Raw genomic sequence first — 57671 nt, 5'->3', positions numbered from 1 at the left:
CACGTTTAAGAATGTTTGGTGCGATTTTACCTACATTTCCTTTATAAGAACGGTATTTTTTCATGCGTACAAGCGATTTTAAACCCAATTCCTTCATAAGCCGTTGAACGGTTTTATGATTGATTAGGAAGCCTTGATTACGTAATTCTAATGTTATTCGACGATAACCATATCTTTCTTTATGATCGTGATAGATAGTAGAAATCATCGATTTCATTTCGGCATATTTATCAGGTTGGTCAAAGCGACTTGTCCAGTAATAATAAGTACTACGCTTAATTCCGGCTAGCTTTATTAACTCTTTTACACTAAATTGATCCCTTAGTTCATAGACTACTTGCGCCTTGTCTTTCGTTTTAATGTTTCCTTTTCTTGAACTAAGGCATTCAACTTTTTTAGAAATGCATTCTCCATACGTAAACGTTCATTTTCTGCTTGTAATGCCTCTATAGAGCCATCTTCGAAGGTCTGATTCTTAGTATCTTTTTGGTTGCCTTTCTTCAACTTTTTACGCCCCTTTTTCTTAAGAATTAGGGAGTCTATACTTTCATTTCTAAGACTAACTCGCCATTTTCTAATTGTACCTGGAGTAGGTAAATTAAACTGTACTGCAGTCTCTAAAGAAGACAACCCGTTCTCGTTCATATAATTGAGTATGTATAGTTTATCTTCAAAAGTATAACGTGTATAGCTTTTTTTAAGAGATTCTGGGCCATGAAAATGATATTTTTTAATCCGAAAATTAAGAGTTTCAGTATTAGTTAAATTGAGTGATTTAGCAATAGAAGTAAGGCTTTCTTCACCGTTTTCATAACGAAAAATCGCATCTAATTTTTGTTCAAGAGTAATTCTTGCCATAAAAAAGGCACCTCCAAGTGTTAGATTTGTGTCTAACATTTGGGGTGCAGTTCAAACAAGTGTAAGCGCCTATTTTTCATTATAGGGCCATTTAATTGAATAAGCTTTTGAATTACGATGCAGTTTGTTGAAGTGATATAATTAAATAAAATTAAACGTTAATACCGAAATATAATGAAATAAAGAATAAGGAAAAGGGGGATTGAAAATGGATATAAGATACCCAATTGGGAAACTACAAGTTCCTGAAAAAGTAACATTAGAAAATTTTCAAGAATGGCTAAAGGAAATCGAAACTTACACGATTCGATTAAGAGAAACTGTCGACTCATTAAGTGATGAGGAATTAAGCAGAACTTATCGTGAAGGTAGCTGGACAGTTCGTCAACTTGTTCATCACATTGCAGATTCTCAGTTGAACATGTATCAACGTTTGAAGCTGGCTTTAACAGATGAGAACCCAACAGTACCAGCTTTTGATGAAGAAAAGTGGGCTATTCAACCGGATACAAAGCTTCCTGTAGAAAGTTCTATTAAAATGTTAGAAGGTATAAATGAGCGCATCGTATCTTTAGGATATAGTTTAACTGAAGAGCAATTAGATCGAGCTTTTACTCACCAGATAAACGGTATAATAACAGTTGCAACAAAAGTTGCAAAATTAGCTTGGCACGAAGAGCATCATTTAGCCCATATAAAAATCGCATTATCAAAATAATACATTATTTATAAAAGTGGCTTATCGAACCTCGATAAGCCTTTTTTAAAATTAAAATAAGGAATAATTACAGAAGTTTTATTCAACTATCGGGGCAGGTTACATTCCTGTAGTTCGTTATTTTTCAGCTTTGAAAAAATAGGGCTCCTCAGTAAGATATGAGTAAGACATCATCTAACTCAAAACCTTAGGAGGAACCTTAATATGAATTTTAAAATGCAAGACAAACAAAATTAACTAATAGAAAGAATTTCCGATACACATCTTATTATTGGTATGGATATAGCCCAACAATTACACGTTGCTCGAGCTGTTAACTTCCATGGAATTGTAGTTGGAGACCCTATTACATTTGAAAATAATGAAGAGGGATTCGTAAAACTATTAAGTTGGATTCAAAACTTACAAAAACTAAAAAACTTAGATTCCACGATAGTAGGTATGGAGCCTATAGGACATTACTGGATTAACCTTTCAAAATGGTTATATAACCAAAACATTGAGGTTGTAACAGTCAATCCCCACTTAGTAAAAAGGAATAAAGAGAATCGTGATAATACCCAATCTAAGAGTGACAAAAAAGATGCGCTCGTTATCGCGGATATTGTCTTTCCTGTGCTGCGACAAGGAATAAGTGAAATTTCATTAGCGGGGATACTAGGTGAGTCAGGAGATCTAAGTGGCTTCTCTCACGGAAACTCTCTATTACGTCATGCTGGATTACATCTAGCGGAAGCAAGTTCAGGAAAATAGAAAGGTCAGATTGTCATTTCAAAGCGTGGAAGGTCAAGACTACCATATTCATTCCTAATTCAATTAGGGAGGAGCTGAGGCAGCCTTTTTCTTATGGCACTAACGGGGCAGTTTACTTCAATAAGGAGTAAGTGTTTTAGAAAAAAAAGGAATTTAAATTGATTATTAACAATATAAATTGTTATAATTAGTACCAGGTATTAATACTAACTTCTAATAAATATATGGGGTGATCGTATGATAGGGGCGAGAATAACAGCTATCGGGACATATGTACCAGAAAAAAAATTAACAAATTTTGAACTTGAGCAAATGGTCGAAACAAATAATGAATGGATTATTCAAAGAACCGGGATTCATGAACGAAGAATAACCCGTCCTGATGAATTTACCAGTGATTTATGCATATCTGCAGTAAAAGATTTAATGCACAGATATAATAAAGAAGTCAAAGATGTAGATATGATTATTGTGGCAACAAGCACACCAGATTTACCATTCCCATCTGTCTCAAGTATCATCCAGGACCAATTAAATATATCCCAAACAGGTGCCATAGATTTAAGTGCAGCGTGTGCAGGATTTGTTTATGCAGTACATACAGCACACAGTTTAATTTCTTCTGGGCTCCACAAAAAGGTACTAGTTATTGGAGCAGACACACTCTCAAAAATTACAGATTATACGGATAGAAATACATGTGTATTATTTGGTGATGGTGCTGGTGCGGTATTAGTTGAAAGAGATGAACAATCAAAAAGTTTCATTGGATTCCACCTAGGAAGTGATGGAAGAGGAGCACAACATGTATATCGACCTGGACTATCAAAAAAGATCAATGGGATTGAGTTAATAGATACTCAATATCTTGTACAAAATGGTAGAGAAGTTTTTCGATGGGTTGTAAGGAATGTTCCTGAGAGTATAAGACAGATATTAGAAAAATCGCAAACGAGTTTAGATCAAGTTGATTGGTTTATCCCTCATAGTGCTAACTTAAGGTTGATAGAGCCAATTTGCGAAAAATTAGAATACCCAATGGAAAAAACGCTTTATAGCTTAGTCAACTTTGGAAATACCTCTGCTGCAACCATTCCTTTAGCTCTTGATCTTGGAATCCGTAAGGGAAAAGTCAAAAATGGAGACCGAGTTCTTATGTATGGATTTGGATCTGGATTGGTTCACGCTGGACAACTTTTAGAATTAAATTTTGACGAACAAATTAATACTCCTACACCGTTGTGATGTATTCTAAGTAATCATTTAGATTAACAGAGAATATTTTATGACGCATAAACTTTATCCTCGAGAAAGATTGTGAAACATTCTACTTAAACTAACGGGTGCGTTAGCTTAGGAACGGAGCTGTATTTAAGGCAGATTTTTCTTTATTCAACCTATTGGGGCAGAATAGTTCAAGTACCATAGTTTATTCGAACTGTGCAACATAATCATTTGGAAATTACTTTGGAATATTTTTTGATTTACTACGAATCCTAGCTTTAGGAGGCGACAAAAATGAAAAAACAAGAAAAATCAAAAAATCTTGGCCAAAAAGCCGATTCAATGAATGCCTTGGATCAAGGGTTAAACTTGTTTCCACAAATAGTTAATAACGCTACTGGTATTGATAAGGGGAACGACGGTAAAATAAATAAAAATGATTAAACTGAACGCCTTTTTTTGGGCGTTTTTCTATCTTTTCTAATGATCTTCTCCATTCTACTCCCTCCTTCACTTGTGAACTCAACAATGAGTCTTATAGAACTATCAGGAGCGTTAGTTGATTAAGGAACACAAAAATGACTAATCCAATTAAATAGTAGAAGGGCATGTTTTGATCAATCCTTTTTCAAAACATGCCCTTCTATTAAACTACACCTAACTCCAAAAACCGAACGAATTTTGCCTTCTAGTATTTAAAAATTATCAAAAAGCTTAGACTTAATGGTGTTACAGGCTACAGTTAATCCTGCAAATCAAACTGAATATAATCAAGGTTGTAGGAACCTGGCCTTGTGACCTTTACTGTAAATACGTGAGTACCTTTTTTTAGGTAGCGGTACTCCAAATTCTGAAGTTTGAATGCACGTTTGTGAGTTGTATTTTTCAGCTCGATCTCCCCGCTTGTTTCGCCAGCCCAATCCAAGTTGATGGTGCCAGCCGGGGTAGATGCTGCAGAAACTCTGCCGGAGATTTTATATGTTCCTGACTTCTTAATATTCACTTTGTATTTCGCCCACTCGCCATCCATGTTATGGCTTACTGCAATAGCTCCATCGATTTCGCAAACATCAATTGAATCTTGATCGGCTGTATTACAGCGGTTGGCGTCCTGATCAAAATATCCGGTACCTTGTCCACCGCCAAGAGGGTCCTCAGCTTGAACCCGAACTGTACGGTTTCCGGTATCGTACTCCCAGTTTCGCATGTTGCCTCCATTACGCCAGTAATCAATAGCTCCAATATTGTCAGTTTGCATCATATTAACTCCAAGCTTTGTTACTGCCTTCCATCCAAGATTTACATCTCTTAGTGAAGCCTCATCTGTGTATTTTGCAGCAAGGCCATACCACATTACATTCACTAAGACCCTGCTATTTTTCTTGATTTGTTTCACCTTCTCTGGCTGAATCTGCGGATCTGCAAGATCATCAAAGACAATTTCATAACCGACCGGCTGACGGCCCGGGAACGTTCCTACAGTGTTGGCACTGTCATCAAGGATAATGTGCATATATAGGATTTCTGGATCTTTTGCCATGAATTCGGCTGCTTCTTCAACATTTGGGCTGCCTTTAAACAGACCGTGATCTACTGTGTCGGTTTTAACGAGAACCTCGTACATTTTATCCCGGATCTCCCAGCCCTTATCCAGGTTTACGATTGCACGGTCCTTTACTGCAAGCATGACCTCTTTAAGCGTTGGAATTTTGTGCTTGGTGAGCGCTGCCGTCTTACCTCCGAGACCTTCCTTAAGGCGAAGACTCTTAATTTGAGCCAGTGTGAGGTCAGAAACCTTTCCCTTGCCATTGGTAGTACGATCAACGGTCGTATCGTGCATTAATACAGGTACACCATCAGCCGTTAGCTGGACATCTATTTCTACAATTTCGGCGCCATCTTCAATAGCCTCATTGATTGCTGCAAGCGAGTTCTCGGGATATTCACGCCATTGGCCCCGGTGAGCCAGGATCATGAGTGGCGCATCTTCACTATGGTCGAGCAAATCTGCGTGAATCTGTTCAAAGGACTTGCCTTCTCGGACAGCAATCGGATTAGAAGCGGTTGCTCCTGCTTGCTGTACCGGTACTAAGACAGACGCTATTAACCCTAATAAAAATAATTTTTTTAGCTTCATTATTGTTAATGCTCCTTTCAATTTTTAATCAATTAAAGATTGTTTTAATATTTTCAACCTCCCGACATAGTTATTGGATGCATCCACTTTTACAGCTTCATTATACTTTCACTATGTAATTAAATATTATAATTAGACAATTTTTTACAAATATTCACATAGGTTTTACAAAGTTGCCATTTGCTATCCCTGTTGGTTTAGTCAAAGGTTTTAGGAAAACCGAGAGATGGTGCAAAAACTATAAAATTTCTAGTGGGCGATGAAACAGATTGAATTACATGTCAGTAGAAGGTGGATTTAAAAGGTAAAATAAACTAAAAAACGTTTTTGTTCTAGAACTTTTTTGTTGTATTGAATTCCAAGGATTGCACTTAAAACTAACAGGTTAAGATCGGAGCTGTCTTTAAGGCAAATTTTTCTTTATTCCTAATAGAGTTTCAAAGGACAGAGATATATAAGTGGAGAAGATTTTATTTATCAAATAAATCGAGGCTAATTTGATGTATGAAAAATTATTAAGGGGACGTATTACTTATATAACAGTTACTGATGTAGAACTTACTTCGGAATGGTATGTAAGTAAATTGGGTGCGGAGTTAAGCTGTAGAGATGAAGACAAAGCAATTCTTAAGGTACAATAGGTATCAATGAAGATATTCCTCAAAATATATGGAAGAATACAATATTAATAAATTACAAGTACAATTAACAAGTAAGACATATTCAAATTGTTATTAATGAGGATCAGTTAAAAACAAAAAAATGAAAAATTCAAAGATACTGGAGGGGAGATAAAAACCGGTATAACAATTCTCATACTGCAGCCAGTGTTTAGCACAGCGTAATATAGCTGCAGGTGGAGCAATAACTGCATTGGGAATGCTTGGATTTGGACCGGGTGTATTTACAGGTGTTGTAAGTGGACCTATGGGGGGACTCGGTTAGAGAATGGATGCACAATGAAGGTAAAGGTGGATCACTTTTTAGTTACTTGGGTATAAGTCTTTACTGTAGTATCAAGATAAGGAGTATTTATGGCATATACACAACAAATTTTTTTAATAATGATGATTATATTAAGCATATTTTATTCTCTAAAGTATGCTAAAAAAGATGCTCCTAAGAGGTCAATGTCTATTATGTTATTGTTCTTATTAGTAACGGTTACTTTAATATCTATTATAACTTTCACTATACTTTTATAGATTGAAAGTAAGTTTAGGATTGTTGAGCCGAAGGAACTTCAAAGTGCCATTTTGCTATGGGGGTCGGATGCTTAGGCATCATATGAACATTTGGATGCAAAACTGGTTAACACAACACCTATTTCCAAACACCACCAAGTTAGTGAAAACCAGAATTCGACCAAAATCGGTCAAGTTCTGGTTTTTTTGTTTGAGAAAGGGGGGATCCGAAATGGGAAAAAATAAAAGGACAAATACTGATGATTTGCAAGCATTTGTCCTCTTGTTTTTAAATTGTTTATTTTTCTCATTTAATGAAGGCTATATGATTCAATGTGTTTATCCGAGGGCTCACTTTTTTGTTCCTCCTGATGTTCCATAATCTTTAATTGTTAATTTTACATTGTAGTTGATCGGAATTTCACTAAATGTTTGGTCCCAATCCTTTTTGGCCTTCATCCATAATTTGGGGTTCTTGATTCTCAAGCGATTTCCGAAGCCAGCGACGTCCACTCGATATTCTTTTTGCATTTTTTCTAATGAATTCCTTACCAAGCGTTTCACTTCTTTTTCCGCTGATTTTTCCGCTTTTTTTAGAAATTCATTTTTAAAGGGATCTCCCGAAACCACCCAATTTTCGGCTAGCCTTCCCTCTGATTCAATGTTTACATCAAAAGATATGTTTTTTCCTTTAACTCGAGGTTTAATCGTGCTTTTCATGGTCTCCACTTCATACACCATAAGCTGACCAGTCTTCTTATCAAAGCTCTTTACAACACCGCCTTTACCCTTTCCTGTAATCCATGTTACGCCTTCTAGTTCTTCCTCATTCAAAAAGCCCTTCATTTTATGTGTTTTTCCATCGATCACGGAAGCTCCCGCAAATTTGACTTCCCCATTAACTGAGTCTACATTTTGCAGCAAAAAACTGGATTCTGAATGAAGCTTGCTCTCTAATTTAAAAAGCGGCATAGGAGGCAAAATCCTCGATGTTCGAAAGGTATTATCTAAAATGCCAACCAGCCGAAACGCTGGAATTTCCCCTGCTGTCTTTGTTTCCAGTGTGCTCTTTGCTCTTCCTTTACTAATGAGCACAACACAGCTTGGTCTAAAATCGTTATCACGAAGGTTTTCATCGAGTAATTGTTCCAAATCATACGATTTTGCAAGACTTTCACTGATAACAATCACTTTCATGTGGTGACTGGTTAATGCCTGTTCCCTTTCTAATGAAAATTCACGAATCATTTGAAGGACGGAATCCCCAGTTTGAGAAATATTAATATAAGATTTTTGTGAGGGGCCTGATTGTTTGGTGCTGGAACTTGCTACTTGTGGAGTGATGATTTGAAAGGTTGAGGTAATCAGGTCCTTTTTTGTATAACCCTCCCCTTTTTTGCTTAACTCTTTCTCAATTTTGGACTTCAAGCCTTTATCAAATGCCAAACCTATCCCTAAACTTTGCTCTTCAATTTCATGACTGCTCCAACATCCTGTAAGGGATACGAACAATAGAACGGAGAGGGAAATGAAGAGGGGCCGTATTTTGCTATGTGGTTGTTTCATATTTTCCTCCCTTTACTTTTTGAATAATAAGCAGGAGAAGCGGGAGTAAACCAAATAAATACAATGCGTAATTGCCGACGAAATCTCCAAGTTTAAAGATGTCATTCATATTTTTTGGAATCATGGAAATGATGTATAAAACCGGAAGCAAGGCAAACATAAAAGGGTGAATGTTCTTTTTTGAAAGTTGAGCTAGTCCTAAAGAAGCTGCATAGTATGTAATGGTGAATGTGGCAAATATTTGCATGATCCATACCACGAGCAATAAAGATTCAAACCGTTCAAAGATCAAACCTGAGACCTCAAAACTGCGTATAAGATCAAGTGTCGGCCATGTTCTTGTGACCACTCCTTCAATAGATAATGCCCCGATAACCATTACGACCGTTACCACGTAAAAAATCAATGGAATGAAAATTCCAACAAGCATGGCTTTTACTGCTTTTTTGGGCTGATTCATAAACGGAACAAGCAGTAACATGACTTCAGGTCCTGTAAAAGCTAGAGCCGTCGTTTTTACTCCTTTTAGTACAGGGATGACTCCTTCCCCTAGTACAGGACGCAGATTATCAATCTCAAATATTTTAATGCTCATGAAGGCAACGACCAAAAAAAGGATAACCGTCAAAGGTAATATAATTTCAAAAAGACGGGCAATCGGGTTAAGGCCGCCGATGACCAGATAGAGACTTACCCACATGAAAATCATCGAAATTGCCCATGTAGGGGTGCCTTCAAGAAGCAAATACTTTATTACTTCCGCCATAGAACGGAGCTGAAACCCGCAAGTAATAAGGAAATAACATATTAAAGCTAAACTGAGTAATTTGCCTAACCATTTTCCCACAATTTCATTGCTGTATTGATAAAAGGTTTTTTCGGGAAACTGTTGGCTTAATTTGACGATGATCACCCCCGCGATTATGGCAATAACCCCGCCTAAAATAACGCTTATCCATGCATCTGGTGTCTGCACCTTCTCCGTGGCTGCTCTGGGCAGGGTGAGTAATCCTGTACCAAGTATAAAGTTTATGACTATGACCGCTACTTGAGGAGTTGTAATTTGGTCTTTCGGACTGAGATTCATTATTTAATCACCCTTCACCGTATGTTATCTTTTACGCATAGGATTTTTCGTATGCATCATCTTTGGCCGGCTTTTCATCATCATAATTGGCATGCGAACCATTAAGTCTTTCCACTCACTTAAGCGATAAGGAACGGCTGGACTCAAATAAGGCACACCAAAGCTTTTTAATTTCACTAAATGGCTGGCCATGAAAAGAAAAAAGAGAATGACTCCGTATAATCCTAATGTGGCAGCACACAACATAGATGGAAAACGGAGTATCCGAAATGTAAACCCTGTACTATATTGAGGAATAGCAAATGATGAAATGGCAGTTAACGAGACTACAATCACCAAAACAGGGCTAACAATTCCTGCCTGTACAGCAGCTTCCCCAATGATTAATCCGCCGACAATCCCCATTGCAGGACCAATTGGCTTAGGTAAGCGCAGGCCTGCTTCCCTCAAAATTTCGATGGATATTTCCATGAATAATGCTTCGATAAGTGCCGGAAAAGGAACGGTTGCTCTCGTTCCTATAATGGATATGGCCAGTTTGGTCGGAATTAACCCTGAATGAAATGAGATGAAAGCTATATACATAGACGGTGTAAACAGGGCTAGAAAGGCTGCGAGATAACGAAGCATACGCATGAATGTGCCAGGAATCCATCTTTCATAATAGTCTTCCGGTGATTGTAACATCATGCTTAAGGTAACTGGAGCAATCAAAGCAAATGGCGTCCCATCCAATAAGATGGCCACCCGGCCTTCCAACAAAGCAGCGATTACGCGATCAGGACGTTCTGTATTCTGTATCTGCGGAAAAGGACTTAGGTAATTATCTTCGATGAGTTGCTCTACATAACCTGATTCTGGCACATTGTCAATATTAATTCTCTTAATTCGATTTTCTACTTCTTGAACTAATTCGGGATCAACAATATCTTTTATGTAAGCGACAACCAAGTCTTTTTTCGAACGCTTTCCTACTTGGAATTTTACTAACGATAAATTTTCGTTTTCACCACTTCCCCTTAAAAAAGATGTATTATCACTCAAAGATTCAGTGAAACCGACCCGTGGACCCCTGACTAATGCCTCTGATACCGGCTCTTCAATCGTCCTTGTTTTAGGTTTTGTTGTTCCGAGGATTAGCGGTTCAGGCAATCCATCAATTAAAAGAGCGGTAGAACCTGTTAATACTTTTGATGCTAACCCTTTAATGGAATCGACCACTTCTACTTCACTGATAGTTAACACTTCATTTTTTATAAATTCTTTTGACATGCTTCCTTTGATGTAAGGAAGGCCCTGTTTGTATTCTGCTGAAAAATCAACCATTAATGATGGCATGATATTTTTATCAATGAGTTCTTTATCTGATAGTCCATCCACAAAAATGATAATTGACCGAATACCGGTACGTCCTATATTAAATTCTCGAAAATGCACATCCCAATTATGGCCAATTTCTTGCTTAACTAGTTCTAGATTTAATACAAAATTATCTGTAAAATGATCAGTTGAATCTTGGGAGGTACATTCTTTTTGTTTGTCATTATTAGTAACTTTTCCTTTTTTACTGATCTTTGATATCCACTCTTTCATTATCATCACTCATCCTTTGAGTTGCGAAGCCGATTTAACAATTTGGAGAATAAATACGGAATAAATAAAACTATAAAAGCTTGTATAAAAACCTGCCATTCTGGCAGGTAGGAAACAATCGTTTTCCACATTATCATCACCCTATACTTGCCTCATATCAGCAGCTGAATTCTTTGAAATTCCTTTATTTCTCAAATAGTATGATGTTCTTACACGTTTCTTATGCAAGAAAGTTAAAAGCAAAAGCCTATTTCTATCCCCCTTTATATTTGGTACTAGCCTTGATGTACTTAACTTTGACATTTGCCCGTGTATCGATGGGAAGGCCCGAGTGTAGAAATGATGTGGATAATTTTGGTCAATTATTGCTTTTCCTCCTACATTGGGCTTATGCTCATAATTGAAATATAATTTTAAAGATTCAGATACCAAATTGAAATTATGTTTGAAATAATATATACTGAAAATTGGGAATTGTTAGTAAGTGGTATCCTTAACCATTAACGACTACGTGATAAAAAAAATTGCAAAATAAAGACGTTCAAGAATAAAATAATCCAATCGCAACCCTTGTACCGGAACGGAAAGGAAAAGTAATTACCGTTTTGTGGGAATGTGAATCCTGCAAATAGAACGGAAGTAAAGAATTCTCCCTCATTAATCGAAACATTCCTTAAACTTATTAAATCCAGTTTATTTCTTTCGACATTAGTCAAAGGGTAAAGTTGTTCGTTTCTTGTTTTCTAAGTACGATTACAAAGGGGGAAAAGGATGAATATATGGACAAGCTGCACACTAAGTTCAATCCTGGCACTCTCATTACTTGCACCTTCCGTGTCATTTGCTAAAGAAAATGCAAATCAGGAAGTTCCTGTGAGTAAGGAAACTGCCAGCCAGTATCCTGTGTTAACGAAAGCAAAAAAACCAGAAGAAGCGGGCTTTTCATCTGAAAAGCTGGAAAAGGTGGATCGGCTGATTGAAATGGAAGTGGCTGCCGGTTTCCCTGGTGCTGCCCTGATTGTCATAAAGGACGGTAAGATCGTTAAAAATGAATGCTATGGGTACAAACAGAAATTTAATGGATATACGCCACTTAAAAAGTTTCAGAAAATGGACAAGGACACTTTATTTGACCTTGCTTCAAACACGAAAATGTATGCAACTAATTTTGCTATTCAGAAATTAGTCAGTGAAGGCAAGTTGAATATCCATGCAAGAGTTCAGCAATACATTCCTGAATTCAAAGACATGGAAGCGGATGTGATCAAAGGAAAGGATACTCTGAGGATTATTGATGTGCTTCATCATACAGCGGGTTTTAGACCAGATCCGCAATACCATAATCCAAAGGTTTCGAAAGACCTTTTTTCACAGGAACGGGATAAGACCATTGAGTTCATATCTAAAACACCGCTGACATATGTACCTGGAACACAGAATGTATACAGTGATGTCGACTATATGCTGCTCGGAGCCATTGTTGAAAAAATCACGGGTCAGCAGCTTGACACCTATGTTGAAAATGAATTGTACAGGCCGCTTAGTTTGAAAAATACAAAGTTCAACCCCCTTCAAAAAGGCTTTAAGCCAAAGGATGTTGCTGCAACTGAATTGCTTGGGAACACGCGGGATGGCGTGATTGATTTTCCTAACGTTCGCACATACACACTTCAAGGTGAAGTTCATGATGAAAAAGCCTTTTATTCGATGGGAGGCATTTCGGGTCATGCAGGTCTGTTCTCGACTACAAGCGATCTCGCTGTCCTCCTGCAAGTGATGCTGAATGGCGGGGGCTACGGTAAACATAAGTTGTTTGATCAAGAAACAATCGATGAATTCGTCGCACCTTCCGAAATGAATCCTACTTACGGTCTTGGGTGGAGGCGAAATGGCGATGCTAGCATGGAGTGGATGTTCAGCCCTTATGCGAGTGACAGTGCTTACGGACATACTGGATGGACTGGGACGGTCACGATCATAGATCCTGAATTAGATTTAGGGATTGTTCTACTTACAAATAAAAAGCATTCCCCGCTCGTTAACCCTGTAGCCAATTCCAATCAGTTTTTCGGTGACCTCTTCAAAACAGGAAGCTATGGAAGTGTTGTAACTGCGATTTATGATGCATTGGAAACGAAGGAATAAGAGGCAATATGTTTCGTAGGGTAGTCAATTTGGCAGTCGGGATATCAGGGTCACCAAGTTGACTATGTATGTGGTACACAGTCTTAAATCTTAAATAATATTTTTGGAGGACATAATGAAAGTCAGGCTACTAACTCCATCTGATGCTGAAAGTTATTGGGCATTAAGAATAGAAGGATTAAAAAACTATCCAGAAGCATTCGCAACAAGCTACGAGGAAGCTATAAATAAGGAGAATCCAATAGAGCAGGTTGCTAATAATTTAAAAACCAAAGGGAATTTTACCTTTGGGGCATTTGATGAATATGAGGAACTCATTGGTGTAGTTACCTTAATTCAGGAACAGCACAAAAAACTGCAACAAGGGCAAATATTTTTGCTATGTATGTAACTTCGAAGAAAAGTGGATTGGGTGTTGGAAAAACATTATTAACAGAAGCTATAAATAAAGCGAAAGAAATAGATGATGTCGAGAAAATAAATTTGACTGTAGTAACAAGTAATCAAAAAGCCAAAAACCTTTACGCAAACTTAGGTTTCAAGGTTTTTGGCTTTGAGGAAAAAGCTTTAAAAGTAAATGGTGTCTATTATGACGAAGAACATATGGTTCTATGTTTAGAAAAATAAAGTGTCATCTTCAACTACGGGTGCGTTAATAACAAGACTTATTTTTTACACCGTTCACTCTGAACTGTGATTTTTAGTTTTTATAAATGTGGCCAAGTGCGACACATTGGCGCCTGTCAACGGTACCGGACCGAGGGAGGATAAGGAGTACTCACTTCATCAAGATCCTCTTGGTGTCCTCAAAAGGCAAGCGGGGAACCACCGTTTGATGCTGTACCACCACCGCCTAAAAGCGCTTATCAAAGCTAGCGTTTTCGATATGATGAGCAGGTAGTTAGGGGTGATGAACATTAGCCCCAAAAAGAAATGTTAAAACAAATAAAAAAATATGTTGACCGAACAGACTGTATCCGCTTACAATAATATTTAGTTATTAGTCTATTTAGAAAATTTTAAAAAGAGGTACCTGCATGACAAAGGAATTCGACAAAAGAATCGGGCGCCATGCAATCATGTACGCGTTTGCGGACGAAGAGGAAGAAGTCATATTGACGAATGATCTAAAGCGGATGGATTGGCTTTATGGAAAAGGTAAAGTCGGTTCAATGGAGCTGCAGAAAATAGTTGCGGCCATTGAGACATCAGCTAAAAGACTTGGATTAGTCAATCCCGATATGTATCGGGAAATGCATGCGCTGTATCATGCGATCATCGAAGCACTCCAAGGCGTGACACGGGGCCAAGTCGAGCTTGGCGGTCTTTTGAGGACTGCGGGCCTTCGGTTTGCAATCGTTCGGGGCAGGCCGTTTAAAAGCGGGGACGAAGGTGAATGGATTGCTGTCGCCGTGTATGGAACGATTGGAGCACCGGTTCGGGGATTTGAACATGAAGCCGTTGGTTTGGGAATTAACCACATTTAAATAATTAAAAGCCTATAGTTATTTAGTGAAATAGGGGGCTGTATTGTAGACTGGATAAGTCTGTCAATATGGCCTCCTTTTGTTTGTTTAAAAAAAGAATAGGGGTGCAGGAAATGATTATGTTAACGGGCCAAACTTTAACGATTGAAGAAGCGAAAAAAGTATTATATGGGGAAGCATTTGTCTCTGCTTCAGCCGAGAGTGTTAAGAAAGTGGAAAAAAGCCGGGAAGCGGTTGAGAATATCGTGAAACAAAAGAAAGTCGTCTACGGTATTACAACAGGATTCGGGAAGTTCAGCGATGTTTTGATTGATGCAGAGGACGCAGAGCAGCTGCAGTGGAATTTGATTCATTCCCATGCATGCGGAGTCGGGGAACCGTTTCCTGAGGTGGTTTCGAGAGCTATGGTCCTTCTCCGTGCCAATGCACTATTGAAAGGATTTTCAGGCGTCCGTCCTGTTGTCATTGAACGTCTGATCGATCTTTTGAATGCTCATATCCATCCGGTCATCCCTCAGCAAGGTTCTCTTGGAGCAAGTGGGGACTTGGCGCCTCTTTCCCATTTGGCGCTAGTATTGATGGGAGAAGGGGAAGTGTTTTATAAAGGAGAGCGAATGGAGGCCATCGTAGCTTTATCGAAAGAAGGCATTCTTCCGGTGACACTTAAAGCAAAAGAAGGTCTTGCATTAATTAACGGAACACAGGCCATGACGGGGATGGGGCTCGTCAATTACATTGAAGCCGAACAGCTGGCCCATCAAACTGAAGCGATTGCTTCACTGACTTTAGAAGGATTACGCGGTATTGAAGATGCCTTTGATCGGGATGTTCATTTAGCACGCGGTTACCGCCAGCAAACAGAGGTCGCGGAAAGGATTAGCCGCATGATCAACGGCAGCCAGCTCATCACCAAGCAAGGAGAACTGCGGGTACAGGATGCTTATTCGCTTCGCTGCATTCCGCAAGTGCATGGTGCTTCATGGCAAACTCTTGATTATGTAAAAGAAAAATTGGAGATCGAAATGAATGCTGCGACGGATAATCCGCTTATTTTTGACGATGGGGAAAAGGTTATTTCAGGGGGGAACTTCCATGGCCAGCCGATAGCATTTGCGATGGACTTCATGAAAATCGCTGTTGCCGAGCTTGCGAATATTTCAGAGCGCCGCATTGAGCGACTCGTCAATCCTCAACTGAATGACTTACCGCCATTCTTAAGTCCGTCACCTGGCTTGCAGTCTGGAGCGATGATCATGCAATATTGTGCAGCTTCACTCGTCTCTGAAAATAAAACACTTGCACATCCTGCAAGCGTGGATTCCATTCCATCTTCAGCGAACCAGGAAGATCATGTAAGCATGGGAACGATTGGATCCCGACACGCACATCAAATCATTCAAAACGTTCGCCGCGTTTTGGCGATTGAGCTCATTTGTGCCCTGCAAGCAGTGGAATACCGTGGAATAGAAAAGATGGCTCCGTTTACAAAAGAGTTTTATACGGAAGCAAGAAAGCTCATTCCAAGCATTACGCAAGACCGTATCTTTTCAAAAGATATTGAAGCAACGGCAAGCTGGTTACATCAAATCGATTGGAATTCATTTATTAATAGGAGTCTACCTACAACATAATATGATGATGCTAAATCACCGAATCTTTAAAAATTCGGTGATTCTTTTAAAAAACGTTAGGCATATAAGCCCTTTGACTTGAGTTTTTAAGCCTAACATAGTTGCGGAAATGCTACTTAGATCCCTAAAATTCCAAAAAAGGTCTTAGCATAAGAAAAAATGACTTTGAAAAAGTGAAAATTACAAAAAGTAACTATTGATGAATGATCCACTTTACTTATTCGTGCTAGATTAAATATGCATTTTTGGAGGGGAACCCAATTTGGAAAATAGGCAATTGCAGCCGTTTGATAAAGATGAGCAAAACCAGCCGTCAAATACTTTACAAAGAAAGCTAAAAGCGCGCCACCTTACGATGATTTCGTTGGGCGGTGCAATTGGAACAGGGCTTTTTCTCGGCAGCGGGCCGGCGATTCACTCTGCAGGACCTGGCGGGGCTTTGGTAGCTTATACCGTTATCGGTATCATGGTTTATTTTATTATGACAAGTCTCGGAGAACTTGCATCATTTATGCCAATCAGCGGAGCCTTCAGTACCTATGCTACGCGTTTCATCGATCCGGCACTAGGGTTTGCACTTGGTTGGAACTATTGGTTCACCTGGGCGATGACGCTTGCGGCGGAACTATCTGCCGCAACGATGGTTATGAAGTTTTGGTTTCCTCACAGCCCGTCATTCTTATGGAGTTCTTTGTTTTTAGTTTTGATATTCTTATTGAATTACGTATCAGTTAAAGGATATGGAGAAGGGGAATATTGGTTTTCGCTCATTAAAGTGGCGACCATCATCATTTTTATCGTTGTCGGAATATTGATGATATTCGGGATCATGAACGGAGAGGCGATTGGTTTTAAAAACTTCACAGTTGGTGATGCTCCGTTTGCCGGTGGCTTTTTGGCAACATTGGGTATTTTCATTGCTGCTGGTTTCTCTTTTCAAGGGACAGAAATAGTCGGTGTGGCAGCCGGTGAAAGTGAAGACCCGGCAAAAAATGTACCTCGTGCAGTTCGTAGCATCTTTTGGAGGATCTTCCTTTTTTACATCCTAGCGATACTTGTTATTGGACTGATCGTTCCTTATACGAATGGCAGCCTGCAGGGACACACGATCATGGTTAGCCCGTTTACGATGGTGTTTGAAAAAGTGGGACTGGCATTTGCTGCTTCCGTCATGAATGCCATCATCTTAACGGCTGTATTATCTGCTGGTAATTCAAGTCTTTACGTGACAAGCCGAATGTTGTACTCAATGGCAAATGAAGGGCTAGCACCGCGGATTTTTGGGAAGCTCAACAAGCGCGGCGTTCCCATTTGGGGACTGATTGTGACCTCACTTGTTGGGATGATTGCATTTTTTGCTTCCGTTTTCGGTGATGGAGTTATCTATATTTGGCTGATGAATGCAGTTGGGGTCACTGGATTTATATTCTGGCTAGGTATAGCGGCGAGCCATTACCGCTTTAGAAAAGCATACATTGCTCAAGGGTATTCACTGGACGATCTTCCCTATCTATCAAAATGGTTTCCTTTCGGACCGATATTTTCCTTTGCCCTTTGTTTTTTCGTTTTAATGGCGCAAAACTATCAAGCCTTTCTTGGAGATACCATTAATTGGGCAAGTGTGGTTGCTACCTATATTGGCATCCCATTTTTTCTGGTAATGTGGCTTGGGTATAAGTTTGTTAAGAAAACAAAAGTAATTCCGCTAGAGGAATGCAAGATTGATTTTGATGAACACAGGAATGCAAAATAAACATAAGACTTCTTTAATAATTTTAACTTTCTTTGTTAAGAATTTAGCAGCCTTGAAATGACAAGGTTCCTTACCGCCAAATAAACAAAATTTGAATGATGCCAGTTGATTGAGCCGAGGTAACTGTTGGAGATGGTTGAATCAATACGGACAATATCAATTTCATTTAAATGATATCCCTTTTTTATCCCCTACAGGTAGATTATTAAGTACATTTAATAATCTACCTGTAGGGGAATTTTTTTTATTGGCGAAAAGGGACAAACATATTAAACGTGAAGTGGTTCGATTAAATTTGGGGGAGGTTCATTGAGTTTATGCTTTTTTAAGTAGGCAAGAGATTTCCATATAGCCTAATTAACGGTTTTGTAAAACAGAGATAAGCCCTGCCAAAAGGGTTTGGGGGGGTATTTGGCATGGCCATGAATAATGTAACAAAAAGATAAGAAATAATTCAGGTGTAATTGGGGAGGAAAGACATGGGCACTATAATTTACATTACAAAATGTTGAGTCTAACAATCTATATCAAATGTTCTATGAACATGTTGGGAAATAATTGTTCATCTTCTTATTAAAAGCTCTTTTCGTAAAGATTGTGTTTTAAAACCGAAACTATTTAAGGTTGATTGGAGCGGAAGTGCGAGACTCCTGCGGGAGCAGCGGGACAGGTGAGACCCCACAGGCGTTTACGCCGAGGAGGCTCACCGCCCGCACCAAGGAAAGCGAGCATCTGGAGGGGAAATCAACCACAACTCACTACCTGGTAAATAGCAACAAAGTATGTGAAAACAGCCTATTTAAATGTCCTTTCTTCCATAAACTCACCGATTTTTCGGAACTTATCAAAACGTTGTTGGCGTAGATTGCCTTTATCTAATTGACCAAGTTCTTGCAATGCTTTTCGTAAGGTTTCTTTGATAAAGTGCGATTGAAGTGGGATGTCAATATGTGCTCCTCCTACAGGCTCTTTGATGATCTCATCAATCACCCCTAGTTCCATCAAGTCCTTAGCCGTAATTTTCAATGCCTCAGCTGCTCGTTTTGCTTGTGTGGCATCCTTCCATAACAATGCTGCTGCTCCTTCAGGTGAAATAACCGAATAAAATGTGTTTTCTAGCATGTAGATTCGATTGCCTATTCCTAGAGCCAATGCACCACCACTCCCACCTTCACCAACTACAAAACAGATGATGGGCACTCCAAAACTTGCCATTTCACGAAGATTGAGGGCGATAGCTTGTGATTGTCCGCGTTCTTCGGCTTCACGACCTGGGAAGGCCCCTGCCGTATTGATAAATGTTACGATGGGGCGATTGAACTTATTGGCTTGTTGCATAATTCTTAGGGCTTTTCTGTAGCCTTCAGGTTGTGACATGCCAAAACGACGATAGATATTGTCTTTAGTATTTTTACCTTTTTGATTTCCTAAAACAGTTATAGGCATTCCTTCGAAGGTAGCTATTCCTGAAACCAATGCAGGATCTTCCCCATAAAGTCTGTCACCATGAAGTTCAATAAAGTCTTCAAAAATATGGTGGATAAAATCTAAAGTAGTAGGGCGTTGTTGAATTCTGGATAGTTGAATTTTATCCCAAACTTCCATATTCTCATTAAGGTGAATTTTGATTTCATTGACTCTTTGCTCAAGATTATTTATTACTTCGTTAAGGTCAAGATTATGCTTTGCAGACACCTCTTTCAATTCAGCAATTTGATTTTCCAGTTGTTTTAAAACTTGCAAATTCATCGTTTAAAACACTCCCTGAAATCGAGATGATGGATTTTTAAAATGGTTGTTAATGTTTGTTTTAATTCACTCCTATTTACAACCATATCCAGTTGCCCATGTTCTAATAAAAATTCAGAGGTTTGGAAATTTTCTGGAAGTTCTTCTCTTATCGTCTGTTCAATTATGCGTCTTCCTGCAAAGCCAATTAAAGCTTGCGGTTCGGCAATATTGATATCACCTAACGAAGCGAAGCTAGCAGAAACTCCACCCGTTGTAGGATTCGTTAAAACGGATACGAAAAGGATTTTTTCGTAGTTTAGTTGTTCTAAAGCGACACTCGTTTTTGCCATCTGCATGAGACTAAGAATTCCTTCTTGCATGCGAGCTCCGCCGCTTGCCGAAAACAATATAAATGGTTTTCGTGTTTTTAATGATTCCTCAATGGCTCTTGTTATTTTTTCACCGACTGCTGAGCCCATACTTCCCATACGGAAACGAGAATCCATGACACCAATCACAACCGGATAACCACCAATGGAAGCTTCCCCGGTAATAACCGCATCATTTAATGCAGTCTTATTTTTATCAGAAATTAATTTATCTTTATATTCAGGGAACTTCAGCGGGTCAACGGAAATTAAACTTTTATTGAATTCCGAAAATGAACCACTATCTGTAACCATTGAAATGCGGTCATAAGCTGTAACCGGGTAGTGATATTGGCATTTCGGACATACATTCAATTCTACTTTCATAAGAGATTCATCATAAGTTTTCCCGCATGATTTACAAGTAAAAGGGATTGGATTAAGGCTTTTGTCTATTTCATTTGATTCTATTTTTTCTCTCTTTAATGGGTAAATCTCCATCAATCCTCCTTTGGTAAGACAGCTTTATTACAAGTTACGCTCACCGTTGTGTTTTTTAGCTTTTCATTAAAAAGTTTTATACAATCAGCAATCACCCTAGAGTGGGACTTCATTATAAAAAATTATCTATTCCTGTATGAATGCATGTTTACTTGGAAAATCAAAAACTTACGATTTTTTTTCGACGGGAAATACATAGGCTTGTATACAAACCGAGTATACAAACATTAAAAACTACTTATCTTCTATATAGTGAATATTGATCCAGTTCTTAGAAAGAACGATTTACCAAATAGCAAAGCGTCATTTAATCCCATTAATTGGTGTAAGCTCATAATATGCAAATACTAATATAATTGAATGGGTCATTCTTCCATGAATAATATTTTATTGGTTATCAGATTGTTAAAAAGATAAAGATTAATAGTTTTTTTCTTAATTTAAAGGGGCAGATTAGAAACACATAATATTCAAGAGGGCAATCTTAGAATGTAAATGAAACTTTAAGAGCTATATATTCGTATAAATTGATAGGGTTTCAAGCGAAAGTGAAATGATCATAACAGACTAATGGAAATTAAAGGAGAAATGAACCGAATGTTTAAGAAGTTTATGGCTAAGTTAGGGAAAGGTGCAGCAACTGTTGATTTACGCTACGAAAACCGTTCTTATTATGCTGGTGAGACACTAAAAGGGGAAGTAATTTTACATGGCGGAGAAGTGGAACAACAAATTAACCAGTTAGCAGTTGGCTTCATGATTAAAGTGAGGACAAAACGTGGGGAAACTGTCACGAAAAAAGTGTCATCTGTACCTTTAAGCGGTCCGTTTACAATTAAGGAAAAGGAAGAGAAACATTTTGATTTCACTTACAAAATCCCGCAAGATCTTCCTTTAACAAGAGGTTCGATTTCTTACTTTTTCGATACTCACCTAGATATTCAAGGTGGATTGGATCACATTGATGTAGATGCATTGGTCCTTAAGGCTCCAAAGGAACTAGAAGCCATTTTCAACTCACTTAGTAAGCTCGGTTTTCGAGAACAACCTACTTCAGGAAAAGTGGATGCCTATGGACAGGAATTTTCATTCTTTCCAACAGCGCAATTTGCCGGCCAGATCAATGAATTGGAGATAAGGGTTTCTTCGAAAGAAGATGTAGAGCAGGTGTTTATGGAAATCGATTGTCGAAATGGGATTCGAGAAATTGAAGCCAAACGGGAATTTGTTATTGATCATAGACTGTTAGAGGAACATCAAGAGCTTACCCATTTTTTACAGCAACAAATTGCAGAGGTAGTGGAACAGCCTCAATTGTTCACGCGTCCATTTTCTTATCATGATCAATTTTCACCTACAGGAAATAAATTCAGTGGTGTTGGGGGAATGGTTGGAGGATTAGCCGCAGGAGTATTGGGTGGCATGCTGCTTAGCGAAATGATAGATGGTTTAAATATGGATGGGGTGCTAGAAGGGGCTACTGATGCCCTTGGAATAGAAGAAGATATGTTTGATGTGGAAGAACAGTTTGAAGATTTTGGTGGCTTTTTCGGTGATGGGGATGAGTAACTTAGATACCAAACATTAATCATTTTTAATTGTTGTAGTAAAATTCCAGGAGGGAAAACAACTTGTTGTTGAGAAGATATCTGTCACAATTAGGAATAGGAAAAGCTGTAATCGATCTTAAATTGCCTAAGGTAAAGTATGGGTTGGGAGAACGGATAACAGGTGAATTCTCCATAATAGGAGGAATCTGTGAGCAAAAAATAAAACGGTTGGAGTGTGACTTAGTGCAATTAGACAAGGTGAATAATGTGCAACGGATTTTTGATACCACAACCATACTGACAACAAAATTTATAGAGGAGGAGCAGGAAATCCTTATTCCATTTTCATTCCAGTTGCCGATTTCCGCTGCCTTGTCATCAGAGCACATATCCTACCGATTTAACACGAGGTTGTTTTTTGATAAAGGAGTAATAAGCGAGGATCAGGACATCATTCAAATAGTAGACCAAATTAGTCAAGAAAATTGAAGTTGACAATAATATATAAATTTAGTTTGGATTATGATTTTCATGTTTTCCAAGTTTACGAAGGAGGATATTAATAGTCATCATTAAACTAAGTGCTTGGGTATAAAGACAGCAACTTCACCAGGGGTGAAGTTGCAAAAAAAGAATGTACTCATAATTGTTTGATTAGCTGCATAATCTCCAAGTTAACAGGAAATCTCTATTTTATATTTCTTAACAAACCCTAAAGTACTTTCAAATACTTGCTGTATCTTATGTTCTGGACAATGGATGCACACCTGCAAATCTCGGGATGAGTCATTTCATAATAATTCATAATGACATCCCGTTCCTCTTTTTGAGAACCCCAGCTTCATACACAGCTCACGCACTTTTCTTTTGCCGAAGGTAGCTTCGCGAGCACTACGGAAAGCTGTCTCATGGCCGATATGAAGACTGGTTGCCGTGATGATACCGATGGAGTTTCCCACATTTTCTCACAGGATCTCTTCATTTACAGCAATAGCTTCAATAAAGTATTTACTCAATATATAGATAGAGCTGTACATAATGCTGGGAAGCGGGTTGAAGACAAGAACAGGCTCCATGACATACAACTCAAGTTGTATGTCATTACCGATTACCTGAAAAATTCACTTTGTTGATAACCTCCGCCATGACAGTGATGACTTTTCCCAGGCATAAAAGTCACTCCCTCATTCAAACGTTCCTTTTATAAGCGGAACCATCTTTTCTACCATCACTTGTCCTCTTGCAATAACAGTATCAATTGTCAATGTATCCTTTTGCAACAATACAATATCAGCATCCTTACCGGTTTGGATGCTGCCCTTGCTCGAAAGCTTTAGTACTTGTGCGGGATTGGTGGTGATGACCTTCAGTGCCGTTTCCAGCGGGATGCCTTCTTTTAAAACAGAATCACGGACTTCGTGATATAGCGAGGATACTTTTCCAACTTGTAGGCCTGCATACTCCCCATGGCTGTTAAAGAAGGGAAGGCTTGCTTGTCCGTCTGAAGAGAAGGTTATGTGCCCTACTGGAACCCCTTCTTCAAGCATCAGGCGCAAGCCTTTGCTGCACTTCACTTCGCCTTCTTCCAAAAACAAAGGAATGGTACTTGTGGTAAAGTCTACGTATCCGCCTCTCTTCGCGTAATCAATTCCCGCCCTGAATAATTCCCCATTTCGATTGATATGTGTCGGATGGAGCTGCCTAATCGGAATGTTGGTTTTATCTACAATTTCATGCAGCAAGGAAAGCTTTCCATCTCCGTCCCCTACATGAACTTCTAATATCCCAGCTTTTCCTGACAGGATACCGCCATTGCGTGCCGCTGAGGCGACTTTAGTTAATTCCTCAAATGTGGGTTCTGATGATCTATGGTCGGATATTGCAATCTCTCCAACACCGATAATTTTATCGATTAAAATAATATCGTCCTCGATTTTTCCCGTCAATGTTTTTACTGGTACTTGATAGGAGCCAGTATGAATGAAGCAGGAAATACCCTCTTCTTCAAGCGCCCGCGCCTTGGCAAGAAGACTTTCCATTCTACGCGTAGTTCCGTCCGTACCAAGTAAGCCGACCAGCGTTGTAATACCTGAAGTTGTAATATCAGTGAGCATCAGCTCGGGGGTGCGGGTTTTGAATCCTCCCTCGCCGCCTCCACCAATAATATGAACATGTGAATCTATAAAACCCGGAACAACGAAAAGATTAGCCGCATCAATGATTTGAATAGGGGCAAAGTTGTCAGGAATCTCGATTCTGACATCTATAAATGCGATTTTATCGTTTGTAATCAATATGTCTTTCCGTCCTAAGTAATTGGGTGAGTATATCTCGCCATTTTTAATTAAAGTAAGCAATTCGTTTCTCCTCCTGTAAATACTGCTATCAGAATGGACCATACCCGATGAAGTGGGCTATGATAACAGCTACTAATCCGATAAGATATTGAATGAGCACCAGCGGCAAAATCCACTTCGCCCACTTTGTCCAAGAAATGCCTGCGATTGCTAAGCCCGCCATTAAGGTGGTAGCGGTCGGGAAAATCATATTCCCGATTCCGTCCGCGAAAGAGAAAGACAACACTGCAGTTTGGCGTGTAATATCCAATAAGTCTGCGAGTGGCACCATAATTGGCATTGTCAGCATCGCATGACCGGTGCCGGACGCTAGAATAAAATGGATAAGAGTTTGGAAGCTGTACATGCCAGCAACGCTTAACAAGGCAGGGATATGCTGGATAGATTCAGCTACTTGATGTAGCATAGGGTCGACGATATGGCCCTCATTCAATACAACAAGAATGGCGCGTGATACGCCGATTATCAAAGCGCCGCCGAGCAAGGCTGCAGATCCATTAGTAAAGGAGTTGACAATGTGATCTGCAGAAAGTTTTCCGATGATTCCAATTACGATTGTCAAAACAATGAATAAGGCAGCAATTTCTGTCATGTACCATTGGAACTTGATGACTCCAAACGCCAAGACGATATAATTAATTAAAAAGGCTACTAAGATGAACTTGTGTCTCGCTGTTAATTTCGCACCTGATTGCAGCAAGTTTTTCGCTTCTTCTTTTGTATACTTCCCGTAGATTCCTATAGAAGGATTTTTCTTTACCTTCATTGCGTAACGATAGATATAAAGAACGGAAACCAGATAGACAATAACAAATAAAATAAGGCGGAACCCCATTCCTGAGAACATCGGCAATTCTGCGATTCCTTGGGCAAGTCCTACTGTGAATGGATTCATGACGGCTGTCGTAAACCCTGACATTACCCCTACTATAACAATGGCGGTTCCTGTAATTGTATCGAATCCCAGAGCCAACGCCAGGGGAATGATAAGAGGAAGATATGCCAGTGTTTCTTCTGCCATCCCCATTAAGGAGCCGCCTACTGCGAAAAACAGCATCACGACAGGAATCAACAGCTTTTCACGCTTCGCCAACTTCCGAGCCATTGTCCCGATAAGTACGTCAACCGTACCTGTTGCTCTTAAAACACCGAAAAACCCTCCGATAATCAATAAAAAAAAGATAATATTTCCGGCTTCTACCATTCCTGTGTGAATAGCTTTTATCATATCGAACAATCCGACTGGTGCAGATTCTATCCATTTAAAAGAATTGGCGTCTACAGTTGTCCGTCCATCCGCTTCAATTCGTGCATATTCCCCGGCCGGCAAAATGTAAGTGAATAGCGTTGCAATTGCGAGAATGCAGAGCAGCAGTACAAAAACATTGATTTTTCTCTCTTTTTTCCCTGATGTTCCAAGCGAAACAACCTTCTCTTCAATTTGGCTCATAAGTGTCTCTCCTTTGTATTTAAAATAAAAGCATGGAACTAAAACGCTTACAAAATCATGCCGGCCCCATAGACTATCATCTGTTTTACTCGTATTCTGCTGTTTCCCTCCTTTTCAAATCCATAGGCACATCAATGCTTTATATATGCAAAATCTGTGCCAATATTTCTAGATTGATTATTAGGAAAACTTTAGAATTAGATTAGAGTTTAAGGTCATTATTGGTTCTTTTTGGTGATATAATAGAACCAATTTAAAGACAGGTAGGTGCTTTTATGTCAAAATCCTCACTTACGCTTATAGCGGGAAGTGCAAAAACAAAGCAAGCCTTGCAGGAACAGCTGGAACAATTGCTTGGAGACTATGTTCATGTTAAAAGCTATGCTGCCGATGAGGGATTACCGGATTCTCTGGAAGATACAATAATCTTGTATTCATCAGATGCTGCTTACGATAAAACAAACGACATATATAGCATAAATGCTGAGAAAATAATTGTAGGAAAGAGAACGGTTCATCATGAATACATTGATAAACTATTAAGAATACCTGATGGCTCAACAGTTCTGGTGGTGAATGATGTTGATGAGGCAACAATAAGTCTTATTGAATCCTTATATCAGCTTGGTGTCGATCATGTTCAATTCATCCCTTTTCGGAAGGGGAGTTTGTTTTATGAGGATGTTCATATTGCAGTTACACCAGGAGAAACAAATCTTTGTCCCTCATACATAAAAGAAGTAATCGATATAGGTGTGCGACTTTTTGACATGACAACAATTTTAGAAGTTGTAGAACGCTGCGGTTTGAACAAGGATATATCCTCGAGGATTTCAGAAAGGTACATTAGGAATATCATTGAATTACAACGTAGGCTGTTATATGCAGAGCGGGATGCCAAGCGGATGAGCGAGCACATCCAAAATGTACTGGGAACTGTCGATGATGGAATATTGGTCGTTAACGAGGAAGGGCGGATTACAGTATTCAATAATAGGCTTGCGGCATTGTTTCATGTTGATCCACAAGATGCAGTTAAAAAGTATATGAAGGAAGTAATGCATAGCCGGGATATTACCGATTTCATCATGAACGGTAAGGATGAAAGCAAGTTCTTCGATATAGATGGCGTGGATGTCGTCATTTTTCGATTACAAATGGAGAAAGAAAATACAATTGTCGCAACCTTCAAGAGTGTACATCAAGCCGTTGAAATTGAAAAGACGGCACAAAGGGAAATGCGAAATAAGGGGTTTTATACGAAATACAGCTTTCATGATATTATCGGCGAGCATGAAGTAATGAAAGAACGTAAGCAGATCGCCAAGAAGCTTGCCTTGTCGGGGCATCCGATTTTGATTCAGGGTGAGACAGGAACAGGAAAGGAACTGTTTGCGCATGCTATTCATGAGCATTCAATGCGAAAAAACGGGCCGTTTCTCGCTGTGAACTGCAGCGCATTAACAGAAACTTTGCTTGAAAGTGAATTGTTCGGCTATGAAGAAGGGACATTTACAGGAGCGCAAAGGGGAGGCAGGAAAGGTTTGTTTGAATTGGCGGATAACGGGACTATCTTCTTGGATGAAATTGGCGACATAAGTCTCACAGTTCAATCACATCTGCTGCGAGTTCTGCAGGAGGGGGAAATTCGAAGGATTGGCGGCAGAAGAATCATACCCATTAATGTTCGGTTGATTACAGCAACGAATAAAGATCTCCAAGGAAAGATGCGGGACGGTTCGTTCAGAACAGACTTATTTTACCGGCTGAATGTACTTAATCTCCGCATTCCGCCACTCAATGAGAGAAGAGCGGATATTCCACTTTTGATTAAGCATCTCATCATAAAGAGTGGGAAGTGGGTAAAGGTAGAGCAAGACGTACTGGAATATTTCATGCAATATGAGTGGCCCGGCAATATAAGAGAGCTGAAAAGTACTATTGATTACATGCTGACGGTCTGTGAGGGAAATGTATTGATGAAAAGAGACCTTCCGTTCATGCAAGGACAAGCGGGAGAAAGTGTGATTTCGAAATACTCCGCGTGTGAAAGTATGCTGGAAATGCAGGAGCGCACTTTTATTTTGGAAGTAATCAAGCAATGTAACGATAAAGGAAAAGCGGCGAGCAGAGAGCTTATATCAAGTCAAAGCATAGATTCGGACATTGTCTTGTCCACGCAGCAGATCCGCCGCCGCTTGGATATTTTAGCGGGCGAAGGATTTGTTATCAAAGGCAGAGGACGGGCCGGCACAAAGATAACTGCGGCTGGAATAGAGTATTTATATTTTCTAAAGTCAAATCGCTGAGGGTAGCTGAAATAAGTAATTAAATTCTCAACAAAAAAACCGATTGGTAAATCAATTGGTTTTTTTACATATCTGCATGTGAAAAAAATTATAGAAAGAATCTATACAGTATATAGAAATTATGAATTGATAAGTGAAGATGAGGATTTTGTTTAACAAGAAATCTAGTGATGTTCGGGATATTGATTTTGGGGTATATGGTTGTTATCTGCCCGACAACGTCATAAAAAGTATTTTAAAATAACAAAAAAACGATTGAATATAAAATCTTGATAATGAACAGCAAGGCAATAGAAGTGTAGCGATTGTTCACGCTGGGTGTAGTTATAAATGCACGGTCTGTATTTTTTATTATTTAATATCCTTTGCAGCAATGGAAAACTTGTACAGCCGATGAAGCTATGAATGGATTAATTGAAAGAAGGCAATCCACTAACTAAAGTAGCTATATTTTTTGTATTGGTTTTATCCGTGAAGAGTATTCAATTGTGAGTTAATTTCACATTTGAAAAAAATGATAAATCGTGTGTCCGAAAATTTGTTTTCGATGTCCGATTTTTTTGCTTTAACCGTTGATATATCAATGTTTATAGAAGAATGGTGTCACTTTCATATGATGCACACTCTTAGCATAAATACTCAACAATTCCGCCGCACATCATTTGAATTTATATTCATTGTTTGTTAAGGTAATAAAGTACTTTAGGGAGAACGGTTTATTCCGTGTGATGGAACTGACCAAAAAACTCTAAAATAAAAACCAATATATTTCAGTTGATATATGCTGTGCCTGTTAGTTTCCTCAGTTGTATTGCACCTCTTTTCCCTACTTGAAATGCTCAAATTAGACACATTGGGAATCCCATAATCATTTTCAATGCGTATGGTGTCATACTGCAAGTATCATTCCACCTGGTTAAGGAAAATGAAGTACTTAAGAGGGTAATCTTTAGTCCAACGACTGGACAGAAAACTCTAAGTGGAAATCGTTTATATTAAAGTTGGTATATGCTGTGCCTGCTTGTTTCCTCAATTGTGATTGCACCTCCTTTTCCTACTTGAAATGCTCAATTAATCACACATATAAAATCCAAGTAAAGAATGCCTTCTTGGGAACAATAAAAATAGTAATTTCTTTGTTCATTAGGTCCTGTGCAAGAAGGTGCCACTCACATATGTGTCAATTCCGCTTTTTTTACCTCAATATGGTATAGAACAGAAGAAAAAAGTGTATGGGTAGAATCGTTTTTAAAATTTCGATTATTTCAAGGTACTTGTGTATTAATAATCATCACTCGCATAAAACGGGGAAATTCAGCAAAACTGAATCATATGGGCAACTATTAGAATGAGGTGACTTGATGAAGCCGTATGTAGAAGTCAGAAATGTTTCGAAAATTTTTGGCAAATCTCCAAAAGCAGCAACAGATTTATTGAGGCAAGGCAAAACAAAAAAAGAAATCTTGAAAGAAACGGGACAAACGGTCGGAGTTAATAATGTGAATTTCGAGATTTATCCTGGCGAAATTTTTGTCATCATGGGTCTATCCGGAAGTGGGAAATCCACTTTAATCCGCATGTTCAATCGTTTGATCGATCCTACATTGGGAGAAATCTTAATTGGGGGAGAAGATATCGTAAAGATGAACGCGGCACGCCTAAGGGAAGTCAGGCAAAAGAAAATAAGCATGGTTTTTCAGAACTTTGCTTTATTTCCGCATAAAACGATATTGGAAAACGCTGAATTTGGGCTCGAAATTCAAAAAGTGGATCCAACAAAACGTCATGAAAAAGCGATGAAGGCTCTAGAGGCCGTTGGATTGAAAGGCTACGAAAATCAGCTGCCGTCACAGCTTAGCGGTGGTATGCAGCAAAGGGTTGGGTTAGCTCGGGCACTTGCTAGTGATACGGACATATTATTGATGGATGAAGCCTTCAGTGCTCTTGATCCATTAATACGTAAGGATATGCAGGATGAGTTGATTGAAATTCAAGATCAGTACAAAAAAACGATCATTTTCATTACCCATGATCTTGATGAAGCATTAAGAATAGGGGATAGAATTGCTCTTATGAAAGATGGAAGTGTGATTCAATTGGGAACTCCTGAACAAATCATGATGAATCCAGCTAATGAATTTGTCGAGAAGTTTGTTGAAGATGTTGATCTATCAAAAGTACTGACAGCTTCTCATGTAATGATACGCCCAGAGAAGATCGCAGTTGACAGAGGTCCGAGGGTTGCATTGGAAATCATGCGTAAACAAGGGTATTCCAGCATTTTTGTTGTGGATAGAAAGCAGAAATTATTGGGGGCAGTGACTGCAGAACAGGCTCGTCAGGCTATGAGCAATAACCAATCGATTTCTGAAGTGATGTCAACCGATATCCCAACTGTAAAAGAGGATGAATTACTTGGTAACCTCATGGATGTGATGGCAACTTCAAGCTTGCCAATCTCAGTGATTGATGAACAGAAAAGAATTAAAGGAATTCTGCTTCGTGGTGCCGTGATTGGTGCTTTAGCAGGAAATAAAGATTCCTTGAATGAAATGGAGAGTGAATAATTCAATGAATATGACAAAAATACCACTAGGAGCTTGGGTCGATTCTTTAGTGGATTGGATAACTATTGTATTTGCTGGATTATTTACACTTATTACGAATGTGATTGAGGGTCTACTGAATATCCTGGTCGATGTAATGAGTGCTGGACCTTCCATCGTGTTAATTATAGTCCTAACCCTTCTGGTTACCTATACAAGCAGATGGCCATTGGGAATATTTACTTTCATTAGCTTACTTTTGATTGATAATCTTGGTTATTGGGAATCAAGCATCCAAACACTTGCTATCGTAATATTGTCAGGATTCCTAACGATACTGATCGGGATACCGATCGGAATATGGTGTGCCCAAAATAAAACGGTGCGTAAGATCGTAACCCCAATTTTGGATTTCATGCAAACGATGCCTGCGTTCGTTTATTTGATTCCTTCAATATTATTCTTTGGAATAGGGGTAGTGCCGGGGATCATTGCGTCATTCATTTTCGCAATCGCACCGACAATCCGTATGACCAATCTTGGGATTCAGGAAGTGCCTAATGATTTAATTGAGGCATCGGATGCATTTGGTTCAACAAGCAGCCAAAAGTTATTCAAGGTACAAATACCATTGGCTACTCCAACGATTATGGCAGGAGTTAACCAAAGCATCATGCTTGCATTATCCATGGTTGTTACAGCTTCATTGGTTGGAGCACCCGGGCTTGGGGCAGATGTCTACCGGGCTGTCAGCCAAATTAATGTAGGACAAGGATTTGAAGCAGGATTATCCATCGTAATCATTGCAATCATTCTAGATCGTATCACGCAAAACCTTCGTAAGCCCGCTTACGAGCATATCATTAGCAGGAAAATCATTTTTACAATATTAGCTTTACTTGTTGTAGGGACTGCACTGTTCGGTACTTTTACAAAAGAAAAAGCTGTGAACGGGGATAAAAACAGTTTTGCTGCCAAAACCAATTATGAAATCATCGGAATTGAACCTGGAGCAGGATTGATGAAGTTGACTAAAACGGCTATAGGTGATTATAAGTTGGATGATTGGAAGTTGGTTGAAGGATCTTCGGCGGCAATGGTTGCTGAATTGAAAAAAGCAATTGATAAAAAAGAACCGATCATCGTTACTGGATGGTCACCGCATTGGATGTTCTCGAAATATGACTTGAAATATCTCAAAGATCCGAAAAAATCCTTTGGCGGGGCTGAAAATATTAATTCGATTGCCAGAAAAGGCCTCGAACAGGATGCGCCCGGCGCTTATAAAATTATTGATCAATTCTTCTGGAAAACTGAAGATATGGAAGATGTAATGGTCAAAGTCACTGAAGGGATGTCTCCTTCAGAAGCGGCAGAAAAATGGATAAGCGAAAATCCGGACAAAGTGTCCAAGTGGACTAAAGGTGCTAAATCAGGAAATGGTGAAAAAATCAAACTGGTTTATGTTGCCTGGGACACTGAAATTGCCAGTACAAATGTAATTGGCAAGGTTCTGGAACAGAATGGTTATGACGTAACATTAAGTCAAGTTGAAGTGGGACCAATGTTTGCCGGCGTTGCAAACGGAAGTGCGGACGCAATGGTGGCTGCATGGCTTCCTGGTACACATCTTGAATACTATAATAAGTATAAAGATGATATGGTTGACCTTGGACCAAACTTAAAAGGAACAAAGAATGGACTGGTTGTACCGGATTACGTCGATATTGATTCAATTGAAGATTTAAAATAAGAAAAACGAGGGGATTTCAGAAATGAAATTCCCTCGTTTTTTCAGTTAAACGAAAGATCAATGTATGGAAACGAATTTACTCTTCAATTCTTCTTCCGTTACTTCGATCTTTCCTTTCAAATCTTCAGCTAGTAATACATAACTTTTCACACCTATGAATTCTGAATGTGATATTAAAAAAAAATTTGTCCCCTTTTTATACGTAGAAGGATCATCTTCGATTAACCTAAACATTTTCATCCTTTATCCACCTTCGTCAACCGCATGTAATATAACTACCTTTAGAGAACACTCTCTAGTTTGGGTAATAGCATTGAACAAGTTAAAAGGAATAAGGGCCCTACTTCTTCATTTCCCTTTTTATATCATTGATATTTATAAGTGGTCAACTATTTTAACACCGGCAGGCTTTTTTATTGTTTGGAAATTTTGAGTATTCTTAAATTTCTGTGGAACTGCCTATAATTGAATGTTAAAATTCAGTTGGAAAATAGTGATCCCTGATACATAAGAAAAGATATGAAACGTGTAGAAAGCTATTTATTTCTCTATTGAGAAAGGACATTAATATTTAGTGGCACAAAAATGTAATTCTGGAAGGTGTGGAAATATTGAAACCAATCATATTTGATGTTGATACTGGGATTGATGATGCCATGGCGATGGCATATGCATTAAATTCACCAGAATTGGAAGTGCTGGGGTTTACCACTTGCTTTGGTAACGTACCCGTTGTTGAATCGACCCGTAATACACTGGCCGTTTTGGAAAAATTAAATAGGCGCATTCCGGTTTTTGAAGGAGCCGGTCAAACATTGGTACGCGGAAAGAAGAAGAAATATCCCAAGCATATCCATGGGGAAGACGGGTTAGGAAATACCCTTCAGTTTGAACCAACTATTAAAGCATCAAAAGGGAATGCATCAGATTACATTATCGATCAAGTGAAAAGCCGGCCGCATGAAATTACGGTTATTGCAGTAGGACCACTGACTAACATCGCAATGGCGATTAAAAAAGCCCCTAAAATCATGTCCTTAGTAAAAGAGGTGGTTATTATGGGCGGTGCTGTAAACGTACAAGGAAATGTAACGCCCTATGCTGAAGCGAACATAGTATCCGATCCCGAAGCGGCTGATCATGTATTTTCATCCGGACTGCAAATCACCCTAGTGGGACTTGATGTGACACTGCAAACATATCTTTTGAAATCGAAGCTTGATGAATGGCGGGCAACTGGTAAGGAGAGCGCCCGATTTTTAGCGGAAATGACCGATTATTATATGAAAGCTTATGAAATCTCCCATCCAGGTTTGGGCGGTTGCGCCCTTCATGATCCACTTGCAGTCGGGGTTGCGATTGATTCAAGTATTGTAAGTACAGAAATGATGAACGTCAAGGTTGTAACTGAAGGCGAAGAAACGGGCAGGACAATAGGCCAACAGGTTAGCGGTCCTAAAATCCGCGTCTGTACGAAAGTGGAAGCGGATCGGTTCGTGAAACACTTTTTGGAACGGGTTATATGAGGACTTTATCATGTTTTATAAGGATCTCCATTAACTAAGTCACACAGCTGAAATCCATGTATTAAAAATAGTTTATTTTGCTTTGGAAAAAGGATCTTCGTATATTTGGATATCCTTTCGATTGGTTTTTCAAATATTAATCAATCGTTTGATTAATTTCATAGAGATTTGATGGAATCCCTATATTTTAGTAATGGTCCAAAAAAATGGGCATAAGGAACTTCTTTTTACCATGAAAAGGTAAAAAAAATAAAATTCATTCAAAGAAATGTTTAATGATTCGGAAAAACAGGTACATAGACTTTCGTAATCCCATATTTAGGTTTTTTCCATAATCATAATTTACCATTTTTCGACTTTATTTTTATTTATATGGCAGAAAATGTATGGTTCTATTAARATGTACTATATAAGATTAAAGGAGGAGTTTTTCTATGTCACAAATTCGCGTAACACCTTCGGAACTGAAAGATGTAGCTAGGCAATATGATAATGAGAGCCAACAGGTAACGGATATCATTGGTCGTTTAGATAAAATGAGAGATCATTTAACAGGTATTTGGGAAGGTTCTTCGAGTGAGGCTTTCATCGGACAATATGAAGAATTGAAGCCTTCATTCATGGATATGGCACGCTTGTTGAATGAAGTTTCTCAACAATTGAATAAATCAGCTCAAATCCTTGAAGATACAGATAATCAGATTGCCAGTCAAATTCGCGGATAATCATTAGGTCAAAGAGATAAAGAATTTTCTAGGAAAAAGCGCCGCGACTCTTAATGAAAATCGTGGTGCTTTTTTGCTTTTAAAAGAGGTGGCTTCCATATATATTCAACTTACGATCGATTTAAACAGGTATACAGGGGAAGTATTTGACTTGCAAGTCTCGAATTACCGCTCCATCAAGAAGGTTGTGGAATTTGTATGGCAGGTAAAGGATATTGCCACTGCACCTAAAGATGGATATTGGGTGCGGGTCAAGAATAAAGAGTTTGTATGTTCAGGTTATGATACCCTGCTTGATAGCGGAATTACGTCGGGGGACCGCCTTGAGATCCTCTAATGGATTAAGTGTGGGCTCGTTATAGGAATAAAGTCTAAAGCCCTTTTAGCAGGGGTAAAGGAGTACATAGAATGGATGAGAAACCATATCTGGAGAAAAAAACAGAAGCTGCAATGGTGAAGGATGATAATGGGTATCTGTTCGTTTTCCAACGGGCAAAACTATCGATGCAAGACCCACTGGAATTACAGCTTATTCATGAAGCGGATGATGCTCTCCAGAAACATATAGAAGTGACAGAGGACGAGGTGCAGATCAGAGTAAATCCACCAGCCTCTTTTTTTGTTTTTTCCAAAGCTAAAGATAGAAACCTGTTAGGTCGATGGGTATCGTCTTATCAAATCGTGAAGAAAATCAGAAATCATGAATTGACTCGGCTGCAACTAGTCGTCTGTCCAGAAAATATCGTTTTTGATCCAAGCTTTACACCATATTTCCTACATTATGGTGTAAAAGACAGTTTGCCTCCATATGAGCATAATCATGATGAGCTATTTCAAGAAACGAAGGCAACGATTTCGGCATTCGTGGATGGTCAGTATACCTTCGAAGAGTATCTGCTTTATTATAAAACATTAAAACTATCGAACGAATCAAAAAGTATATTAGCAGCGGGGACTTGGGATGAACTATACACGGTCGTTCAAAAACGAATAGATGCTTTAGAGAAGGAAGAAAAGGCATTTGTGCATATCCCTGAGAAAAAATGGAGAATGGGCCGCTATACACTTTTGGGTACGATGATCGTTCTAGTGCCACTGATGTTCTTTACGATTTACACACTATTCTTCTCCCAACCTAGGCAGGATGCATATGTAGAAAGCGGTGAAAGCTTCTTAAAACAAAATTATAGTGAAGTCATTGACCGTTTGGAAAACTACGACCCAAAAAATATGCCGTATGTCGTTCAATATGAACTGGCGAAGTCCTATGTCACTTACGAACCATTGGAGGGAGTCGCTAAGAAAAATGTGGAAAATGCAATCACTTTGCAAACCGATAGCCAGTATCTCCTATATTGGATATATATAGGCAGGGGCATGAACGAGAACGCGATCGATTTGGCGAGAATCATGGAGGATCGCGAATTGATTATGTATGGTTTGGTAAATCAGAAAGAACAGATTAAGTTAGACGATAAACTTTCCGGGGAAGAGAAGGAAACGCAAATTAAAGAAGTCGATACTGAGTTGTCCCAATATAGAAAGGAAAAAGAGGAATTGGATAAGCAAATGGAGGAGAACGGGGAACAGCAAGAACAAAACCAGCCTGCAAAAAATTCCAATGCGGAAGATAAAGGTGAAGCGGAAGCAAAGCCTGCTGTAAAAGAAGAAGGTAAGGATTCCTCGAAAAAATCAATTGAAGAAAAAGAGAAAAGCAAAGAGTGAGCATTGGGCCTTTTGCGGAGGTGAGATTTAATGAGTTTATTATGGATTTATTCTAAGGGGACCTACCAGTCCTATACGATCAAGGATAATCATAACGGTCCATTTACGATAGGGCCATCAAAACAGGATACGATCACCGTCTATTCCCTTCCCTTTGAACATGGATCCATCAAGCTGAGAAAGCATGATGGGCTTAATGAATATGAGGTGTTTAGGGAGGGAAAGAAGCTTGGCGATGTAAAACCATTCCAAAGCTTCACCTTTCATGAAGGAGAAGAAACGGTCGAGATTTTTTATACGGCAGGGGAATTGGAAGAAAGCCTCTATTATATTGGCAACTTGAAAGAAATCACTATATCGGCCAAGGAGGGAGCAACCTTCCGTAAAGAAGGACCTGTTCCCGGCAATGGCTTTTCCTTTGTTCTTCATAAAGGGCAGTGGCTTCTCATACCTAAAGAAAAAAGTAGGATTTTCCTGAATGGTGAAAAGGTAACGAAGGCTGCTCCCGTTCAAAATGGTGATCTGATTTGCTGGCCAAACATGTTGCTTAGGTTGATTGAAGGCGACTTATTGATGATTCATAGTGCGGAGAGTTATGAAACAACTTTATCTAAAATGAAGAAGCCAATCTCTGAAATGAAGAAAAGCTATCCACAATATCGCCGGACACCAAGGATGATCTATGAATTGCCGGATGAGAAAGTGACGATATCATTTCCAAGCCAAGAATCGGAAGATAATAATAGAGGGTTATGGTTAATCCTGATGCCGCCGTTAATGATGCTTATTGTCATGGGGGTCATCACGATCGTTCAGCCTCGGGGCATTTTCATCATCATATCGATTGTGATGTTCACAACGACTTTAGTAACCTCGACGGTTCAATACTTTAAAGACAAAAAGAAGCAAAAATTCAGAGATGAGAAACGTCAACGTGTGTATACCAGGTATCTAGACCAGAAGAGGGAAGAACTGCAAGAGCTGTCTGAAAAGCAAAAGAAAGTGCTGTTCTATCATTACCCTTCTTTTGAAAGGATGAAGCATCTAACTGATAGTATCAGCGACCGTATTTGGGAGAGAACGTTGGAGAGTGAAGACGCTCTCCACTTTAAGATCGGAACGGCGACCGTACCCTCAAGTTATGAGGTTTCGGCAAATAGTAACGATATGTCCAATCGGGATATAGATGATTTACTTGAGCAGTCGCAGGAACTTGTGGATGTATACAAAAACCTGGATGATCTTCCGTTATCCATCGATTTATCAAGCGGATCGATGGGCCTTGTCGGAAAGGAATCGATTGTTAAACGCGAACTGCAACAATTGATTGGACAGCTGTCCTTTTTTCATAGTTATCATGATGTTCGTTTTGTGGCCATTTTTCCGGAAAAGGATTACCAAGAATGGGAATGGATGAAATGGCTCCCTCATTTTCAACTGCCACATGCCTATGCAAAAGGCTTTATATACAATGAGCAATCACGCGATCAGCTGCTGACTTCGATTTATCAGCTATTGAGGGAAAGAGATATGGATGAGAACAAAGGGAAAGCGAGATCCACTCCCCATTTTGTCTTTATTGTCACGGATCGTAATTTAATTGCAGAGCATGTCATATTGGAATATTTAGAAGGTAAAACAGACGATTTAGGTATCTCGACGATTTTTGCTGCGGATGCAAAAGAGAGTTTGACGGAAAATGTCCATACACTTGTGAAGTATATAAATGATCGCGAAGGTGAGATTCTCATCCAGCAAACGAAGGCTGTTCATACTCCTTTTACACTTGATGCACATACATCGGAAGGAAATGAGCGATATGCACGTACGCTGCGTTCACTAGATCATCAAAAGGGCATGAACAATTCAATACCAGAAACGGTTTCATTTCTGGAATTATTGAAAGCACGTGAAGTGGAAGAGCTTCCTATCAGCCAAAACTGGCGGACCAATCAGTCCTCCAAATCCTTGGCAGTACCGATTGGATTGAAAGGGAAAACGGATAGGGTTGAATTGAACTTGCACGAAAAGGCACATGGCCCCCATGGATTGGTTGCCGGGACGACAGGGTCAGGGAAAAGTGAATTACTGCAAACTTACATCCTATCATTAGCCGTTCATTATCATCCACATGAAGTTGCTTTTTTGCTCATTGATTATAAAGGCGGTGGAATGGCACAGCCATTCAGGCAGATCCCTCATCTGCTGGGAGTAATTACTAATATTGAGGGAAGCAAGAACTTCAGTGCCAGGGCACTAGCCTCCATCAATAGCGAATTGAAGAAGCGCCAGCGCATGTTTGATCGATACGAAGTCAATCATATCAATGATTACACGGATTTATACAAAGAGGGCAAAGCGGATGAACCGTTACCACATTTATTTTTGATATCTGATGAGTTTGCCGAACTTAAAAACGAAGAACCTGATTTCATCCGCGAATTAGTGAGTACGGCAAGAATTGGACGGAGCTTGGGTGTTCATTTGATTCTTGCCACGCAAAAGCCAGGCGGTGTTATTGATAACCAGATTTGGAGCAATGCCCGTTTTAAAATTTCTTTAAAAGTGCAGGATGCAAATGATAGTAAGGAAATTCTTAAAAATAGTGATGCCGCAAATATTACTGTCACCGGTCGGGGATATTTGCAGGTAGGAAATAATGAGGTGTATGAACTGTTTCAGTCAGCTTGGAGCGGTGCACCATATTTAGAGGATACGGTTGGATCTGAGGATGAAGTGGCATTCGTCACAGACCTTGGTCTTGTCCAAATCTCAAATGTATCGGAACAAATTACTAATAAGAGGAAAGAAAAGATAAGTGAAATTGAAGCCGTTGCGGATCATATTGTGAAGACGCAGGAAGAAATGAAGATTAAGAAGTTGGCAAGCCCATGGCTTCAGCCTCTTCAAGACCGTCTATCGAGAAATGCTGAGACAAGCCTGGCGATGTATCAATTCCATCTAGGAATGAAGGATGAGCCCGAATTGCAGAGCCAGACAAATTATATCTATAACTGGATTGAGGATGGGAATGTTGGGATTTTTGGTTCTTCCGGATACGGCAAGTCAACCACCGTTTTGACCCTTCTCTTTAGTTTTGCAGATCAATTCACTCCTGAAGAACTGCATTATTACATTTTCGATTTCGGGAATGGCGCTTTACTGCCATTGCGCCAGCTGCCTCACACAGGGGATTACTTTCGATTCGATGAGTTAAGGAAAATTGAAAAATTCATGTTGTTCATGAAAGCGGAAATGGAAAGGCGTAAGCAGCTTTTTTCAGAAAGGGAGCTTAGTAACATAAAGCTTTATAACGCATTAGTGGAGGATAAATTGCCGATCATTTTTATCGTGGTCGACAATTTCGATTTAGTGAAGGATGAAATGCTGGACCAGGAAGCACAGCTCATTCAGTTTGCACGTGATGGGCAATCACTTGGAATTTTCATGATTTTAACGGCAACGAGAATCAATGCGATTCGCCAGCCGTTAATGAATAGTCTTAAGACGAAGGTCGTCCATTACTTAATGGACAGTTCGGAACAATATTCTGTTCTGGGAAGGACCCTCTATGAAAATGAACCTGTTCCGGGAAGGGCGTTGGTGAAGAAGGACCAAACCTATCTCACGCAGGTTTATTTACCAGCCGATGGAGCGGATGATATAGCCGTTTTGGAAGAAATGAAACGGGCCGTGGCAGATCATAAGGTTAAATATAAGGAAATGGCCAAACCGCCGGCGATTCCGATGTTACCGGCACGTCTTGATTCAAGCAGCTTCAAGAGTTACTGCTCACAAGCCATTAAGAAGGATTCAATTCCAATCGGGCTGTCAGAGGAGAGCGTTACGCCTGTTTCCGTGGAGTTGAATTCCAATCCATTCTTGCTTGTCGTGGGACAGTCACGTAAAGGGAAAACGAATGTCCTTAAAGTGCTCTTGGAATCGTTGCTTACACAGACAATTGGAGAAATTGGTTTGTTTGACGGAGTCGATCGTGGACTATCTTCATATGCTTTATTTGAGACTGTACGTTATGTGGAAACGAAAGATCAGATATCCGAATGGCTCGATCATATCACTGAAATCTTTGAAGATCGTGAACGACAATATCTAGCGGCATTGGAAATGAAACCGATGAAGCAGCTGGAATTCCCATCCATCATATTTGTCATAGATAGCCTTTCAAGGATTCAACAAACGATCGACGGCAGGATTCAGGATAGGATCAGTGGCCTGATGAAACAGTACAGCCATTTAGGATTTAGTCTGATCGTAGCTGGAAATGCTAACGACTTCACCAAGGGATATGATTCGTTGACAACTGAATTGAAACAAGTCAGACAGGCTGTTTTGCTTCTTAAAAAATCAGACCAAAGCTTGTATACGCTCTCCTATTCGAGAAAAGAAGAAGAAATTCAGCCTGGTTACGGATATTTTGTACTAAACGGTCAGGAAAGTAAAATCCAAATTCCTCTAAGTGAATATAGAAGGAGAGTGCAAGAGAGTGTCTGAAAAAATAAAACCGATGTTATTAATCGGTAAAATATTGGTGATCTTAGCGCTGCCCATCCTGTTTTTTTCTTATATTGGCCAAAATCCAATGAAAAAGACAGAAACGGCTTCTCGTGAAATCGCGATTGTCAATGAAGATAATGGCACTGAATTTAACAACAATCCCATATACGTGGGTTCAGAGCTAGTTACTACCTTGGACAAGGATTCTGAATATGAGTGGTTTGTGGTTAACAGAAGTACGGCGGAAAGTGGACTTGAAAATGAAAAGTATGATGCAGTTATATATTTCCCATCCGATTTTTCAGAGAATATTTATACGTTCGATGATGAGCAGCCTGTTAAGGCGGGAATTAAGTACAAGGTACAAACAAGTTTGAATGCAGAGAATATGGAGAAGGTACAAAAGGAATTAGAAAAGACAAAGAATAAAATGAATAAGCATATTTCAACACAGTATTGGAGTTACGTTTCCCAATCAGTTGAGGACATCCGTAAGAAGTTCGATAATGTCCTTGCTAAAGAAATCGCTTTTCAAAACACAATGTATGAGTTTTATACTCCAAGCTCGGAAAGCCTTGCTGGGGAAATCAAACAACATAGGGACATGCTTGAAGGAGTCTTTGCCCAGATGAAGGATGCTGGGAAAACGGGTAATGAAATGATGGGTGAAATAGGGAACACTAAAGCCCAGATGGCTTCCTTTGTGAAGGATGTAGCCTCTTTTGAGGAATATCAAAAAGCTCAAAGTAACCTTTTTGAGAAAACCTCGGCCCAAAATCAGCAGCTTATCATGGACAGTGTACGATCATATGACAAGGTGTTGAATGAGGGGAACCAATCTGTACCTGAGATTCAGCAAGGGATGAATACGAAATACAGTCTAAATGACCAAGGCATTAATGGGAATGTTGAAGTCATGCAGCAGAAACTTGATTCTAGTAATAATGAATTGGAAGAGTTTTCAACAAGCATGAAAGACAAACAAGTAGAACAAATTACGAAAATCACCCAAGATCAACAAAGCTCGATTGAACAATTCAAACAATCTGAAGAGGCGGGTCTTGAAAACCTTCAGTCTACCTTGCTTATGCAAAGAGGAAATCTTGCAAGCGGCTCTGGTGATGGGGGAATTATTGGTGAAGGACCGACATCTATAGAAGATATTGAAACGGAAACGGGTAAAGGTGAATCTGAGGCTGCTCCTTCAAAGAAGGACCCGATTGGTGAACTGTCGCTACAGGGACTGCTGGATCAAATAAATGGCATCAACACGGCACTTGAAAGTTTGGTGCCGGCAGAGGGGAGTGAAGGAACCGCTGAACAAATCAATATTCTTACAGCAGAACTCCAAACTGAAATCAATAATCTTAGCGGAACGGTAAACGGCAGAACGGGAAATTATAATGAAGTGATAACGGAATTTAATACACTGGTAGATTCATATAATGATCTGCTTGCACAGTTTACGCAATTACAGACTGATTATAATGATCTTAGCACGAATTATAAGGATTTAGGTGATCAGTGGAAGAAGTCACAGGAAGATATTCAAAAATTACAGGATATCCAGAGTATGACAATTGACGAGACCATCACAGAGATCAAGAATCTCGAACAGGCACTCCTTGAAAAAGTGGGGGGAGAAAGGCGGGCAATGCTGGTGAAGGCCTTTGAAAAACCTATCACTAACCGGGATTCAACCACCCTGCTTGCCTATTATGGTTCACTCTCATCTTATGGAGAATTGGCTGAAAGAGTCACGGAAGCAAATGTAGATAAGGTTTTTGCAGCCAATATAAAAGAATTGGAAAACTTGAAAATTGGGGTTTCCGGAAATGTAGATGAAGAAGCAAAACCCGTCAAAGCAAGTTTGGCAGGAGTCAATGAAAACTTTCGGATGTTCTCCGACTCCATTATGGGTTATATGAAGGAATATGATGCAAACGTCGAATCAGGGCAGAAAGCAACTTTAGCTGAATTGGCGGCAATTACCGAACGGGCTCAAGGAGTATCTGCCAATTTATCAGATCATATGGGAGATCCTGATATAGGGACAGAACCTCCAGTGAACCTTGATGGTGAAATGTTTGTCTCACTTCAAGACAATACGGCAAAAACTGTCGGCTTCATTTCCGCCCTTGTCAATTCTGTAGCGGAACGGCAAGACACGGTTACGGAGGAAACAGCAGACCTGCAAGCGAAAGTGGGGTCCGTACAGGAAAGGGCCGATCAGCTTAATGATAATTGGTCCCAAAATGTAGACTCAACCGTAAAAATCAAGACGGACGTATATAGTGTCTTGAACAACACTCTAGTCGATGATCAGCAGAACGGGTATGTGTATGAATATTTAGCGAATCCCGTTCAAATCAGCGGGGAAGTCCTTCATCAGGAAAAGGTCAATATCCCGCCAATTGTCATGTTGGTGATTATACTTATTTCTGGGTTATTGATCGGTTTCTTCCTGCATCATTATGAAACCATGCCAATGATGGTCCATGCGGCTTTGTTTACCTTATTGAATCTGAGCGTAGGTTTAATAATCAGCATATATGGTTTGAAGATTTATCCACTGGGCGATATGCAGGAGATTAAATGGACCGTTTTCACTGTCCTGCTTTTATTCTTCTGTTCAGCGTTTACCCGGCTTGCCTTCTCAATTGGTCCGTTTGTAGGTTCTATCCTTGTGATTGGTTTAATCAGTTTCTTTACCATTCCATTATTGGATTTAATCATGCCTAATTTCAATGTCGACCACCCGGTTGCAGACGCATACATGTCCATTCAATTCGGTAATCAGTCGGCATTCATTCCGGCTATTATCATTTTGATTGTACTGACGCTTATCGGAACGGTCATTCCATATATAGTGAAGCGTCTTACAGAAAGAAGAGAAATGGCCCATGAAGTGGATTAAATACGTAATGGCAGTCCTATTCTTCATGTTCTTTAGCCATACACCGCATGGCGGGGCAGAAGAGGAACCCATGGTGGAGCCCAATGAATATCAAGAAAATGATATTGATATTCAAACGGAATATTTCCATGAGGAAGGATTGTTGGAGCAGAAGCGGAGATTGCCTGAAGAACAAAAGGACCTTACTTTTGAAAGAGGGAAATATGATGTCATGGATTCGGTGAAGGATTCACTGTTTCTTTCTCCGGTAACGAAGAATCAAAATAATACCATCGCTTCAAAATCAGAACAGCTTGGATTATTCTCGGAAGTCAGTATTCGAACGAGAAGCGAAGAAGAAACAGAGCCTTCCCTTAATTTTGACCTGACGATATTGCTCGGCATCGTTTTGGCACTTTCTGTTGTTTGTTTGTTTTTTATCCTTATCCCGAAAATGGGTAAGTTTAATGGAGAGGTTAAACGAAAATGAAAACAGCCCGAGTCCTGACTAATGTCAGGACTCGGGCTGTTTTTGCTACATATCCGTAATGGTTTTAATAAGCCCTAAAAGAAGGGCGGCTGCGAAGATCAAAATGAAGAATTTTTTATACATGTTCATCAGTTCCTCTTATATCTTATGAGTGGATTGCATTTATTTTAGCATAAACAAGAAAGAAAGGAAGTTGGTGCATTTTTAATTCCTTAAGATAAATAGATCATGTGATCGTAGATTTATTGCCTAATGACCGGAGTATCCTTTCTTTCTGAGTTATTTGACCAGGTCAGGATAAGCGGTTATTGCTCCGGGTTCAGCAGCTTCCCCGATCCTTGGTCCAGGACGTGACGTGACATTTTCATCAAGTAAATGGACGTCATCATTTTTTGCGGCATTGATATCTTCCCAGCCTGTACACGATTTAATTTCATCAACAGCATCTTCTGCAAACGTGGCAGTGGTAATGATGGATTTATGGTTTCTCTTGACGATTTCTTCATCGGATACTTTAACCCAGCCTTTTTGGTCAGCAAAGATGTTTTTAATGCCGGCATTGTCCAAGGTTTCTTGTTGGAAGGTTTCCCTCCTGGTGTATGGATTTCCGAGCAGGACTAATTTCAAATTATGTTTGTTCCTTTTCATTTAAAGTTTCCACTTTTTCCTCGACACTTGCAATTTGGATTTGATATCCTTCACTAATTTACCCCCTTCTTCGGTAACGCCCATGACTTTTGCGATCTTCCCGATATCTCCATACACATCATCGTAGTTGGGTGAATGACCTCCGTATCGCTTTTTGCAGCAAAACAAAAAGCCGACCAAGAGGTTTGGCCGGCATCGGGCATCTATGTATCTTTAGTAGAAAAAAGGTGGAAGAGCCGTACAATCTCCTATCTTCCGAAGAGCATAATACGGTAAAAAAAGGCAGGTCTCCTGGCTCGTGCGTCATTTTACTCTAAGAGCCTTCCCGTTTGGGCTATGTGGACGGCAATCGGCGTGTGATTACATCCTCGAATATGTGGTACGCATCTTATATCAGTAGCACTTACAGTTGCGGAAACAGCTTCGGTTTTAAACCGAATTCCCTAATAAGCTGACAAGGCAGCACTTATTAGCAACAGTTTGCCAAACCTTATTCATTAAGCAGTATTAATATATTTAGAGAAATTCGTTTATGGATTACTGAATATCTAGTAAACTTACAATGTAAGGTTTAATTGGATCTTAATGTAAACAGCGTGTTGGCATTGATATAGAAAAGATATGAAATGAAAGGGAAATCTCAGGAGGTAGAGAATGAGTTATAAGCAGGTCAATCAGAAACTTGAAATGGTTCTGGGTAATATCGAAAAGGTGATTGTCGGAAAACGGGATATAGCAGAACTAAGCATCGTGGCACTTCTTTCCGGTGGACATGTCTTATTGGAGGATGTTCCGGGTGTGGGAAAGACAGTCATGGTAAGGGCGCTGGCAAAATCAATTGGTGCAAGCTTTAAGCGTATACAATTCACGCCTGATTTACTGCCTTCTGATGTAACGGGTGTTTCAATCTTTAATCCTAAGGAACAAGAATTCATTTTTAGGCCAGGACCGATAATGGGCCATATTATTTTAGCCGATGAAATTAACCGGACCTCGCCTAAAACGCAGTCTGCCTTGCTTGAAGCCATGGAAGAGGCAAGTGTGACGATTGATGGTATCACAAGAGGATTGGATAAGCCCTTTTTCGTAATGGCAACACAAAATCCCATTGAGTACGAGGGAACATATCCGCTTCCAGAGGCTCAATTGGATAGATTCCTATTAAAAATGAACATTGGCTATCCAGGTGTGGAAGAAGAGATAGAGGTACTTCATAGGGCTCAATATATGGCACCGCTTGAAGAGCTGGAATCCGTCATCACCATAGATGAATTGATATCATTACAGGCAGAGGTAAAAGCGGTGATAGTGGATGATTCAATAAAACGTTATATTGTTGAATTGGCGAATCAAACCCGTACACATGAAGGGGTTTATTTAGGGGTAAGCCCGCGTGGATCGATAGCGTTGATGAAGGCAGCCCAAGCATACGCTTTGATCCAGGGCAGGGACTATGTTTTACCGGACGATGTTCAATATTTAGTTCCATTCGTATTCTCCCACCGGCTTATTTTGAAACCCGAAGCGAATTATGATGGATTCGATACCGGGATGGTGATACATGAAATTGTCGCGATGACTCAAGTGCCTGTAAAGCGGGTTGTGACTTAATGGGCAAATTCATCAGCATTTCAAGGGGAAATATGAGTGTGATCGGACTGGTATCACTCATGGCCGTTACCTTTTGCTTTGCAATGTTTCAAGGTGGTTTTGTCAGTTGGTTTATTTTTTATTCGTTTTTGCCATTTTCTACTTACGCTGCGATTCTGCTGTTTTATCCGCTGCATGCCTTTACCGTTGAGAGAAAGAGCAATAAACGGGAATGCTATCCAGGAGATTCTGTTGAAATAGTCTTTACATTTACCCGTAAAAACCTAATGCCCCTATTATTTATGTTGGTAGAGGAGGAATTGCCTCAGAGGATGGAAGATAGCGGATTCCAAAGGAAAATAATGATTTTTCCGGGGTTCAAGCGTACCTTCAGTATGTCATATACATTGGAAAACTTGCCACGCGGAGAACATTCGTTTCAATCGATCCGCTTTTGGATTGGGGACTTTTTCGGGCTGGTCGAAAAGGAAGCGATATATAGTTCACCTTTGAAAATAACCGTTTTTCCTCGTTATCACGAGCTTGCCTACAGTGATCTTGATCGAGTGCTCAATCAGGGGGCGGTGGGTTCAACAAAGAAAACACAACGGGAACATTCAGTGGTCTCCGGGGTAAGGAAGTATCAGCCAGGCGATCAATTGTCATGGATTAACTGGAAGGCGACGGCTAGAACGAGTGAAATCATGACGAAGGAATTCGAAGTGCAGAAAAACCGGGATTTATTCATCATGCTTGATAATAAGCCTTCGGATTTATTTGAAGAATCCATTGTAATGACGGCTTCCATTGCACATGCCATGTTAAAAAAAGGCATGGAGATCGGGTATGCAAGTATGGGATCGAGGGTAATCATACCGACAGGAGCAGGCAATAACCATAGACGAAAGATTTTTTACCGACTTGCTAAAGAAGAACCAAGTGAGGTAAACGCATTGGACGAAAAGATATGGAAGGGAATCCTTCCGGCAAACGCTGCTGTGATATTCATTGTTTCAGACTTAACCTTAGAAAAGGTGGACATGTTGAGTGCTTCCCGTGCTAATAATGGATTGATGTTATGCGTGAAGAAACCGGCAGATCTTACTGATGAGGAAAAAGTGTCAAGATCTACAGCAGTCTCGAGGGGGATAAAGGTTAGCTTTTTTGAACATGGCCAACTAAAGTGTGATTTATCAGAGGTGATGGCGAAATGAAAGTCACTACCGAAAAGTTGGAAAGGTTCATGCATGTCCTCCTATATATCTTTGGTCTGTTGTTGATCACTGAGTGGTTAAGGCCTGTCGATAAACTCACAGATACAGGGAATATCATCATTTTTGTTCTATTTTTGATTTTTTCCTTACTGCTGCACTATTTCCGCGTGCATTGGTCAATCCGGTTTATTCTCATTAGTGCTTATATAATGATTTCTTTACAGTTCCTTCATTCGAAAAACGCTTTATTTCAATTATCATGGTTGAAAGGATTTCTAGTGGATTTTTCGGGAAACCTAGGGTATATATACGATGGGAATTGGGAATTGATAACAAATCCATTTCGGACGTTTCTGTTTTTTACCCTTCTTTGGCTTGTATCGTATTTGATCCATTACTGGGTGATGGTGAGGCAAAGCATCTTTTTCTTTTTTATGTTAACGGTGATTTTCATTTCTGTACTAGATACATTCACTCCCTATGTGGGGGATAAGGCAATGATAAGAATCATCAGCATCGGGTTCTTGATGCTCGGTCTGCTGTCCCTGCTGCGTCTAACGATACAGGAGATGATTAGGTTTCCGATGGTTTCCATAAATAAATGGATCTTGATGCTGACCGGAATGATATCGGTAAGTGTCCTTGTTGGTTTCGGTGCTCCAAAACTCACTCCGCAGTGGCCGGACCCAGTGCCTTATATTACTTCTTATTCTGATAAAGCCCTGAAAGAAGACGGTAGTTCGAAGGGGAAAAGTGTCGGATATGATGAAGACGATTCGGATCTTGGCGGTTCGATAGAGCCAGATAGTTCCACCGTTTTTTATAATAATGCACCTGCAGGACATTATTGGAAAGTGGAGAACAAGGATGTTTATACCGGGAAAGGATGGGTTTCCATACTGGAAAAGGACTTTCACTCTTTTTCCAACGGTCAGGATATGGCATCTTTAAATATTTATGACGTTCCTAAAGTGGTTAAAACAGAAGAAATGACAGCAAAACTGTCCATGACGGAATCGTATTCCCATATAATTCATCCGCAGTCCGGGTATTTAAAAAAGATTGAGGCCAAAAGCGGAATCGATTTCAAATATTATCAGGGTATGGACAAGGTCATTTCTGAACGGGAAAATGGCGAAAGACTGGTCATGAAAGAGTATGAGCTGGTCTATGATATGCCGAGTTTTGATATAGCTGAGTTAAGGAAAACCACAGAACCTGACGAATCGATGGATTTGTTAATGGAAAAAAACACACAGCTTCCAGAGGGATTGCCAAACCGGATCTACGAATTGGGATCCCGACTTACAAAAAATGAATCGAATTGGTACGATAAAGCAAAAGCAATAGAGGATTATTTTGACGGACCTGAATTCATTTATTCAAAGGACGATATTCCGTATCCGGAGACAAATCAAGATTATGTCGATCAATTTTTATTCGAGACGCAGATAGGGTATTGTGATAATTATTCAAGTGCAATGGTCGTTTTACTTCGTGCCGCCAATATACCTGCCAGGTGGGTAAAGGGCTATACGGAAGGGGAAAAATCAATCCATGATGGTGAATCTGTTTATAAGGTGACCAATAATAATGCACATTCCTGGGCCGAGGTTTATTTTTCAGGGATAGGCTGGGTCCCCTTCGAGCCGACAAAGGGTTTCGATGGGGAAGTTGAATTTTACGATTCGGAATTGAAACAGGAAGAGATCAAGAACTCTGGCCCAACTAAGGAAGGACAAACAAAGAAAGAGACCAGGGAACGCCAGAATACACCCGATAGGGAAACTCAATCATCAGGCAAAATGGGTATTGGGGGCATGGAAGGGCTCTTAAAATGGACTGCCATCACACTGTTAAGTGTAATGATTCTTGCTTCAATAGGTTATTTTTCCAGAAGGAAGTGGATTCCATATCTGCAGATTCTTCATTATAGAAACAAATCAGGTGCTCGTTTTACGACAGCATATTTAATATTACTGAAACAATTAAAGCGAGCAGGTTTAGTTCGTCCGGAGGGGCAAACTTTAAGGGAGTATGCCGCCTATGTGGATGTAGTGTACGATACAGATGAGATGAGTGAATTGACGGCTGCATACGAGTTAATGATATATCGTGGAGACGTGGAAGATCGCGAATGGAAACACTTTCAAAAGGGTTGGGAAAGCTTAATGAGAAAAACTAGCTCTTGACCAGGTTTTTATTATATTGATACAATAACAAAAACTAACTTAAACTAATATATCCTTCATATATCCTCGATAATATGGATCGAAAGTTTCTACCGAATCACCGTAAATGATTTGACTATGAAGGCGGATTTTAACAGGAAAGCTGAAAATCTGCCTTCGTCTATACTTTTTGTGTATTTTTGAGGGTGGATTTTTAGTTTTTCTTTTTTTATGATAATATTTTTTATAAGAAAGTATCACTCGATTTTATGAGTGAATTACATTAATAGAGGTGACGTTTGTGCCGGGGAAAACAGAATTGCAAAAGAACCAGGAAATGATCGTAGTACTTGATTTCGGAAGCCAATATAACCAATTGATCACTCGTCGTATCCGTGAATTTGGTGTGTACAGTGAGCTTCATCCTCATACAATTACTGTAGAGGAAATCGAGAAAATGAACCCAACGGGAATAATATTCTCAGGGGGCCCGAATAGTGTTTATGATGCAACTGCATTTGGTTGTGATGAACGCATATTCGAAATGGGCCTACCGATTTTCGGTATTTGTTATGGCATGCAGCTTATGACTAAACATTTTGGCGGAAAAGTGGAACCAGCGAAAAACCGTGAATACGGAAAAGCGGCACTTGCCATCCAAAATGAGTCCAAGTTATTCAGTGATCTGCCGAAAGAACAAATCGTCTGGATGAGCCATGGTGATTTAGTGGTGGAAACGCCTGAAGGTTTCAAGATTGATGGAACGAACCCATCTTGCCCAATTTCGGCCATGAGTGACGAGTCACGTAAATTGTATGCCGTACAATTCCATCCGGAAGTCCGTCATTCAGTTTATGGAAATGACATTTTGAAAAATTTCGTATTCGGCGTTTGTGGTTGCAAAGGTGACTGGTCAATGGAGAACTTCATTGAAGTCGAGATGGAGAAAATCCGTCAAACTGTCGGAAATAAAAAAGTGTTATGCGCATTGAGCGGCGGAGTGGATTCATCCGTTGTTGCTGTTTTGATTCATAAAGCGATTGGCGATCAGTTAACATGTATTTTCGTTGATCATGGATTACTACGTAAAGGAGAAGCCGAAGGTGTAATGGAAACATTCAGTGAGGGCTTCAATATGAACGTAATCAAGGTCGATGCATCAGAACGTTTCCTATCGAAACTTGCTGGCGTTTCAGATCCGGAACAAAAACGGAAAATCATCGGCAACGAATTCATCTACGTATTCGATGACGAAGCAACGAAGCTCGAAGGCATTGATTTCCTTGCTCAGGGAACACTTTACACAGACATTATTGAAAGTGGTACGGCTACTGCACAAACAATTAAATCGCATCACAACGTTGGCGGTTTACCGGAAGATATGCAATTTAAATTGATCGAGCCATTGAACACTTTATTCAAGGATGAAGTGCGTGCACTTGGAAGTGAAATGGGCATTCCAGATGAAATCGTTTGGCGTCAACCATTCCCAGGTCCTGGTTTAGGCATTCGTGTATTAGGCGAAATTTCAGATGAAAAACTTGAAATCGTTCGTGAGTCTGACCATATATTACGTGAAGAAATTAAAAAGAATGGTTTGGAACGTGAAATTTGGCAGTACTTTACGGTGCTTCCTAACATCCGTAGTGTAGGGGTAATGGGCGACGCCCGTACTTACGATTACACAATCGGGATCCGAGCGGTTACATCCATCGACGGAATGACTTCCGATTGGGCGAGAATCCCATGGGATGTACTTGAAATCATCTCGACGAGAATCGTTAATGAAGTAAACCATGTAAATCGCGTCGTGTATGACATTACGTCTAAGCCGCCTGCGACTATCGAGTGGGAATAGAAGATTGATCATCCAATCAGTGAAGGAATTTTCCTTCACTGATTTTTTTTGGTTAAAATAATTTTTGAATATGTAGATTAATTACATTTCCCGTATGTTGGCGAATATATAGCCATAATAAGTAAGGGATATATAGCGAAAAGCGAACATTGCCTAAAATTACATAAAAGATATTCGTTTGGTATATTGACGATTATTTTAGTGATTGGTACACTATACCTATAATAATAAAAAAACATAATTGTCGTATAATATTGGGGATATGGCCCAAAAGTTTCTACCAAGCTGCCGTGAACGGCTTGACTACGATGTGTATGGATTGGCGAGTTATGGATAAACCGCCACTTCTTTACATGACCGCAGTCAAGCCCCGTTCAAAAGTGAATGGGGCATTTTCTGTTGGCTTATGATTTTATGATAGGGGAGACTCATAATGAAAAACTATTTTCGGTTTAATGAGCTGGGAACTAATTATCGCCGTGAAATACTTGGGGGACTAACTACGTTCCTTTCAATGGCATATATCCTGGTTGTTAACCCTGTGATGCTGACTTTACAAAGCATCGAGGACTATCCGGATGAATTGAGAATGGACTACGGAGCGGTTTTTGCCGCTACCGCCTTAGCAGCCGCGATTGGCTCGATATTGATGGGGATTATAGCCAGGTATCCAATCTCGCTTGCCCCGGGCATGGGATTGAATGCTTTCTTCGCTTTTACCGTAGTACTTGGTTTTGGGATTCCTTGGCAGACAGCTTTAACGGGGGTATTGATTTCAGGTATAATCTTCGTTTTGCTTTCCCTATCGGGAATACGTGAGAAAATCATTAATGCAATTCCGGTCGAATTGAAATACGCTGTCGGAGCTGGTATCGGTTTATTCATTACCTTTGTAGGGTTTCAGAATGCTGGAATCATCACGAATGATGACAGTGTACTTGTCGGACTGGGCGACTTGACATCAGGAAATACTTTATTGGCCGTGTTCGGAATTGTCGTAACCGTCATTTTGATGACGAGAGGCGTCAAAAGCGGCGTGTTCATAGGAATGGTCATTACGGCCATTGCAGGAATGATCTTTGGACAAGTTCCGGTGCCGGAGAAAATAATCGGTGCCGTTCCTAGCATAGCGCCAACATTCGGGGTTGCGTTCGATGCCCTCGGAAATCCCGGTGATCTTTTCACTGGTCAAATGTTAATCGTGATATTGACTTTCTTGTTCGTAGCTTTCTTTGATACAGCCGGTACGTTAGTGGCTGTTGCGCAACAAGCTGGACTGATGAAGGATAATGTACTTCCTAGAGTGGGAAAAGGATTACTAGCTGATTCATTATCCATCGTTTCAGGTGCAATTCTTGGTACATCCACCACTACATCATATGTAGAGTCTACATCAGGTGTTGCTGCTGGTGCTCGAAGTGGATTTGCTGCTGTAGTAACAGGTTTACTGTTTGTCCTATCCCTTTTCTTCTTCCCGCTTCTTTCAGTGGTGACATCTGCGGTAACTGCGCCGGCATTGGTTATAGTCGGAGTATTAATGGCATCTTCACTTAAAAACATTGACTGGCAGAAGTTTGAAATTGCGGTTCCGGCCTTCTTTACCGTTATCATGATGCCTATGACATATTCAATTGCGACAGGGATAGCTTGTGGATTCATCTTCTATCCGATCACTATGTCGATGAAAGGAAGGGCTAAAGAAGTTCACCCAATCATGTGGGGACTTGGAGTCGTCTTCCTTCTATATTTCATTTTCTTGAAGTAATAATGTGAGTAAGTTAGAAGAGCCCTGATTTTGGGGCTCTTCTTTCATGTTGTAAGAGAAAGGTCTTATCGTGTATAGTAAAAGGACTAAGTACTAAGTACTTTATCCTGTATGGGGCATTGGGATGACTTTGGGAAAAAATGAGGGAGAAAAATGAATGGTTTTATCGTTGAAAAGGTTTTGAACAATAATGTGGTGATTGCCACGCATCCGTCGTATGGTGAAGTAGTTTCTATTGGAAAGGGCTTAGGCTTTAACCGAAAGAAAGGCGAAGAATTAAGTCCGGAACTTGCGGAAAAAACATTCGTTCTAAAAAATGTTAAGGAACAGGAAAGTTATAAAAAACTTTTACCGCAGATCGATCAAAGTCTTCAAGCTGCCATCATAGAATCCATTCATCTCATTAACGATCGAGTAACTGGAAAACTCAATGAACATATACATGTCGGTTTAACTGATCATTTACTGTTCGCCCTTCAGCGTGTTTCACAAGGAATGACTATCAAAAATCCATTCTTGAAAGAAACGATAACCCTTTATCCGTTTGAACATGATATTGCTGTTGATGTAATCGACTTAATTCAGGATAAGACAGGCATAGGCCTTCCCCAAGGGGAAATCGGTTTTATTACGCTTCATATTCATAGTGCAATAGCAAATAAAGACTTATCGGAAGTCAATCAGCACTCACAATTAATCTACCATCTTATCCAAGTCGTTGAGGAACAGCTCAACGTACAAATTAATAAGGAAAGCATTGACTATACACGTTTGGTCCGTCATTTAAGATTCATGATAGACAGGGTGTTGGCTGGGGAAAAAGTAGATGAACCTGAAAAAATTGCATTGCTATTGAAAGAAGAATATCCCTTGTGTTACAATATCTCATGGAAGCTAATAAAAATTATGCAACAGAAATTAGGCAAACCGGTTTGTGATGCGGAAGCTGTCTATCTAACGATGCATATTCAACGATTACAAAAGAAAATAAAATAAAAATACATTAACTTACGTGTTACTGATTCGATCAGGCATAAGTGAGGAGAATGATTGTTATGAAAGAGGGTATTATATACCTGAATTTTCATATCAATCCTATCTTTGCTTATGCCTTTTTTGTATTAGAACTCTGTTGCGTGGGAAGATGAAGTCCATCATTAAATGTAACCGTTTTATTAGCATGGAAAAACAGTAAAGAGGAGGAAAACCTATGTTTAAGAAGTTGTTTGGTGTTTTGCAAAAAATCGGAAAAGCCTTGATGCTTCCAGTAGCCATTTTACCAGCGGCCGGAATATTGCTTGCGTTTGGTAATGCATTGCAAAACGAGACTTTATTGGATATCGCCCCGTTTCTTGCGAGTGGCGGAGTTGAAATGATCGCATCGGTCATGGAGAATGCCGGAAATATTATTTTTGGGAATCTTCCCTTGTTGTTTGCTGTGGGGGTCGCGATTGGGCTAGCTGGTGGAGAGGGTGTTGCCGGGCTGGCGGCGATTATCGGGTTCTTGATTATGAATGTGACGATGGGAACTGTCCTTGGAATTGACACTGCCGACATTGAGAATAATGGTGCGGTGTACAGCAATGTTCTGGGTATCCCGACGTTGGGAACTGGCGTGTTCGGCGGTATTATTGTCGGTGTCATGGCTGCTGTTATGTATAATAAATTTTATGAAATTGAACTGCCTTCATATTTAGGATTTTTTGCAGGTAAACGTTTTGTACCCATTGTAACAGCTGCAAGCGCAGTTATTCTTGGGTTGTTGATGATTTTGATTTGGCCAACGATTCAATCGGGATTAAATGCATTTTCCGAAAATATGTTAGGTGCTAACCTGACACTGGGAGCCTTCGTGTTCGGGGTTGTGGAACGTGCGTTAATTCCGTTTGGGTTGCATCATATCTTCTATTCGCCATTCTGGTTTGAATTTGGCAGCTATATCCCTCAAGGCGGGGGAACGCCAGTCAGAGGTGACCAGGCCATCTTCATGGCGCAAATTAAAGATGGCGTACAGAATTTAACGGCAGGTACTTTCATGACTGGTAAGTATCCATTCATGATGTTCGGGTTGCCGGCTGCAGCTTTGGCCATTTATCATGAAGCAAGACCGGAACGAAAGAAAATAGTCGGCGGCTTGATGGCTTCGGCGGCACTTACATCTTTCTTGACTGGGATTACTGAGCCACTTGAATTTGCTTTCTTATTTGTTGCACCTGTACTTTTCGGAATCCACTGTCTGTTTGCAGGTCTATCTTTCATGACCATGCATTTACTGAATGTGAAAATCGGGATGACGTTCTCGGGTGGTTTGATCGATTACGTACTGTTTGGTTTAATTAATCCTCAAACCAATGCTTGGATTGTTATCCCGGTTGGTTTAGTCTTTGCACTTATCTATTACTTTGGATTCAGATTTGCAATAAGGAAGTTTAACCTTAAAACTCCTGGTCGTGAAGTGGAAGAGGACGATGAAACGGGGGGATCTGCAAGTACAGCTGGAAGTCTACCTGGGGATATCTTGGATGCTATGGGTGGGAAAGAAAATATTTCTCACTTAGATGCTTGCATTACCCGTCTTCGTGTTTCGGTGAATGACATTGGTAACGTTGATAAAAATAGGTTGAAGAAACTTGGAGCCGCTGGAGTGCTGGAAGTTGGCAATAACATCCAAGCGATCTTCGGACCTCGTTCAGAAACGATCAAAGGGCAAATGAAGGATATTATCGATGGAAAAAGGCCTCGAAAAGTAGAAGCGTCTCCTGAAGAGGGCGTGGAAAAACAAATCGAGGATATCGTCCCGAAACCTTTACGGACGGAAGAAGTTTCCGAGCGCTTTATTTCACCTATTAAAGGCGAATTAAAACCGATTACGGAAGTGCCTGATGCAGTCTTTGCTGAAAAAATGATGGGTGATGGGTTTGCCATTTTGCCGGAGGAAGGATTGGTTGTTTCTCCTGTTGATGGTACGATCGTTAACCTATTCCCGACTATGCACGCAATAGGTATCGTTTCCGATGCTGGACGTGAAATCTTAATACATGTCGGGATCGATACAGTTAAGTTGGAAGGCAAAGGCTTCGAAGCACTTGTCGCTCAAGGAGACAAAGTGACAAGCGGACAGCCGTTGCTTAAAGTTGATTTAGAATATGTCAAAAACAATGCAACTTCTATAATTACGCCAATCGTCTTTACCAACCTTTCTGAGGGTGAAAGTGTGAAGATTGAAAAGGTGGGGAATGTAGACAGGGAAGAATCGGACGTAATTTCTATCGGCAAATAAACATTCAAGAACAGGAGGGTGGCTATAATTAGCTGCCCTTCTGTTTTTGTTTATTCATTAGCAGGGCTGGGCATTTGGGATATTAAAATCTCTATGCTTCAAAATAAAATGAAACAGTGTTTATATAGAAGGAGGTGGTAGTTCTTGAATAAACAAAGAATTTTTAAAGATTTAATTGACTTGTCTACATGCAGGTGCTAATATATTAAATACACCGCTTGAGACAGTGAAGGCAAGCAAGAGAAATTAAAACTTGTTGTTGACATGAAGTTCGAATGGTGTTACACTAATTAAGTCGCTGAATAAGCGATGGAAAATATTGCTCTTTGAAAACTGAACAAAACAAAGCGCCAACGTTAAATTTTAAGTGAGCACACACTATCAAAAAAGCAAAATGAGCAAGTCAAACATTTCTTCGGAGAGTTTGATCCTGGCTCAGGACGAACGCTGGCGGCGTGCCTAATACATGCAAGTCGAGCGAATCGATGGGAGCTTGCTCCCTGAGATTAGCGGCGGACGGGTGAGTAACACGTGGGCAACCTGCCTATAAGACTGGGATAACTTCGG

41 protein-coding genes, 1 rRNA gene, 2 pseudogenes and 3 riboswitches (1 of these 47 running past the window's edge) are annotated in these 57671 nt (G+C 39.8%); of the genes and pseudogenes, 33 read left to right on the top strand and 11 right to left on the bottom strand.

Annotation, left to right across the window (positions count from 1 at the left end):
* A protein-coding gene (locus AC1DVK_RS10395; RefSeq protein ID WP_477626426.1) for an IS3 family transposase occupies positions 1-858 on the bottom strand; the annotation gives its coding sequence in 2 pieces (ribosomal slippage) (positions 1-399 and positions 399-858; 1365 coding nt in all) (it extends 506 nt beyond the left edge of the window).
* Positions 859-1066: 208 nt separating this feature from the next.
* Here AC1DVK_RS10395 and AC1DVK_RS10390 point away from each other — a divergent pair.
* From AC1DVK_RS10390 to AC1DVK_RS10375, 4 genes and pseudogenes are all read left to right on the top strand, one after another.
* The gene (locus AC1DVK_RS10390) at positions 1067-1576 is read left to right on the top strand and encodes a YfiT family bacillithiol transferase (RefSeq protein WP_477626425.1); all 510 of its coding nucleotides are present in this window, start codon (positions 1067-1069) and stop codon (positions 1574-1576) included.
* Positions 1577-1816: 240 nt separating this feature from the next.
* Positions 1817-2326 (top strand): annotated as a pseudogene (locus tag AC1DVK_RS10385) (IS110 family transposase); the annotation flags it as partial.
* 240 nt (positions 2327-2566) lie between these two features.
* Positions 2567-3574, top strand: coding sequence for a beta-ketoacyl-ACP synthase 3 (locus AC1DVK_RS10380; RefSeq protein ID WP_477626424.1), 1008 nt, complete (start codon positions 2567-2569; stop codon positions 3572-3574).
* A 273-nt stretch (positions 3575-3847) separates the two neighbouring features.
* On the top strand, positions 3848-3997 hold the full coding sequence (locus AC1DVK_RS10375; protein ID WP_167555960.1) for a hypothetical protein: 150 nt from the start codon (positions 3848-3850) through the stop codon (positions 3995-3997).
* Between the two features lie 298 nt (positions 3998-4295).
* On the opposite strand, the gene AC1DVK_RS10370 is transcribed toward AC1DVK_RS10375, so the two are convergent.
* Positions 4296-5690: a glycerophosphodiester phosphodiesterase family protein gene (locus tag AC1DVK_RS10370; RefSeq protein ID WP_477626423.1), complete on the bottom strand. Its 1395-nt coding sequence runs from the start codon at positions 5688-5690 to the stop codon at positions 4296-4298.
* Positions 5691-6190: 500 nt separating this feature from the next.
* Between AC1DVK_RS10370 and AC1DVK_RS10365 the strand changes: the two are divergent.
* A pseudogene (locus AC1DVK_RS10365) lies at positions 6191-6319 on the top strand (VOC family protein); the annotation flags it as partial.
* A 906-nt stretch (positions 6320-7225) separates the two neighbouring features.
* Here AC1DVK_RS10365 and AC1DVK_RS10360 read toward each other — a convergent pair.
* From AC1DVK_RS10360 to AC1DVK_RS10350, 3 genes are read right to left on the bottom strand one after another with little or no spacing between them, the layout of a single operon-like run.
* Positions 7226-8440 carry a Ger(x)C family spore germination protein gene (locus AC1DVK_RS10360; protein ID WP_477626422.1) on the bottom strand — a complete coding sequence of 405 codons (1215 nt, stop codon included), beginning with the start codon at positions 8438-8440 and terminating at the stop codon, positions 7226-7228.
* Positions 8424-9527, bottom strand: coding sequence for a spore germination protein (locus AC1DVK_RS10355; protein WP_410863075.1), 1104 nt, complete (start codon positions 9525-9527; stop codon positions 8424-8426). The genes AC1DVK_RS10360 and AC1DVK_RS10355 overlap by 17 nt, the downstream gene beginning before the upstream one ends.
* A gap of 24 nt (positions 9528-9551) precedes the next feature.
* Entirely contained in the window at positions 9552-11120 is a 1569-nt protein-coding gene (locus AC1DVK_RS10350; protein WP_477626421.1) for a spore germination protein, read from the bottom strand.
* 771 nt (positions 11121-11891) lie between these two features.
* Here AC1DVK_RS10350 and pbp4b point away from each other — a divergent pair.
* From pbp4b to AC1DVK_RS10310, 8 genes are all read left to right on the top strand, one after another.
* Positions 11892-13265, top strand: coding sequence for a penicillin binding protein PBP4B (gene pbp4b, locus AC1DVK_RS10345; RefSeq protein ID WP_477626420.1), 1374 nt, complete (start codon positions 11892-11894; stop codon positions 13263-13265).
* Positions 13266-13380: 115 nt separating this feature from the next.
* A complete protein-coding gene (locus AC1DVK_RS10340) occupies positions 13381-13656 on the top strand; it encodes a hypothetical protein (RefSeq protein WP_477626419.1) in 276 nt (91 codons plus the stop codon).
* Between the two features lie 17 nt (positions 13657-13673).
* Positions 13674-13892, top strand: a complete 219-nt coding sequence (locus AC1DVK_RS10335) for a GNAT family N-acetyltransferase (RefSeq protein WP_477626418.1) — start codon at positions 13674-13676, stop codon at positions 13890-13892.
* An 88-nt stretch (positions 13893-13980) separates the two neighbouring features.
* Positions 13981-14166: a hypothetical protein gene (locus AC1DVK_RS10330; RefSeq protein WP_477626417.1), complete on the top strand. Its 186-nt coding sequence runs from the start codon at positions 13981-13983 to the stop codon at positions 14164-14166.
* Positions 14167-14302: 136 nt separating this feature from the next.
* The gene (hutP, locus tag AC1DVK_RS10325) at positions 14303-14752 is read left to right on the top strand and encodes a hut operon transcriptional regulator HutP (RefSeq protein WP_061461237.1); all 450 of its coding nucleotides are present in this window, start codon (positions 14303-14305) and stop codon (positions 14750-14752) included.
* 113 nt (positions 14753-14865) lie between these two features.
* Positions 14866-16383, top strand: a complete 1518-nt coding sequence (hutH, locus tag AC1DVK_RS10320; RefSeq protein WP_061461238.1) for a histidine ammonia-lyase — start codon at positions 14866-14868, stop codon at positions 16381-16383.
* Between the two features lie 355 nt (positions 16384-16738).
* Positions 16739-18136 carry an amino acid permease gene (locus AC1DVK_RS10315; RefSeq protein WP_477626445.1) on the top strand — a complete coding sequence of 466 codons (1398 nt, stop codon included), beginning with the start codon at positions 16739-16741 and terminating at the stop codon, positions 18134-18136.
* A gap of 624 nt (positions 18137-18760) precedes the next feature.
* The gene (locus AC1DVK_RS10310) at positions 18761-19000 is read left to right on the top strand and encodes a hypothetical protein (protein WP_477626416.1); all 240 of its coding nucleotides are present in this window, start codon (positions 18761-18763) and stop codon (positions 18998-19000) included.
* Here AC1DVK_RS10310 and AC1DVK_RS10305 read toward each other — a convergent pair.
* Together AC1DVK_RS10305 and accD are read right to left on the bottom strand one after the other, a co-directional pair.
* On the bottom strand, positions 18932-19885 hold the full coding sequence (locus AC1DVK_RS10305; protein ID WP_410863079.1) for an acetyl-CoA carboxylase carboxyltransferase subunit alpha: 954 nt from the start codon (positions 19883-19885) through the stop codon (positions 18932-18934). The genes AC1DVK_RS10310 and AC1DVK_RS10305 overlap by 69 nt on opposite strands.
* The gene (gene accD, locus AC1DVK_RS10300; protein ID WP_477626415.1) at positions 19882-20736 is read right to left on the bottom strand and encodes an acetyl-CoA carboxylase, carboxyltransferase subunit beta; all 855 of its coding nucleotides are present in this window, start codon (positions 20734-20736) and stop codon (positions 19882-19884) included. Before accD ends, AC1DVK_RS10305 begins: the two co-directional genes overlap by 4 nt.
* A 597-nt stretch (positions 20737-21333) precedes the next feature.
* On the opposite strand from accD, the gene AC1DVK_RS10295 reads away from it, so the two are divergent.
* Positions 21334-22305: a sporulation protein gene (locus tag AC1DVK_RS10295; RefSeq protein WP_477626414.1), complete on the top strand. Its 972-nt coding sequence runs from the start codon at positions 21334-21336 to the stop codon at positions 22303-22305.
* A gap of 62 nt (positions 22306-22367) precedes the next feature.
* Positions 22368-22775: a sporulation protein gene (locus AC1DVK_RS10290; RefSeq protein WP_061461243.1), complete on the top strand. Its 408-nt coding sequence runs from the start codon at positions 22368-22370 to the stop codon at positions 22773-22775.
* A 695-nt stretch (positions 22776-23470) separates the two neighbouring features.
* Here AC1DVK_RS10290 and iadA read toward each other — a convergent pair.
* Both iadA and AC1DVK_RS10280 read right to left on the bottom strand, forming a co-directional pair.
* Positions 23471-24643, bottom strand: coding sequence for a beta-aspartyl-peptidase (iadA, locus tag AC1DVK_RS10285; RefSeq protein ID WP_089364183.1), 1173 nt, complete (start codon positions 24641-24643; stop codon positions 23471-23473).
* A gap of 28 nt (positions 24644-24671) precedes the next feature.
* Positions 24672-26093: a YfcC family protein gene (locus AC1DVK_RS10280; RefSeq protein ID WP_477626413.1), complete on the bottom strand. Its 1422-nt coding sequence runs from the start codon at positions 26091-26093 to the stop codon at positions 24672-24674.
* A 275-nt stretch (positions 26094-26368) separates the two neighbouring features.
* On the opposite strand from AC1DVK_RS10280, the gene AC1DVK_RS10275 reads away from it, so the two are divergent.
* The 3 genes from AC1DVK_RS10275 (at position 26369) to AC1DVK_RS10265 (ending at position 32701) form a co-directional block, all read left to right on the top strand.
* Positions 26369-28402, top strand: a complete 2034-nt coding sequence (locus AC1DVK_RS10275; protein WP_477626412.1) for a sigma-54 interaction domain-containing protein — start codon at positions 26369-26371, stop codon at positions 28400-28402.
* A gap of 1361 nt (positions 28403-29763) precedes the next feature.
* A complete protein-coding gene (locus AC1DVK_RS10270) occupies positions 29764-30969 on the top strand; it encodes a quaternary amine ABC transporter ATP-binding protein (protein ID WP_089364186.1) in 1206 nt (401 codons plus the stop codon).
* 4 nt (positions 30970-30973) lie between these two features.
* Entirely contained in the window at positions 30974-32701 is a 1728-nt protein-coding gene (locus AC1DVK_RS10265) for a glycine betaine ABC transporter substrate-binding protein (protein ID WP_477626411.1), read from the top strand.
* A 57-nt stretch (positions 32702-32758) separates the two neighbouring features.
* On the opposite strand, the gene AC1DVK_RS10260 is transcribed toward AC1DVK_RS10265, so the two are convergent.
* Positions 32759-32941, bottom strand: coding sequence for a hypothetical protein (locus AC1DVK_RS10260; protein WP_061461249.1), 183 nt, complete (start codon positions 32939-32941; stop codon positions 32759-32761).
* A 371-nt stretch (positions 32942-33312) separates the two neighbouring features.
* Here AC1DVK_RS10260 and AC1DVK_RS10255 point away from each other — a divergent pair, with 371 nt between their 5' ends.
* The 7 genes from AC1DVK_RS10255 (at position 33313) to essA (ending at position 44578) form a co-directional block, all read left to right on the top strand.
* Positions 33313-34227 (top strand): nucleoside hydrolase, encoded by a 915-nt coding sequence (locus AC1DVK_RS10255; RefSeq protein ID WP_477626410.1) that lies wholly within the window; start codon positions 33313-33315, stop codon positions 34225-34227.
* Between the two features lie 434 nt (positions 34228-34661).
* Complete coding sequence (locus tag AC1DVK_RS10250; RefSeq protein WP_089364189.1) at positions 34662-34952, top strand: WXG100 family type VII secretion target; 291 nt, start codon at positions 34662-34664, stop codon at positions 34950-34952.
* An 88-nt stretch (positions 34953-35040) separates the two neighbouring features.
* The gene (yukD, locus tag AC1DVK_RS10245; RefSeq protein WP_477626409.1) at positions 35041-35289 is read left to right on the top strand and encodes an ESX secretion system protein YukD; all 249 of its coding nucleotides are present in this window, start codon (positions 35041-35043) and stop codon (positions 35287-35289) included.
* 71 nt (positions 35290-35360) lie between these two features.
* The gene (gene essB, locus AC1DVK_RS10240; protein ID WP_477626408.1) at positions 35361-36677 is read left to right on the top strand and encodes a type VII secretion protein EssB; all 1317 of its coding nucleotides are present in this window, start codon (positions 35361-35363) and stop codon (positions 36675-36677) included.
* Between the two features lie 30 nt (positions 36678-36707).
* The gene (gene essC, locus AC1DVK_RS10235) at positions 36708-41189 is read left to right on the top strand and encodes a type VII secretion protein EssC (protein WP_477626407.1); all 4482 of its coding nucleotides are present in this window, start codon (positions 36708-36710) and stop codon (positions 41187-41189) included.
* The gene (esaA, locus tag AC1DVK_RS10230) at positions 41182-44109 is read left to right on the top strand and encodes a type VII secretion protein EsaA (RefSeq protein ID WP_477626406.1); all 2928 of its coding nucleotides are present in this window, start codon (positions 41182-41184) and stop codon (positions 44107-44109) included. Before essC ends, esaA begins: the two co-directional genes overlap by 8 nt.
* Positions 44096-44578 carry a type VII secretion protein EssA gene (essA, locus tag AC1DVK_RS10225; protein WP_061461254.1) on the top strand — a complete coding sequence of 161 codons (483 nt, stop codon included), beginning with the start codon at positions 44096-44098 and terminating at the stop codon, positions 44576-44578. Before esaA ends, essA begins: the two co-directional genes overlap by 14 nt.
* A gap of 279 nt (positions 44579-44857) precedes the next feature.
* Here the strand turns inward: essA and AC1DVK_RS10220 are convergent, their stop codons facing one another.
* The gene (locus tag AC1DVK_RS10220; protein ID WP_477626405.1) at positions 44858-45226 is read right to left on the bottom strand and encodes an ABC transporter substrate-binding protein; all 369 of its coding nucleotides are present in this window, start codon (positions 45224-45226) and stop codon (positions 44858-44860) included.
* A 264-nt stretch (positions 45227-45490) separates the two neighbouring features.
* A riboswitch (cobalamin riboswitch) is annotated at positions 45491-45711 on the bottom strand.
* Between the two features lie 169 nt (positions 45712-45880).
* Here AC1DVK_RS10220 and AC1DVK_RS10215 point away from each other — a divergent pair.
* From AC1DVK_RS10215 to AC1DVK_RS10180, 8 genes are all read left to right on the top strand, one after another.
* Positions 45881-46837 carry an AAA family ATPase gene (locus AC1DVK_RS10215; protein WP_410863102.1) on the top strand — a complete coding sequence of 319 codons (957 nt, stop codon included), beginning with the start codon at positions 45881-45883 and terminating at the stop codon, positions 46835-46837.
* Positions 46837-48030, top strand: coding sequence for a DUF58 domain-containing protein (locus AC1DVK_RS10210; protein WP_477626404.1), 1194 nt, complete (start codon positions 46837-46839; stop codon positions 48028-48030). Before AC1DVK_RS10215 ends, AC1DVK_RS10210 begins: the two co-directional genes overlap by 1 nt.
* A complete protein-coding gene (locus AC1DVK_RS10205) occupies positions 48027-50222 on the top strand; it encodes a DUF4129 domain-containing transglutaminase family protein (protein WP_477626403.1) in 2196 nt (731 codons plus the stop codon). The genes AC1DVK_RS10210 and AC1DVK_RS10205 overlap by 4 nt, the downstream gene beginning before the upstream one ends.
* Positions 50223-50258: 36 nt before the next feature.
* Positions 50259-50360: riboswitch (purine riboswitch) on the top strand.
* 142 nt (positions 50361-50502) lie between these two features.
* On the top strand, positions 50503-52059 hold the full coding sequence (gene guaA / locus AC1DVK_RS10200) for a glutamine-hydrolyzing GMP synthase (RefSeq protein WP_061461258.1): 1557 nt from the start codon (positions 50503-50505) through the stop codon (positions 52057-52059).
* Positions 52060-52283: 224 nt separating this feature from the next.
* A riboswitch (purine riboswitch) is annotated at positions 52284-52385 on the top strand.
* A gap of 107 nt (positions 52386-52492) precedes the next feature.
* Complete coding sequence (locus AC1DVK_RS10195; RefSeq protein ID WP_089364198.1) at positions 52493-53824, top strand: NCS2 family permease; 1332 nt, start codon at positions 52493-52495, stop codon at positions 53822-53824.
* A gap of 153 nt (positions 53825-53977) precedes the next feature.
* Entirely contained in the window at positions 53978-54820 is an 843-nt protein-coding gene (gene glcT, locus AC1DVK_RS10190; RefSeq protein WP_125162882.1) for a glucose PTS transporter transcription antiterminator GlcT, read from the top strand.
* Positions 54821-55034: 214 nt separating this feature from the next.
* Complete coding sequence (ptsG, locus tag AC1DVK_RS10185) at positions 55035-57104, top strand: glucose-specific PTS transporter subunit IIBC (protein ID WP_477626402.1); 2070 nt, start codon at positions 55035-55037, stop codon at positions 57102-57104.
* A 412-nt stretch (positions 57105-57516) separates the two neighbouring features.
* Positions 57517-57671 (top strand): 16S ribosomal RNA (locus AC1DVK_RS10180); the annotation flags it as partial.

It is taken from the genome of Peribacillus sp. P4_B1 (assembly GCF_056402395.1).
The sequence above is the reverse complement of the archived record's forward strand: the minus strand, read 5'-3'. Positions and strand labels throughout refer to the sequence as shown.

What these genes read in the sequence shown, in the direction of transcription:
- AC1DVK_RS10265 (WP_477626411.1), top strand. Translation starts at nt 30,974, where the DNA reads ATGAATATGACAAAAATACCACTAGGAGCTTGGGTCGATTCTTTAGTG.
- AC1DVK_RS10370 (WP_477626423.1), bottom strand. Translation starts at nt 5,690, where the DNA reads ATGAAGCTAAAAAAATTATTTTTATTAGGGTTAATAGCGTCTGTCTTA.
- AC1DVK_RS10375 (WP_167555960.1), top strand. Translation starts at nt 3,848, where the DNA reads ATGAAAAAACAAGAAAAATCAAAAAATCTTGGCCAAAAAGCCGATTCA.
- AC1DVK_RS10220 (WP_477626405.1), bottom strand. Translation starts at nt 45,226, where the DNA reads ATGAAAAGGAACAAACATAATTTGAAATTAGTCCTGCTCGGAAATCCA.
- hutP (WP_061461237.1), top strand. Translation starts at nt 14,303, where the DNA reads ATGACAAAGGAATTCGACAAAAGAATCGGGCGCCATGCAATCATGTAC.
- glcT (WP_125162882.1), top strand. Translation starts at nt 53,978, where the DNA reads ATGAATGGTTTTATCGTTGAAAAGGTTTTGAACAATAATGTGGTGATT.
- essB (WP_477626408.1), top strand. Translation starts at nt 35,361, where the DNA reads ATGGATGAGAAACCATATCTGGAGAAAAAAACAGAAGCTGCAATGGTG.
- AC1DVK_RS10205 (WP_477626403.1), top strand. Translation starts at nt 48,027, where the DNA reads ATGAAAGTCACTACCGAAAAGTTGGAAAGGTTCATGCATGTCCTCCTA.
- AC1DVK_RS10215 (WP_410863102.1), top strand. Translation starts at nt 45,881, where the DNA reads ATGAGTTATAAGCAGGTCAATCAGAAACTTGAAATGGTTCTGGGTAAT.
- AC1DVK_RS10350 (WP_477626421.1), bottom strand. Translation starts at nt 11,120, where the DNA reads ATGAAAGAGTGGATATCAAAGATCAGTAAAAAAGGAAAAGTTACTAAT.
- AC1DVK_RS10355 (WP_410863075.1), bottom strand. Translation starts at nt 9,527, where the DNA reads ATGAATCTCAGTCCGAAAGACCAAATTACAACTCCTCAAGTAGCGGTC.
- ptsG (WP_477626402.1), top strand. Translation starts at nt 55,035, where the DNA reads ATGTTTAAGAAGTTGTTTGGTGTTTTGCAAAAAATCGGAAAAGCCTTG.
- AC1DVK_RS10275 (WP_477626412.1), top strand. Translation starts at nt 26,369, where the DNA reads ATGTCAAAATCCTCACTTACGCTTATAGCGGGAAGTGCAAAAACAAAG.
- AC1DVK_RS10380 (WP_477626424.1), top strand. Translation starts at nt 2,567, where the DNA reads ATGATAGGGGCGAGAATAACAGCTATCGGGACATATGTACCAGAAAAA.
- AC1DVK_RS10390 (WP_477626425.1), top strand. Translation starts at nt 1,067, where the DNA reads ATGGATATAAGATACCCAATTGGGAAACTACAAGTTCCTGAAAAAGTA.
- AC1DVK_RS10340 (WP_477626419.1), top strand. Translation starts at nt 13,381, where the DNA reads ATGAAAGTCAGGCTACTAACTCCATCTGATGCTGAAAGTTATTGGGCA.
- essA (WP_061461254.1), top strand. Translation starts at nt 44,096, where the DNA reads ATGAAGTGGATTAAATACGTAATGGCAGTCCTATTCTTCATGTTCTTT.
- AC1DVK_RS10210 (WP_477626404.1), top strand. Translation starts at nt 46,837, where the DNA reads ATGGGCAAATTCATCAGCATTTCAAGGGGAAATATGAGTGTGATCGGA.
- accD (WP_477626415.1), bottom strand. Translation starts at nt 20,736, where the DNA reads ATGGAGATTTACCCATTAAAGAGAGAAAAAATAGAATCAAATGAAATA.
- AC1DVK_RS10280 (WP_477626413.1), bottom strand. Translation starts at nt 26,093, where the DNA reads ATGAGCCAAATTGAAGAGAAGGTTGTTTCGCTTGGAACATCAGGGAAA.
- AC1DVK_RS10360 (WP_477626422.1), bottom strand. Translation starts at nt 8,440, where the DNA reads ATGAAACAACCACATAGCAAAATACGGCCCCTCTTCATTTCCCTCTCC.
- AC1DVK_RS10305 (WP_410863079.1), bottom strand. Translation starts at nt 19,885, where the DNA reads ATGAATTTGCAAGTTTTAAAACAACTGGAAAATCAAATTGCTGAATTG.
- hutH (WP_061461238.1), top strand. Translation starts at nt 14,866, where the DNA reads ATGATTATGTTAACGGGCCAAACTTTAACGATTGAAGAAGCGAAAAAA.
- essC (WP_477626407.1), top strand. Translation starts at nt 36,708, where the DNA reads ATGAGTTTATTATGGATTTATTCTAAGGGGACCTACCAGTCCTATACG.
- AC1DVK_RS10250 (WP_089364189.1), top strand. Translation starts at nt 34,662, where the DNA reads ATGTCACAAATTCGCGTAACACCTTCGGAACTGAAAGATGTAGCTAGG.
- AC1DVK_RS10295 (WP_477626414.1), top strand. Translation starts at nt 21,334, where the DNA reads ATGTTTAAGAAGTTTATGGCTAAGTTAGGGAAAGGTGCAGCAACTGTT.
- AC1DVK_RS10315 (WP_477626445.1), top strand. Translation starts at nt 16,739, where the DNA reads ATGATTTCGTTGGGCGGTGCAATTGGAACAGGGCTTTTTCTCGGCAGC.
- pbp4b (WP_477626420.1), top strand. Translation starts at nt 11,892, where the DNA reads ATGAATATATGGACAAGCTGCACACTAAGTTCAATCCTGGCACTCTCA.
- AC1DVK_RS10195 (WP_089364198.1), top strand. Translation starts at nt 52,493, where the DNA reads ATGAAAAACTATTTTCGGTTTAATGAGCTGGGAACTAATTATCGCCGT.
- AC1DVK_RS10260 (WP_061461249.1), bottom strand. Translation starts at nt 32,941, where the DNA reads ATGAAAATGTTTAGGTTAATCGAAGATGATCCTTCTACGTATAAAAAG.
- AC1DVK_RS10270 (WP_089364186.1), top strand. Translation starts at nt 29,764, where the DNA reads ATGAAGCCGTATGTAGAAGTCAGAAATGTTTCGAAAATTTTTGGCAAA.